50 protein-coding genes and 1 pseudogene (2 of these 51 only partly in view) are annotated in these 57671 nt (G+C 70.1%); 31 read left to right on the plus strand and 20 right to left on the minus strand.

What is annotated here, in order from left to right; translation table 11 throughout:
* Positions 1-108, plus strand: partial view of a glycine--tRNA ligase gene (locus MYF83_RS15815; RefSeq protein WP_248961105.1) — the 3' portion only. It extends 1281 nt beyond the left edge of the window; only the last 108 of its 1389 coding nucleotides appear in the window; its start codon lies beyond the left edge, outside the window; it ends in the stop codon at positions 106-108.
* A gap of 499 nt (positions 109-607) precedes the next feature.
* Here MYF83_RS15815 and MYF83_RS15820 read toward each other — a convergent pair whose 3' ends face one another.
* The gene (locus tag MYF83_RS15820) at positions 608-2605 is read right to left on the minus strand and encodes an N-acetylmuramoyl-L-alanine amidase (RefSeq protein ID WP_248961106.1); all 1998 of its coding nucleotides are present in this window, start codon (positions 2603-2605) and stop codon (positions 608-610) included.
* Between the two features lie 236 nt (positions 2606-2841).
* On the opposite strand from MYF83_RS15820, the gene MYF83_RS15825 reads away from it, so the two are divergent.
* The 6 genes from MYF83_RS15825 (at position 2842) to MYF83_RS15850 (ending at position 8121) form a co-directional block, all read left to right on the plus strand.
* Positions 2842-3117: a hypothetical protein gene (locus tag MYF83_RS15825; protein ID WP_248961107.1), complete on the plus strand. Its 276-nt coding sequence runs from the start codon at positions 2842-2844 to the stop codon at positions 3115-3117.
* Between the two features lie 137 nt (positions 3118-3254).
* Positions 3255-4424: a mannose-6-phosphate isomerase, class I gene (gene manA, locus MYF83_RS15830; protein WP_248961108.1), complete on the plus strand. Its 1170-nt coding sequence runs from the start codon at positions 3255-3257 to the stop codon at positions 4422-4424.
* A gap of 447 nt (positions 4425-4871) precedes the next feature.
* Complete coding sequence (locus tag MYF83_RS15835) at positions 4872-5498, plus strand: GntR family transcriptional regulator (RefSeq protein ID WP_248961109.1); 627 nt, start codon at positions 4872-4874, stop codon at positions 5496-5498.
* A gap of 110 nt (positions 5499-5608) precedes the next feature.
* The gene (locus MYF83_RS15840; protein WP_248961110.1) at positions 5609-6616 is read left to right on the plus strand and encodes a 1-aminocyclopropane-1-carboxylate deaminase; all 1008 of its coding nucleotides are present in this window, start codon (positions 5609-5611) and stop codon (positions 6614-6616) included.
* A gap of 75 nt (positions 6617-6691) precedes the next feature.
* Positions 6692-7189, plus strand: a complete 498-nt coding sequence (locus tag MYF83_RS15845; RefSeq protein ID WP_248961111.1) for a hypothetical protein — start codon at positions 6692-6694, stop codon at positions 7187-7189.
* Positions 7190-7374: 185 nt separating this feature from the next.
* Positions 7375-8121, plus strand: coding sequence for a collagen-like domain-containing protein (locus tag MYF83_RS15850; protein ID WP_248961112.1), 747 nt, complete (start codon positions 7375-7377; stop codon positions 8119-8121).
* A gap of 18 nt (positions 8122-8139) precedes the next feature.
* Here MYF83_RS15850 and MYF83_RS15855 read toward each other — a convergent pair whose 3' ends face one another.
* The 4 genes from MYF83_RS15855 to MYF83_RS15865 form a co-directional block, all read right to left on the minus strand.
* The gene (locus MYF83_RS15855) at positions 8140-8778 is read right to left on the minus strand and encodes a DUF6879 family protein (RefSeq protein ID WP_248961113.1); all 639 of its coding nucleotides are present in this window, start codon (positions 8776-8778) and stop codon (positions 8140-8142) included.
* Between the two features lie 47 nt (positions 8779-8825).
* Positions 8826-10016 (minus strand): hypothetical protein, encoded by a 1191-nt coding sequence (locus MYF83_RS15860; protein ID WP_248961114.1) that lies wholly within the window; start codon positions 10014-10016, stop codon positions 8826-8828.
* Positions 10017-10085: 69 nt separating this feature from the next.
* On the minus strand, positions 10086-10208 hold the full coding sequence (locus MYF83_RS42740; protein ID WP_279339581.1) for a hypothetical protein: 123 nt from the start codon (positions 10206-10208) through the stop codon (positions 10086-10088).
* 85 nt (positions 10209-10293) lie between these two features.
* Complete coding sequence (locus MYF83_RS15865) at positions 10294-11424, minus strand: HesA/MoeB/ThiF family protein (RefSeq protein WP_248961115.1); 1131 nt, start codon at positions 11422-11424, stop codon at positions 10294-10296.
* Between the two features lie 162 nt (positions 11425-11586).
* Between MYF83_RS15865 and MYF83_RS15870 the strand changes: the two genes are divergently transcribed.
* Positions 11587-11748 (plus strand): hypothetical protein, encoded by a 162-nt coding sequence (locus MYF83_RS15870; protein ID WP_248961116.1) that lies wholly within the window; start codon positions 11587-11589, stop codon positions 11746-11748.
* Positions 11748-12485: a sulfite exporter TauE/SafE family protein gene (locus MYF83_RS15875; RefSeq protein WP_248961117.1), complete on the plus strand. Its 738-nt coding sequence runs from the start codon at positions 11748-11750 to the stop codon at positions 12483-12485. Before MYF83_RS15870 ends, MYF83_RS15875 begins: the two co-directional genes overlap by 1 nt.
* 49 nt (positions 12486-12534) lie before the next feature.
* Here the strand turns inward: MYF83_RS15875 and MYF83_RS15880 are convergent, their stop codons facing one another.
* From MYF83_RS15880 to MYF83_RS15890, 3 genes are all read right to left on the minus strand, one after another.
* On the minus strand, positions 12535-13704 hold the full coding sequence (locus tag MYF83_RS15880) for a VIT1/CCC1 transporter family protein (protein ID WP_248961118.1): 1170 nt from the start codon (positions 13702-13704) through the stop codon (positions 12535-12537).
* Complete coding sequence (locus MYF83_RS15885; protein ID WP_248961119.1) at positions 13679-14233, minus strand: Fur family transcriptional regulator; 555 nt, start codon at positions 14231-14233, stop codon at positions 13679-13681. The genes MYF83_RS15880 and MYF83_RS15885 overlap by 26 nt, the downstream gene beginning before the upstream one ends.
* Before the next feature lie 120 nt (positions 14234-14353).
* Entirely contained in the window at positions 14354-15250 is an 897-nt protein-coding gene (locus tag MYF83_RS15890; RefSeq protein ID WP_248961120.1) for a LysR family transcriptional regulator, read from the minus strand.
* 107 nt (positions 15251-15357) lie between these two features.
* On the opposite strand from MYF83_RS15890, the gene MYF83_RS15895 reads away from it, so the two are divergent.
* Positions 15358-16218, plus strand: coding sequence for an aldo/keto reductase (locus MYF83_RS15895; RefSeq protein ID WP_248961121.1), 861 nt, complete (start codon positions 15358-15360; stop codon positions 16216-16218).
* A gap of 18 nt (positions 16219-16236) precedes the next feature.
* On the opposite strand, the gene MYF83_RS15900 is transcribed toward MYF83_RS15895, so the two are convergent.
* The 7 genes from MYF83_RS15900 to MYF83_RS15930 form a co-directional block, all read right to left on the minus strand.
* Positions 16237-18171 (minus strand): hypothetical protein, encoded by a 1935-nt coding sequence (locus tag MYF83_RS15900; protein WP_248961122.1) that lies wholly within the window; start codon positions 18169-18171, stop codon positions 16237-16239.
* Positions 18172-18308: 137 nt separating this feature from the next.
* Positions 18309-20156: an N-6 DNA methylase gene (locus tag MYF83_RS15905; RefSeq protein WP_248961123.1), complete on the minus strand. Its 1848-nt coding sequence runs from the start codon at positions 20154-20156 to the stop codon at positions 18309-18311.
* Positions 20157-20476: 320 nt separating this feature from the next.
* Complete coding sequence (locus MYF83_RS15910) at positions 20477-21418, minus strand: tetratricopeptide repeat protein (protein WP_248961124.1); 942 nt, start codon at positions 21416-21418, stop codon at positions 20477-20479.
* Positions 21415-26001: a PDDEXK-like endonuclease domain-containing protein gene (locus tag MYF83_RS15915; RefSeq protein WP_248961125.1), complete on the minus strand. Its 4587-nt coding sequence runs from the start codon at positions 25999-26001 to the stop codon at positions 21415-21417. Before MYF83_RS15915 ends, MYF83_RS15910 begins: the two co-directional genes overlap by 4 nt.
* 253 nt (positions 26002-26254) lie before the next feature.
* Entirely contained in the window at positions 26255-26866 is a 612-nt protein-coding gene (locus tag MYF83_RS15920; RefSeq protein ID WP_248961126.1) for a hypothetical protein, read from the minus strand.
* A 43-nt stretch (positions 26867-26909) separates the two neighbouring features.
* Entirely contained in the window at positions 26910-28289 is a 1380-nt protein-coding gene (locus MYF83_RS15925) for a vWA domain-containing protein (protein WP_248961127.1), read from the minus strand.
* 122 nt (positions 28290-28411) lie between these two features.
* Positions 28412-29077, minus strand: coding sequence for a DUF4352 domain-containing protein (locus tag MYF83_RS15930; RefSeq protein WP_248961128.1), 666 nt, complete (start codon positions 29075-29077; stop codon positions 28412-28414).
* Between the two features lie 383 nt (positions 29078-29460).
* On the opposite strand from MYF83_RS15930, the gene MYF83_RS15935 reads away from it, so the two are divergent.
* The 3 genes from MYF83_RS15935 (at position 29461) to MYF83_RS15945 (ending at position 31978) form a co-directional block, all read left to right on the plus strand.
* Positions 29461-30318, plus strand: coding sequence for a universal stress protein (locus MYF83_RS15935; RefSeq protein ID WP_248961129.1), 858 nt, complete (start codon positions 29461-29463; stop codon positions 30316-30318).
* A gap of 86 nt (positions 30319-30404) precedes the next feature.
* Positions 30405-30878 carry a pyridoxamine 5'-phosphate oxidase family protein gene (locus MYF83_RS15940; protein WP_248961130.1) on the plus strand — a complete coding sequence of 158 codons (474 nt, stop codon included), beginning with the start codon at positions 30405-30407 and terminating at the stop codon, positions 30876-30878.
* 290 nt (positions 30879-31168) lie between these two features.
* A complete protein-coding gene (locus MYF83_RS15945; protein ID WP_248961131.1) occupies positions 31169-31978 on the plus strand; it encodes an SAM-dependent methyltransferase in 810 nt (269 codons plus the stop codon).
* A 130-nt stretch (positions 31979-32108) separates the two neighbouring features.
* Here the strand turns inward: MYF83_RS15945 and MYF83_RS15950 are convergent, their stop codons facing one another.
* The gene (locus MYF83_RS15950; protein ID WP_248961132.1) at positions 32109-32693 is read right to left on the minus strand and encodes a DJ-1/PfpI family protein; all 585 of its coding nucleotides are present in this window, start codon (positions 32691-32693) and stop codon (positions 32109-32111) included.
* A gap of 103 nt (positions 32694-32796) precedes the next feature.
* On the minus strand, positions 32797-33399 hold the full coding sequence (locus MYF83_RS15955; protein WP_248961133.1) for a TetR/AcrR family transcriptional regulator: 603 nt from the start codon (positions 33397-33399) through the stop codon (positions 32797-32799).
* 131 nt (positions 33400-33530) lie between these two features.
* Here MYF83_RS15955 and MYF83_RS15960 point away from each other — a divergent pair, with 131 nt between their 5' ends.
* Together MYF83_RS15960 and MYF83_RS15965 are read left to right on the plus strand one after the other, a co-directional pair.
* Positions 33531-35036: an MFS transporter gene (locus tag MYF83_RS15960; RefSeq protein ID WP_248961134.1), complete on the plus strand. Its 1506-nt coding sequence runs from the start codon at positions 33531-33533 to the stop codon at positions 35034-35036.
* A gap of 108 nt (positions 35037-35144) precedes the next feature.
* On the plus strand, positions 35145-35651 hold the full coding sequence (locus tag MYF83_RS15965) for a pentapeptide repeat-containing protein (protein ID WP_248961135.1): 507 nt from the start codon (positions 35145-35147) through the stop codon (positions 35649-35651).
* Positions 35652-35879: 228 nt separating this feature from the next.
* Here the strand turns inward: MYF83_RS15965 and MYF83_RS15970 are convergent, their stop codons facing one another.
* A complete protein-coding gene (locus MYF83_RS15970) occupies positions 35880-37703 on the minus strand; it encodes a serine/threonine protein kinase (protein ID WP_248961136.1) in 1824 nt (607 codons plus the stop codon).
* Positions 37704-37868: 165 nt separating this feature from the next.
* Positions 37869-38453 (minus strand): NADPH-dependent FMN reductase, encoded by a 585-nt coding sequence (locus MYF83_RS15975; protein ID WP_248961137.1) that lies wholly within the window; start codon positions 38451-38453, stop codon positions 37869-37871.
* 144 nt (positions 38454-38597) lie between these two features.
* On the opposite strand from MYF83_RS15975, the gene MYF83_RS15980 reads away from it, so the two are divergent.
* From MYF83_RS15980 to MYF83_RS16005, 6 genes and pseudogenes are all read left to right on the plus strand, one after another.
* Entirely contained in the window at positions 38598-38930 is a 333-nt protein-coding gene (locus tag MYF83_RS15980) for a winged helix-turn-helix transcriptional regulator (protein WP_248961138.1), read from the plus strand.
* A gap of 569 nt (positions 38931-39499) precedes the next feature.
* Positions 39500-42250 carry a fascin domain-containing protein gene (locus tag MYF83_RS15985; protein ID WP_248961139.1) on the plus strand — a complete coding sequence of 917 codons (2751 nt, stop codon included), beginning with the start codon at positions 39500-39502 and terminating at the stop codon, positions 42248-42250.
* 66 nt (positions 42251-42316) lie between these two features.
* Positions 42317-42733, plus strand: a pseudogene (locus MYF83_RS43765) (M24 family metallopeptidase); the annotation flags it as partial.
* 86 nt (positions 42734-42819) lie between these two features.
* Positions 42820-44742, plus strand: coding sequence for a TRAP transporter permease (locus MYF83_RS15995; protein WP_248961140.1), 1923 nt, complete (start codon positions 42820-42822; stop codon positions 44740-44742).
* Complete coding sequence (locus MYF83_RS16000) at positions 44739-45710, plus strand: TAXI family TRAP transporter solute-binding subunit (protein WP_248961141.1); 972 nt, start codon at positions 44739-44741, stop codon at positions 45708-45710. The genes MYF83_RS15995 and MYF83_RS16000 overlap by 4 nt, the downstream gene beginning before the upstream one ends.
* Positions 45711-46238: 528 nt before the next feature.
* Positions 46239-47519, plus strand: coding sequence for an MFS transporter (locus tag MYF83_RS16005; RefSeq protein ID WP_248961142.1), 1281 nt, complete (start codon positions 46239-46241; stop codon positions 47517-47519).
* A 41-nt stretch (positions 47520-47560) separates the two neighbouring features.
* Here the strand turns inward: MYF83_RS16005 and MYF83_RS16010 are convergent, their stop codons facing one another.
* Complete coding sequence (locus MYF83_RS16010) at positions 47561-48445, minus strand: IclR family transcriptional regulator (RefSeq protein WP_443729294.1); 885 nt, start codon at positions 48443-48445, stop codon at positions 47561-47563.
* Between the two features lie 70 nt (positions 48446-48515).
* Here MYF83_RS16010 and MYF83_RS16015 point away from each other — a divergent pair, with 70 nt between their 5' ends.
* The 10 genes from MYF83_RS16015 to MYF83_RS16060 all read left to right on the plus strand — a co-directional run.
* Positions 48516-49163, plus strand: a complete 648-nt coding sequence (locus tag MYF83_RS16015; RefSeq protein WP_248961144.1) for an ABC transporter permease — start codon at positions 48516-48518, stop codon at positions 49161-49163.
* Positions 49156-50166 carry an ABC transporter ATP-binding protein gene (locus MYF83_RS16020; RefSeq protein ID WP_248961145.1) on the plus strand — a complete coding sequence of 337 codons (1011 nt, stop codon included), beginning with the start codon at positions 49156-49158 and terminating at the stop codon, positions 50164-50166. Before MYF83_RS16015 ends, MYF83_RS16020 begins: the two co-directional genes overlap by 8 nt.
* Positions 50156-50962, plus strand: a complete 807-nt coding sequence (locus tag MYF83_RS16025) for an ABC transporter permease (RefSeq protein ID WP_248961146.1) — start codon at positions 50156-50158, stop codon at positions 50960-50962. The genes MYF83_RS16020 and MYF83_RS16025 overlap by 11 nt, the downstream gene beginning before the upstream one ends.
* Positions 50963-51009: 47 nt before the next feature.
* Positions 51010-51981 carry a glycine betaine ABC transporter substrate-binding protein gene (locus tag MYF83_RS16030; protein WP_248961147.1) on the plus strand — a complete coding sequence of 324 codons (972 nt, stop codon included), beginning with the start codon at positions 51010-51012 and terminating at the stop codon, positions 51979-51981.
* 84 nt (positions 51982-52065) lie between these two features.
* Positions 52066-52569, plus strand: a complete 504-nt coding sequence (gene fae / locus MYF83_RS16035) for a formaldehyde-activating enzyme (protein WP_248961148.1) — start codon at positions 52066-52068, stop codon at positions 52567-52569.
* Entirely contained in the window at positions 52566-53675 is a 1110-nt protein-coding gene (locus tag MYF83_RS16040) for a mandelate racemase/muconate lactonizing enzyme family protein (protein ID WP_248961149.1), read from the plus strand. Before fae ends, MYF83_RS16040 begins: the two co-directional genes overlap by 4 nt.
* A 33-nt stretch (positions 53676-53708) precedes the next feature.
* Complete coding sequence (locus MYF83_RS16045; RefSeq protein WP_248961150.1) at positions 53709-55190, plus strand: aldehyde dehydrogenase; 1482 nt, start codon at positions 53709-53711, stop codon at positions 55188-55190.
* Positions 55187-56086: an NAD(P)-dependent oxidoreductase gene (locus MYF83_RS16050; protein ID WP_248961151.1), complete on the plus strand. Its 900-nt coding sequence runs from the start codon at positions 55187-55189 to the stop codon at positions 56084-56086. Before MYF83_RS16045 ends, MYF83_RS16050 begins: the two co-directional genes overlap by 4 nt.
* Positions 56083-57225 carry an iron-containing alcohol dehydrogenase gene (locus tag MYF83_RS16055; protein WP_248961152.1) on the plus strand — a complete coding sequence of 381 codons (1143 nt, stop codon included), beginning with the start codon at positions 56083-56085 and terminating at the stop codon, positions 57223-57225. Before MYF83_RS16050 ends, MYF83_RS16055 begins: the two co-directional genes overlap by 4 nt.
* A gap of 12 nt (positions 57226-57237) precedes the next feature.
* On the plus strand, positions 57238-57671 hold the beginning of the coding sequence (locus tag MYF83_RS16060) for an NAD-dependent succinate-semialdehyde dehydrogenase (RefSeq protein WP_248961153.1). It continues 1099 nt past the right edge of the window; 434 of the gene's 1533 nt are visible here — the first part of the coding sequence; the start codon lies at positions 57238-57240; its stop codon lies off the right edge, out of view.

The raw sequence follows: 57671 nt of genomic DNA on the forward strand, positions 1-57671 counted from the left end.
ACCCTCGACGACCACGCCGTGACGATCCGCGAGCGCGACTCGATGGCCCAGAAGCGCATCGCCCTTGACCAGGTCGACTCCTACCTCCGCCAGCACCTCAACGACTGACCAACCCCCAGGCGGCCGGGCCCTAGCCCCCGGCCGCCAACGCTCACCCGCCCCCGAGCGCTCTAGCCGGCTCCGTGCTGGTCATGGGGGTCGAGCCGGTGCTTAGACGGTCGAGCCCGGTCGCCGAAGGCCATCCGCTACCCGAGCTTTCTAGCCGGCTCCGGGCCAGTTATAGGGGTCGAGCCGGTGCCCAGACGGTCGAGCCCGGTCGCAGAAGGCCATCCGCTACCCGAGCGCTCTAGCCGGCTCCGTGCTGGTCATGGGGGTCGAGCCGGTGCCCAGACGGTCGAGCCCGGTCGCTGAAGGCCATCCGCTACCCGGCGGCCCAGCCGGCATCGGCGGGTCGGTGGCCGCCGCCTGTCTTCGCTGTCTGGTGTGCTTTCTTCCGTCTGGTGTGGTGGGTACATCGGGGCGCCGGGTCGGCGGGGAGTGGTGCGGCGATGACGGCGCCCCTGTACGGCGGGCGACCCGCCGGGGGATCGTGCCGCTGGATGAACCGTCAGCGTGGGGCGTCCACGGATGAGGGCGTGATGAGGACGTCGTCGGCGTTGACGAAGGCCACGCGGTGGCCGAACTGCACCTGGTAGTACAGCGTGCGTCCCCTGACGACCGTGTGGGTCGCCCGGTCGAAGAATGCCGAGTAGTAGTACTCGCCGCGGGTCGCCAGCCCGACGGCGTACCGCTGCCCCTGCGGGATCGCGTACTGCAGCGGCACGATCTCCTGCACCGGCACGCCCTTCGGGTACGCCTCCGGCTCGGGGTAGGCCCTGCCGTACACCGGCACGTTCTTGAGCCCCGGCCTGGGGGAGACGACCAGCCCTGTCGCGTTGACGGCGGTGGGCGCGTCCTGCGGATTATGGAACCAGGCCCGCCGGCCGAGGTACCAGATTGCCGTCCAGTCGCCCTTCCTGCCCGCGAGGGCGTACTGCTGGCCCGTCGTCGCCCGCGCGCCGTGGTCGTAGACGTCGTAGGTCGACTCCCCGCCGGGCCTGCGCCCGACGTCCCTGACCAGGGGTGCGTCGTCGCGGGGCTCGGTGTGCAGCCAGACCGACGCCGAACCGTGCGGCGGGCAGTCCCCGCCTCCCTTGCCGCAGCCGGTGTAGCGCGGCCGGTGGCGGGCGTAGTCCGTCCTGATCGTCACCAGGCCGGCGTGCGCGCCGCCCGTGGCCTCGAACGGCCGGCCCAGCAGCTCGAAGTAGTGGCCCCAGTCCCAGTACGGCCCCGGATCCACGTGCATGCCGGCCACGGTCCCGGGAACGGTGCCCGGCACGTTGTCGTGGCCCAGGATGTGCGCCCGGTCCAGCGGGATCGCGTATCGCCTCGCGAGGTAGCGGACCAGCCGGGCCGAGCTGCGGTACATCGCCTCGGTGTACCAGGCGCCGGCCTTGGCCAGGAAGCCCTCGTGCTCGATGCCGATCGCCTTGGCGTTGACGTACCAGTTGCCGGAGTGCCAGGCGACGTCCCTGGTCCTGACGTGCTGGGCGACGTGCCCGTCGGACGAGCGGATCGTGTAGTGCCAGCTCACGTAGGACGGGTCGGCGACCAGCTTGAGCGTCTTGCCGTAGGTCTCCTCGGTGTCGTGCAGGACGATGTAGGAGATGCGCTGGGTGCGCGGCCGGTCGGACAGGTCATGATTGCCGTACTCGCCGCGCCCCTCCCCGAGCTTCTCGTACGGCGCGGGGCGCCACTCGCAGGCCAGGCCCGCCGGGCACTCGACGTTCCCGCTCTCGGCCTCGCCGAGCCCCAGGCGGTTCACTTGCTCCATGTGCGGAGCGATCTCCGGTGCGGCGGGTAGCGAAACCTGCCGGCCGTCGTCGGTCATCCTGCTCGCGCCCTTTCTGAGCAGGGAGAACACCTCGCCGGCGAACCGGCGGGCGGTCCCGGCGTCCGCGGCGCCGGAGTACCGGGCGACGGCGCCGTACCAGTCGGCGGCCCGCGGGCTCGCCGGCAGGCCGAGGTCCCGCTGGTAGCGGGCGAGCAGGGCGGCCCCGCCGAGCACGTTGGCGTCGGGGTCCGTCACGAGCCGGTCCACCGGGATGCCGGTCAACCCGGACGCCTCGCGGGCAGTCTCCGTCTCCGTCTCTGCCCCTGTCCCCGTTCCCGTTCCCGTCCTCATGCCCGTTCCCGCCTCCTCAGGCGCGGCGCCACCGTAGCCGGTTGCCGTGCCACCGTAGCCGGTTGCCGTGCCACCGTAGCCGGTTGCCGTGCCACCGTGGCCGGGCGCCGCGCCGGGCGTGGCGGCGAGTGCCCTTCGCACGTCCGTGAGGTGCATCGGCCCGTACCCTCCGGCGACGCTCGGCAGGCCCTGGTTGGCGTCCCAGCGGGACTCCAGGTAGGAGACGGCGAGCAGGACGCTCTCCGGCACGCCGTACGTCGCGGCGGCGGCCCGGAAGGCCTCCTGCCGGGCCCGCGTCCCGGCGTGCGCGGTGTGAGGGGACGGCAGGGTGACAAGCAGGGACGCCGCCAGCGAGGCGGCGGCGGCCGGGGTTCTGCGCATCGATGACCCTTTCTCACGCGGGCACGCGCTCTCTGCGGGACTGCGTGAGCCCGGGATATCGACGGTCACCATACGGGACCTTGCCGTGCGATCCCGCTCATGTAATGCGGCGTGTCAAGAAGTGTTCCGCAGTTCAGAGCGCATTTCGGACGGCCGCCGGTGACGCTCGCCGCCGCTGTGGTCAGGTCGTGCGGGCACGCCGGCAGGCCTGTGGAGAGCCGGGACGGGCACCTCCCGTGCCGGCCCATGTAACGTTCAGGCAGGCCACCCTGAAGTACGACCTGACGAGCGGCGGCTCCGGGACCTCCACCAGCGTCACCCTGCAGACCGGCCCCGGGTACGGTTGGTGCCAGTTCACATGGGGCTACCAGAACCCAAGCACGTCCGCCACGGTCGAGATCGAACTCACCTCGGGGCTGTCCTGCACGATCGAGGACCTCAAGGACGTGCGCGGGATCTTCGTCTGGTTCAGCCCCGGCACCTTCCACGTCGACCACATCCGAGCCGAATGAAATGATACGGGCGGCGCCGTGACCGCGCCGGTGGCCATCAGACACGGCCACGGGCCTGGTCGCGGCCCCTTCGAGCCGCAAAGACGAGAGGCGGCGGGCGCCGTACGCGCGGCGCCCGCCCCGACCGAGGAGCACGTGTGCACCTGCTGAACAATCCCGTCAAGGACTACGCCTGGGGATCCCGCACGGACATCGCCGAGCTCACCGGCAGGCCCGACCCAGCGCCCGGCCCCGAAGCGGAGATGTGGCTCGGTGCCCACCCCTCCGGACCGTCGCTGCTCGCCGGGGACGACGGCCGCTCGCTCGCCGACCTCATCGGCGCCGACCCCCGCGGTCAGCTCGGCGCGGCGACGCTCGACAGGTTCGGCGAGCGCCTGCCCTACCTGATGAAGCTCATCGCCGTCGCCCAGCCGCTGTCCCTCCAGGTGCACCCGTCCGCCGAGCAGGCCGTCGACGGCCACGGGCGCGGTGTCTACGGCGACCCCTGGCCAAAGCCCGAGCTGGTGTGCGCGCTCACCCCCTTCACCGCGCTTGCCGGCTTCCGCCCCTGCGAGCAGGCCGCGATGCTTGTCGACCGCCTCGGCGTCCCCGACCTGAGAGAGGTCGTGTCCCTCCTCGAGGCCGGAGCGCCGCTCAAGGCGCTGGAGGCGCTTCTCGGCAAGCGGGAGTCCGCCGACCAGGTGGTGTGGGCCGCCTCCGCCGTCCACCACCCCGACTACGACCTGGTGGTACGCCTGGCCAGGCGCTATCCCGGCGACCCGGCGTGCCTGGCGCCCCTCCTGCTGAGGAAGCACGAGCTGGCTCCCGGCCAGGCCATCTTCCTCGGCGCGGGAGTGCTCCACTGCTACCTCAAGGGGTTCGGCGTGGAGATCATGGGCAGCTCCGACAACGTCATGCGCGCCGGCCTGACCCCCAAGCCGCTCCACGTCGAGGAGCTGCTGCGCATCACCGACCCCGACACGGCGCCGCTCGCGCTCCAGGCCGGCACGGACGGCGTGTACGACACCCCGGCCCCCGAGTTCCGCCTGCGCCGCCTCACCGCCAACGGCGATGGCCCCAGCCCGGGCTCCAGTGCGGGCTCCAGTGCGGGCTCCAGTACTGCGGGCCCTGGTGCGGGCCTCGGTGCCGGAGAGGTTCACCTGCCCGGCGGAGTGCCCCGCATCCTGCTGTGCACCGAGGGCACGTCCACGGTCGGCGCCACCGACCTGCGCCAGGGCGAGTCCCTGTTCATCCCGGCGAGCGAGCCCACCACCCTCGCCCGCACAACCGGCACCCTCTTCCTAGCCGAGCCTGGCACCCCCCACTGACCCCACCCCCCGCCCCGGCCGTCCGGACAACCGGCGCCCTTTCCTAGCCGAGCCTGGCACCCCCCACTGATCCCACCCTCGCCGTGGCCACGACCGTCGGCCTCTTCCTGCCCGAACCCAATCCCCTACTGAGCCCACCCCCCGCCCTGGCCGCCGGCACGACTGCGGGCGGGCCTTTTCCTGGCCGAGCCTGGCACCCCCCACTGACCTCACCCCCCGCCCTGGCCGCCCGTGCGGTCGGCGTCCTCTTTCTTCCGCCGGCATGTCTGCCGGAATCGGTCGGCGCCGGGACGGTGGGACGTGGTGCGGCGAAACCGGCGCCGCTAACGGCGGGGACCGGCCGGCTTCGCGGAGTGGTGTCGTGGTCAGGGTTGACAGGGATGACTCCAGCCATATGCAATATATTGCATGCCGGTACCTCAAGATCGTGGGCTTGTCAGCAGGACGTTGCTCCGTGAGGATGCCTACCGGGCGATCCGGGACGCGATCGTGGACGGCACCCTCGCCCCCGGCGAGCGCCTCAACGACGCCGATCTCGTCGGCTGGCTGGGCATCAGCCGCACACCCATCAGGGAAGCGCTGGCGCGCCTGGAGCAGGCCGGGCTCGTACAGACCAAGCCCGGGCGGTACACGATCGTCAGCCCGCTGGACGCCCGCGCCGTCCGTGACGCCCAGGCCGTGACCTCGGCCATGCATGAGCTGGCGGTGCGCCAGGCGGTGCCCGATCTCTCCGCCGCCGAGCTGGACGCCATGCGCGAGGCCAACGAGCGGTTCGCCGCCGCCCTGCGCCGCGACGACGCCGAGGCGGCCCTCGCCGCGGACGACGACTTCCACGCGATCCCCGTCGCGGCCAGCGCGAACCTGGCGCTACGCGCGGTGCTCGAGCAGTTCACCCCCGTGCTGCGCCGCGTCGAGCGGCTGCGCTTCTCCTCGCTCAGCGGCCGTTCGTCGGTCGCCCAGCACGAAAGGATCATCGAGCTGTCCGCGGCCGGGGACGCCGAGGCGGCCGCGGCCGCGACCCGGGCCAACTGGGAGACCCTCGTCCCGATCCTCGACACCCCCCTGTCCGGCTGACCGTCCACCCCGTCGACCCCCCTTGTCCGGCTGACCGTCCACCTCCGTCGACACCCCCCTTGTCCGGCTGACCGTCCATCCCGTTCTCCGACCGATCACCAGGAGCCGACATGTCCCTGAACGACTTCGACCGGTATCCGCTGCTCTTCGGCCCGAGCCCGGTCCACCCGCTGGACCGGCTCAGCGCGCACCTCGGCGGAGCCCGCATCTGGGCCAAGCGGGAAGACTGCAACAGCGGCCTGGCCTTCGGCGGCAACAAGACCCGGAAGCTGGAGTACCTCGTCCCCGACGCCCTGCGGCAGGGAGCCGACACCCTGGTGACCATCGGGGGAGTGCAGTCCAACCACACCCGCCAGGTGGCCGCGGTCGCCGCCAGGCTCGGCCTGAAGGCCAGGCTGGTACAGGAGAGCTGGGTCGACTGGCCCGATCCGGTCAACGACAAGGTGGGCAACATCCTGCTGTCGCGCATCATGGGCGCCCAGGTCGAGCTGGTCGACGCCGGGTTCGGCATCGGCGTGAAGGACAGCTGGAACCGGGCGCTGGAGGAGGTGCGCGCGGCGGGTGGCACGCCGTACGCCATCCCGGCCGGCGCGTCGGACCACCCGCTGGGCGGCCTCGGCTTCGCCGGCTGGGCGCGGGAGGTCGAGGCGCAGGAGCGGGAGCTGGGCGTCTTCTTCGACACCGTGATCGTGTGCACGGTCACCGGCAGCACCCACGCCGGGATGGTCGCGGGCTTCGCCGGCCACAACCGTCCCCGCCGGGTCATCGGCATCGACGCCTCCGCCAAGCCGGAGGAGACCCGCGCCCAGGTCGAGAAGATCGCCCGCAACACCGCGGAGCTGATCGGCCTCGGCCGCGAGCTGCGCGATGACGAGATCACCGTCCTGTCGGGCTGGGCGGGGGACCGCTACGGCATTCCCGTCGACTCCACTCTGGAGGCGATCCGGCTCACCGGTGGCCTCGAAGGCGTCATCCTCGACCCGGTGTACGAGGGCAAGTCGATGGCCGGGCTGGTGGACCTGGTCCGCGACGGAGACATCCCGAAGGACTCCAACGTCCTCTACGCGCACCTCGGCGGGCAGCCAGCCCTCAACGCCTACAGTGGCCTGTTCCGCTGACAGTCCGGCGAAGGAGTCCGTGACCCGTAGGATCCGACTTTCCGGAGAACGCCGTCGGTGAAGGCAGGGACGTCTGTGAGCGTGGATCTCGGAGTCTGGTACGAGCGCACGCCCATCACCGCGGAAGAGGCGGCACGCAAGTACGCGGCTTGGTGCGCGGGTGAATCGCTCGGCGGGTGTGGCGCGCTGCCGGACACCGCGGAGCCCTCGGCCAACGGTACGGCGACAGCCGCCGCTGAGCGGCCGGGTGGCGAGGGCACCGTCATGGGCGCCGCTGGGCCGGCGCCGGAGGTTCTGGCCTTCTACGACGCGCTGACCGGCGACTATCCCGATCTGACCGACGGCGACTACCAGACCTCCCCGTGGGCCACGCCGCTGACGGTCGGCGACGACTTCGTGGTGATGTCCATCGTCTTCCCCCGGGCCGGCGAGATCTGCCGCGCGGTCCTGGAACTGGCCGGCCGGCACAACCTGGTCTGCTTCGACCCCCGCCCCGACCACGTTCCCTTCCGGCTCCCCATGCAGACCGACCTCGATCCTTACGGCGCGATGCTGCGGCTGCCTCTCGTCTGACCCGAGCGCCTGGGGCACCGGCTTGGGCGGCTTGGCTGCCAACGTCGGCGACGCGGAGAAAGGCAGCCTGGGACAATTGATGCTAAATCGATCCTTTGTTGCCGGTGTGGTCGTTTAGACCGGTCCAATAGCCTCATCACGTTGGGAGACCGGAGTGGCCGGGCTTCCTCCGATAGGAGAGGTAAATGGCTCTCAAGTTGCCTGGCGCGCGCATCCTCGCGATCGCCGGTGTGGGCGTGCTCGCCGGGTCGTTGGTGGCCGGCAGCGGCGCGGTGGCGTCCGCGACCGCCTCCGCCAAGGCCAAACCGATATACGCCTGCATGGACAAGACGACCAGGCTGATCCGCATCGTGGGCGTCACCACCAAGTGCAAGGACTCCGAGGTCAAGTTCTGGTGGAACAAGGAGGGCCCGGCCGGCGCCGACGGCACGGTGGGCCCGATGGGCCCGCAAGGCGCTAAGGGCGCCAACGGCGCGCAGGGCGCGAAGGGTGACACCGGTCCGGCGGGTGCCAAGGGCGCCGATGGCAAGGACGGCGCGCAGGGTCTTAAGGGCGCCGACGGCAAGGACGGCGCGCAGGGCCCGAAGGGTGACACCGGTCCGGCCGGTCCGAAGGGCGCCGATGGCAAGGACGGCAAGGACGGCGAGGACGGCGCACGAGGCCCGCAGGGTCCCGCCGGGCCCAAGGGCGAGCCGGGTTCGGGCGGCACCGTCACCCCGACGGTGGAGAGCACGAACTTCAACTTCGGCGGCCAGGGAGGTTCCAAGATCGTCTACTGTGCCAGTGGAAAATTCGCTACAGGTGGCGGTTTCTCCAGTAGCGGCAGCGTTCAGGTGTACACCAGCGCACCGGTCATGTCCGGCGGCAAGCCGACCGGCTGGCAGGTCGAAGGAAAGAACGGCGGCGGCGCTGTGTATGTCATCTGCGTCTAGCGCACACGTCCCGGAACGCTAGTGGGGGCGGCGGAACCAGTGGGGGATTCCGCCGCCTTCCGTCAGCGGCGGCGCCAGCGGTACGACCTCCCGCTTGTGGTAGTCGGCCAGGTGCTCGGCCTGGTCGTAAAGGCCCATGAGCGCGTCCAGGCAGGGGCCGACCACATCCGGGCCGGTCACCCTGCGCGCCCCGGTGTGCAGGCCGATCCCGTCGTACAGCACTTCGTAGCACAGCGAGCGAGAGAAGATCACCAGCTCCGGCAGCGGGGCGCGCCGCTCGAGGTCGTGCACGGCGCCGGCGGGCAGGACTCTGATCCGCTCGCCCGCCGCCAGCCGTAGCGCCAGGAAGTGCATCTCCCACTGCAGGTAGGGCGTGACCGGGGTCTCCACGATGCGCAGCCGACGGAACTCCGGGCTCCTGGCGTACATCTCCGCCAGCGGCGCGTACCGCTCCTGCATCAGCGCGAGCGAGCGGTCCCAGTCGCCCTCCATCATGGCGCGCCAGCTCTCGACGTCGGGCTCGTAGAACTCCTGCGCTCGTTCGAGTTTCCACATGGTGTCACGCGCGTTGGCGAAGACCTCGTCGAACTCCTCCTGGTATTCGGCGACGGGCAGAACCTCTGCTTCGGCGGTCCGAAGACGGTGGAACGGGTCCAAGACTCCTCCGTTTGCGGGCTGTTGCGGAACCAGGGTGTGTGGTCGGTTCACTTCCGGTACGCCGTCGTGAGGCGCGAGGTGGTCAGGGCACGCCGTACGCGGTGACCATGCCGGAGCCACCACGCCCGCGCCCAGAGCGCCTGGAAACCCAGGATGACGGCCAGTGCCACCGCCGCGTCGGCGACCACGCCGGGGCCGTCCGGACGCCACAGCGTCTCCAGTGCCCGTACCAGCAGGGCCAGCGTGGCGGGCAGGGTGACGAGGACCGCGATCGAGACGCACACGACCGTCCCGAGCACGGCCAGGGGCGTGTACCAGCGCAGGACACGGCGCTCCGCCGGGGGCAGGGCGGCGAGGGGGTCCGCCCGGCGCCGGCCCGAGACGAGATGGAGCGCGTACGCGCCCGCGTCGCGGTACAGGTTCCGGCACCCGGTGAGGTCCTGCAGCACGAAGTACACGTCGGTGCGCATGAACACCAGGAACTGCGTCGCCACCATGGTCAGCGAGGTCAGCATGACGACCGGCAGCAGCGGATGCCCGCCGGTGGCGACCATGAGCAGCACGCTGATCGCGCAGATGGTGCCGTCGAGGGTCATGCCGGCCAGGTACACCGTCAGCCGCACCCGGCGTTCCGCCAGCCAGATGCCCGAGACGTCCGTCTGCGCCGCGAGGAACTGCAGCCGGGTTCCCAGGCGGATCCTTCCCGGGACCCCGGCGGCGCGGGCGGTCGTGAGGTGCGCGAGTTCGTGGAGCAAGATCAGGGTCCAGCCCACCGCCACCTGCGTCAGCAGTACGACCGTGCCGTGGCTGCTCCACAGCAGGTCACGCCAGCCGGGCATGACATCGGGACGTAGGGCGAGCGTGAGGGCCCCGGCCAGGATGGTCACCGCCATGGCGAGATGGAGCCACGGGTTCAGCGTCCACCGGACGTGCCGGGCCGTCAGGCGCGGCAGGGTCGGGGGAGGCGGCACCGGTGAGCCGGTGGCACGGCCGTCGACGGCCGCGACCAGGCCCGCCTCGGTCAGCCCGGCGACGAAGCCCGCGACGTCGAGCCGCGTCCCGGTCTCCTGAAGCAGATGACGCTCGGTGTCCTCGACGGACCTGCCCTGCTGGAGCGACTGGATCGCCCGGAGTCCGGCGTGCGGCACGGCCACGAAGTCGCCGGACTCGACGCGGCCGACGATCCATTCGTCTCCGTCGCGGCGGAATCCGAGCTCGTGGAGCTGGACCAGGGTCATGATGGAGGCATCCTCCGGTGAACGAGGATCGGTAGGCGGGCCTGCGCCCGCCTACCGATCGCCGCTCGATCAGTTGGAGTTGCCAGAGCTGTCAGCGGTGGTCTCGATCTTGTCGAGCCGGCGGATCGTGATCGTCGCCTTCGCTTCGCTCTCGTTCTCGGAGGGCTGGAACTCGCTTTCGCCGTGAGTCATATGGCACCTTCCGTAGAGAGGCTTCTCTTGCCTGATGGGGATACGCCGGATTTTCCGCGCCCCGGCGAACGGGGTCAAGAGGCGATCAAGGCCCAGGCCCGGTAAGACCCGTCCCGAATGGCTTCGGCGGCGTCGCTTCCCGGCCGCAGACGGGGCAGTCGTCGCGGGCGGGATGGCGGACGTCGATGAGGTGGTCGGGCGCGATCAGGTTCAGGCCGCCGATGCGCCCCGGCGGGATGGCGGGGATCCCGGTGAGCTGCGTGATCACCGCGTGGGCCACGAGGTGCCCGGAGATGCCCGCCGAGGTGGCGATCACCCCTGGCCCTCCCAGGTCGACGGGCGTGCCCGGGCGGCGCCGTGCCCGCTCGCCCGCGCTGACGCACTCGTAGCACGGGTGGCCGGGCTCGTATACGCCCACCGTCACCAGCGGGCCGCTGTACCCGCCGCCCGCCCACGGGATGCCCGCGCTCGCGCACGCCCGATTGGCCCAGACGCGCAGGCCGTGGCCGCGCGGCTCGTCGGCGCAGAGCGCGAGCATGTCGGCGCCCGAGACGAGCTCCGCGAGCTCCTCCTGGCCGCCGACGCGCAGGCGTTCGCCGGTGATCGTCACGTCGGAGTTGACCGCACGGAGCCGGCGTACGGCGACATCGGCCTTGGCCCGGCCGATGTCGGCCTCTCCGTAGAGCACCTGCCGGTTCAGGTTCGACGGCTCCACCACGTCGGGGTCCACGCAGTGCAGCCGGCCGACGCCCGCGGCGGCGAGCGCCCAGGCCGCGTGGCTGCCCGTGCCGCCCAGCCCGAGCACCACCACCCGGGCGTTCCTCAGCCTCAGCTGCGCCTCCCAGCCGTGCTCGCGGGGCGCGAGGTCGACCTGCCGGAAGAAGGCGTGGTTCCTGCTGTAGCGGTCCACCTCCCGGGCGCTGAGCTCGGGCGGGGGCACGGCCGCCGCGTCCTCGAGGTAGCCCGAGGCGATGAGCTGGGCGACCAGGGACTCCGCCTGGGCGGCGGACAGTTCGCGGAAGGCGAGGGCGAGCCGCGAGGTGATCTGCGCGACCGGCAGGGTCCCGTCCATGAGCGAGAGCGCCGCCCAGACCCACCCGTCCGGGTCGTCGATCTCCGCGGCCAGGCCGTAGATCTCCCCGCCGATGCGCACGGTGCCGTCGGCGTACCGGTGCGGCCGATGTTCGGCCTTCACCCGGGGACGAAGCAAGGACACCACCTCCACCTCGAAGGATCGAGGTTCCGGCGATCATGTCAAGGGCGCGGCGGCCACCGTCCCATGGGGGCGGACCACTCACGGGCACGAATGACCAGTTGTCCGAAAAGAGGTGTCTTGCCCGTATCCTGCCGTGGTGCTGAGTTACTACAGATCAGAGCGATGATGCCCCTTGTGATGCTCGTGCCACGCGAGCAGGTCCCGGGTGAGCGTCTTGCGGGCGAACAGGTCCTGCGCGAGCAGACCAGGCGTGAGCGCGTCCCGCGCCGGCACGTCCCGGACCCGGTGCGCGCGGCCGGACAGTACGGCGCAGGGCGAGGCTGATGCCGTCCCTCGACCTCGCGCAGTGGGCCGTGGTGATCTTCTCCCTCATCCTCGTGGGGGTCGCCAAGACCGGCGTCTCCGGCACCGGTACGGTCGCGGTCGCGCTGTTCGCGCTCGTGCTGCCGACGAAGAGCTCCACGGGAATGCTGCTGCCGCTGCTGCTCGTCGGCGACGTCGTCGCCGTGGTCTCCTACCGGCGCCACGCCGACTGGCCGAAACTGCTCAGGCTCTTCCCCTGGCTCGCGGTCGGAGTCGTGGCCGGCGCCGTCGTCGTCCGCTGGGTCGACGACACACAGATGAGAAGGATCATCGGGGCGATCCTGCTGGCCTTCATCGCCATCCACTTCTGGAACCGGCGCCGCGGGCCGGAAGCGTCGCTGGGCCACAACCGCACGGCGGCCGCCCTGGCCGGGATCCTGGCCGGCTTCGCCACCATGACCGCCAACGCCGCCGGCCCCATCATGGCCGTGTACTTCCTGGCGACCGGCCTGCCGATGCTGGGCTTCCTCGGCACCAGCGCCTGGTTGTTCCTGCTGCTCAACGCCTTCAAGGTGCCGTTCAGCGTCGCGCTGGGGCTCATCACCCCCGCCACGCTGGCCTTCGCCGCCGCGACGGCCCCCGCCGTCCTCGTGGGCGCCGCGGCCGGCCGGGCGATAATCCGGCGCATCGACAGGACCTGGTTCGAACGCGTGACCCTCGCCCTCACCTTCCTCGCCGCCGTGCGCCTGATGTTCTGACCTCGCCGCCGTGCGCCTGGTGTGCCGGATCCGGTGTCGCGTACGCGGGTCAGACGCCTCCCGTGCCGATCGCGTGCCCGATGAGGTACACGACCACGGCGGCGCCTCCGCCGATGAGCAACTGCCGTGCGCCGCCGCGTAGAGGCGCCCGGCCGTTGAGCAGCCCGAGGACGGCGCCGACCGCGAACAGGGAGGCGGCGGCCAGGATCACCGCGGTGACCAGCGCGGCGGTGCCGGAGCCGAACAGGTAGGGGATGACGACCACGACGGCGCCGAGAGCGAAGGCGATGAGGCTGGACAGCGCGGCCGACCACGGCGAGCCGAGCTCCCCGGGATCGAGACCGAGCTCCTCGCGTGCCATGGTCTCAAGGGCGGCGTCGTGGTCCTTCATGATGGTCGTGGCGACCCGCTGCGCCTCTTCCTCGTCGAGGCCCTTGGCCCGGTAGATCAGCGCGAGCTCTTCCGCCTCGGCTTCAGGATCGTCGCGCAGCTCCTCCGATTCCAGGGCGATCTCGCGTTCGTAGGACTCCCGCTGGCTGCGCATGGAGATGTACTCGCCGGCGGCCATCGAGAACGCGCCGGCCAGCAGCCCCGCCAGCCCGGCGAACAGGATCGTCCTGCCGGACGCTCCGGAGCCTGCGAACCCCATGGCCAGAGAGGTGTTGGACACCAGGCCATCGTTGACGCCGAACACGGCCGCGCGCAGCGTGCCGGAGCGGTCGGAGCGGTGCCAGCGCTCGCGCCGGGCGATCCCCGGGCCGCCCGGTTCCGCCCCCGTGTCCCGCGCGCGCAGCCGGGTCAGCACACGGGCGTGCGAGCGCTCGTCCACGGCCATGCTCGGCAAGGCGTCGGGGTCGCCGTCGTACAGGCCCGCGTCGGCGTGCTCGGCCCGCTCGACGATCGGCAGCACCGCGTCGACGGAGTACCGCCGGGCCAGCCAGGACAGCAGCCGGGTGCGCAACCCCGACCGGCCAGGCTCCGGCACCGGCTCGCCGAGGCCGGTGAGCTTGTCCGCCCAGTGCGCGGCATGCCGTTCCTCGATGGCGGCGAGCTGCAGGAAGACCTGCTGCCGTTCTCCGGTGGCACCCGCGGCGAGTCCCCGGTAGAGGGCCGCGCTCTGCCGTTCGGAGTCGAGCGCGTCGCGGAAGCGGGCGGCCGCTCGCCGGTCCGCGGGAGGGGTGTGGTGCTGGATGTCAGTGTCGTGGGTCTCGGCGCTCATGGTGGATGTCTCCAGCCCGGTCACCGCGCGGGGAGCCGCCCGGGGCCGATCGATGTGTCGCTCGAGGTTGCGCGGGGCCGCCGGCGGAGCCTTCCGACAGGCAGCGGCGGCAGGTCCCGCGGAAGATGATCTGTGCTTCGTCGACCTCGCCCACCTCGTCATCCGGGGTGAGACAGGGCTTCGCCTCGCCGGCACAGGACACGTCGCTGACCTGCCCGCAGCGCCGGCAGACGAAATGGTGGTGCCAGGTTTCGGCGACCTCGTAGACGGCCGCGCCCGGCCCGACGTCCGCGCGCAGCACGACGCCGAGGTCGGCCAGTGTGATCAGCGAGTTGTAGACGCTGGTGCGGGGCAGCGCGACGCCGTGCCGGACCAGGTGTGCGTGCACCTCGTCCGCCGTGTGGTGCCCGCCCATCGCCCGGAGTGCCTCGGTCACGGCGAGCCTCGGCCGGGTGGCCCGCAGCCCGGCCTCCCGCAGTCGCGCCACCGTCTCGCCGGTGAACTCTCCCGCCACCACCGTCATCCTCATCCCGGTGACTTATTTGTACATGGACTATGTACAAATAAGTCTACACCCACCTGCGGGAAGCCCCTTTGTGCTCCGTCGGAGGGCGTCCTGTGCGCGTCGGACCGTGGCGTCCTGTGCGCGTCAGACCGCGGCGGGGGAGAGGCGGCCGCTCTTGGCCAGGTTGACCTCTTCTAGCAGGGCGGCCGCGGCGGCGCTGGTCGGGTCGCCGGTGACGGTGACGGTCTCCCAGGCCGGGACGTTCCCGGCCAGCCCGACGAAGTGCACGCGGTCGGTCTTGACCGCGAAGGACTGCGGCACGAGCGCCACGCCGAGCCCGAAGGTCACCACGTCGAGCAGCGAATGCACGTCGGTCACCTCGAGCGAGACGCGGCGGTCCACGCCCGCTGCGGCGAGCACGCTGTCGGCCAGGTCGCGGGTGCCCCAGTCAGGAGGAAAGTCCACGAACCTCTCCGAACGCAACTCCACCGGCTCGACCTGCGCCCGCGCGGCGAACGGGTGCTCGGGCGGGCAGGCGAGCACCAGCGGCTCACCGGCGAGCGGTTCCAATACGACGTCGTCCGGGCATCGGGCCGGGCGGGAGACGAACGCCAGATCCAGCCGCCCGGCCCGCACCTGCTCGATCAGCTCGCCGGACCCGCCGTGGCGCATGCTGATCTCCAGGCCGGGATGCGCGGCCAGGAACCGGGCGAGCACGGCCGGCAGGTGCACCACGTGCAGGCACTGCAGCGAACCGATGGCCAGGCTGCCGCGCAGCAGCCCCCGCACCGCCGCGACGGCGTCCTTGGCGGCGTCGGTGGCAGACAGCGCCCGCCGCGCCTCGACCAGCAGCGCCCGGCCGGCGGGGGTCAGCTCGACCTGCCGGGTGCTGCGCAGGAACAGCGGGGCGCCCAGTTCGCGCTCCAGAGAGCGGATCGAGGCGGACAGTCCGGACTGCGCGACGTGCAACCGCTTGGCCGCCCGCGTGAAATGGCAGTCCTCCGCGACGGCGACGAAGTACTCGAGCTGGCGGAGTTCCATGATCCATCACCAATGCTGCTCAATTAGATCAGTTTCTTCTGTTGGACAGCTTAATCGGGGGAATAGCAGACTGGCGATGTTCCAGTCATCTTCGAGGAGGAACTCTCATGCAGACTCGCCGCATCGGCGACGTCCAGGTCGGCGCGATCGGTCTCGGCGGGATGCCCATGTCGATCGAAGGACGCCCTGACGAGCAGCGTTCCATCGCGGCGATCCACGCCGCGCTCGACGCCGGCGTCACCCTGATCGACACCGCGGACGCCTACCACCGGGACGCGAACGAGGTGGGCCACAACGAGACCCTGATCGCGCGCGCCCTCGCGGGCTACGGAGGCGACACCTCCGACGTGCTGGTCGCCACGAAGGGCGGTCACCTGCGTCCCGGCGACGGATCCTGGACGCTCAACGGCTCGCCGGAGTACCTGAAGAACGCGTGCGACGCCTCGCTCGAGCGGCTCGGCGTCGAGGCCATCGGGCTCTACCAGTTCCACCGGCCCGACCCGAAGGTTCCCTACGCGGAGTCGGTCGGGGCGATCCGCGACCTGCTGGACGCGGGCAAGATCCGCTTCGCGGGCATCTCGAACGCGAACCCGGACCAGATCCGCCAGGCCGACCAGATCCTCGGCGGGCGGCTGGTGAGCGTGCAGAACCAGTTCTCGCCGGCGTTCCGGTCCAGCGAGCCGGAGCTCGAACTGTGCGCCGAGATGGACATCGCCTTCCTGCCGTGGAGCCCGCTGGGCGGCATCTCCCACGCCGGTGATCTCGGCTCGCGGTTCGCCGTGTTCGCCGAGGTGGCGCGGGAGTACGGCGTGAGCCCGCAGCAGGTGTCCCTGGCCTGGATGCTCGCCAAGGCGCCGGTGGTGATCCCGATCCCGGGCTCCTCGCGCCCGGAGACCATCCGCGACTCGGTCGGCGCGGTGGACCTGAAACTGTCCCCCGAGGAGCTGTCCCGCCTCGACGCGGCCTGACGGCGCGGGTCCCGGTCGTCAGTTGGTGCGGGTGTTGGGAAGGTGCGCGCCGAGGTAGCCGACGTACACCTTCCCGGTGGCGCCACCTGAGTCGTCGTGGAAGTACATGCGCGGCGCCGGATACCCGACCGCGCGTAGCCTGACATGGGCCTCCATGAGGATCTCGCCACGGGCGTCCACCTCGACCGGCACCGGGAAGGTGCGCGGGTCGCGGAACTTGTCCCGGCTGGTGACGCTCTTGGACTCCCGCATCACGAGCATCCCGGCCGGGACCGTGTACCGGCCGGGATCACCGACGGCGCACCAGTCGTAGAACCCGCGGGAGAACGCGCCGCTGGACCGCGCGCGGGCGAAGTCGTTCAGGGCGTGGAGCGCGTCCCACGCCTTGCCGGCCCAGGTGCGGCGCATGCCCGGATAGGTGAGGTCCAGGCGTACCGCCGAGGGGTCGGTGTCTCCGATCACCACATGGGTGAGCCGCGACCGGGCCTCGACCAGGGTCTCGGCGAGGCTGCCCGGCCGGAACACCACCTCGGGGGCGGGGACCCCGTACATGGGATGCCCAAGCCCGGCCAGCTCGCGCTCCAGCCACCGGACCCGCTCGGTCAGCGTGCGGACCGTGTCCACGGCCTCGGCGTACTCCTCCTGCAGCAGCGCGTAGGCGACTCGCGGGTCCTCCGGGTCCTCCGGATCTTCCGGCAGGTCACGCGGGGTGATCACCAGGTTGAGGACACCGTCCAGGCGCAGGCCGAGCGTGCGCACCTCGCGGAGCAGCCGCTGCGTGGCGTCGAGGTCGGCCGCGAGTTCGAGCGCGCTGTCCAGCTCGTCACGTACCTTCTTGACCACGAGATCCGCCACCTCGTGAGCGAGCTCCGGGCGGGGTTCCACCGGCGCGACCTGATCTGGCACCGGTACGGGCGCGGCCTTCGCGGCCACGGCGGCGGGATCCGCGACGGGGTCGCCGACCGGCTCGGCGATCGGCCCGGCAGGGGGAGCGGGCGCGACGGCCGGCGCGCGCCGCACGGTCAGGGCCATCATCTTGCGCCGGAGCTCCTCGCGGGCCGCATCGGGCGGCGCGGGGCGCGGATCCATCGCGCTCGCCAGCTCGCTCACGGAGGACCGTCCCGCCAGGACCCGCAGGACGACGGGAAGGGAGCGCCGTACCTCGTCGGGAAGGTCCACCCCAGCGGCCCGGCCGAGCATGCCGTCGGCGATCGTGGCCAGAGCGGCCTCGCCCTCGTCGCGCAGCTTCGCCGGGCGCATCGGCGGGTGGCGGTAGGTATTGCGCTCCGTCGCGGGGTCGAACGGGGCGGCGTAGGTGCGGATCGCCCCGCTGTACACCCCGAGCTCCTTGCCGACCGCCTGGTTGAACAGCTCCTCGGTGTGCCTGTCGGCCAGGCGGACCACCAGAGCGGCTCCGGCCACCGCCGCCGCGAGCCACTCCGCGCGTGCGGCGCTGCCGGCGTCGGGGGTGACCACCGCGATCGGCGCGCGGCGCCGGGGTTCGGTCAAGATGCGCATGAAATGGGTCATTTCCGGCTCGTCGAAGACGACCGCGGCATCCTCCAGATGGATCGCGCCGTCGGTGATCCGCTCGGTGCGCAGGTAGGCCGGAAGGAACCCTGGTGCCTTGGCGCCGGTGGGAGTGCCGCCCTCCTGCTCGACCGTGACCAGCACCCATCCCGGCGTCCGATCGGTCCCGTCAAGGAAGATCGCCTTGGTGCACAGCCGGCCGCCGTCAAGCGGTTCCGCAAGGACGTACCGCCCGCAGCCGTCACGGCGCTCCATGCTCAGCCGGGCCCCGGCGAGCTCGTGTTCGATCTTCTGCCGTGCGGCGTCGGCGGCCGGGAAGCCCTTGTCCTCTCCCCACTGGGAGAAGGCGCGATGCAGCCGGACCCAGATGGGCCGGGCTCTGTCGCGCAGAACCGCCTGGTACAGCCGTGTCGTGGACCTCACTGTCCGCCCTTCGTCCTGCCATGGTGAGAGTTACGGCCAGGACCCCGTGACAGTTGGACGCGAACCGCACCCGCTCGGATGTCAGAGACGGCTCGTTCGTTCACGCAAGGTAGCAACGCGCTCCGTGATCACGACGGTCACGCAGGTGGAGGGGTCAGCGTGCCGCTGGCCAGGCCCAGGGCGACCGACGCTGCCGCCGTCAGGCCGGATCCGTTCACCTCGCGCAGCTCCGCCTCGAACGCGAAGAGGTTGCGGAACATCTCGCCGTACCGGTGCTGGTCCTTCAGGGGGAGCCGCGGCACCTGGGCGCGTCGCGGTTCGAAGCGCGTCAGGCCCGACTGGGTGCCGCCGGCGGCCACCGACAAGGTGCGGACGAACCCCGCGAGGAAGTACGGATCCAGGCGGTCCGGGTCGGGCCTGATGAGGGTGAGGCGCGGGCCGAGAAGCAGGCCGGTCTCCTCGACCACCCGGGCGGCGATCTCCCGGTCACGCGTCGCGATCACCACGTCGCCCGGCTCGACCAGGATCCTGTTCTCGGGCCGCGTGCGTGCCTGCACAGGCCCGCCCGCGAACAGCCGGCCGGCGTCGAGCACGGGCTCCCCGGAGCCGTCGACGTCGTACCGGCCGGACTGGTGGATCGTGAGAGCTCCGGTGCGCTCCAGCTCGGAGAGAGGGACCATCGGCATCTCCCGGGCCTTGCCGGGGACCGCGGCGGGCACCAGCGCGGCCAGGCGTTGAAGGCGGCCCAGGAACTCGTCGCGGAAGGAGAGGTAGTCGCCCGCCGCCCTGTCGGCCACGCCCACATGCCGGGCCGGGGTCACATCGATGTCCTCGTCGATCAGCTCGATGATCGGAACGGTACGGCTCTCGCCGGGCCGGTCGATCTCGCGGTCCGGATCGGCCTGGAACTCCCGCCACCGCTCGACGATCGTGTCGAACGTGGCCGGCTCGGCCTCGGACATCAGCACGCGTGACGGAGTGCGGCCGTCACCAGCCGGCCTGCGCAGCACCCAGATGTGCACGGGAAGGCCGGTGCCAGGCGCGATCTTCGGCGGCAGGCCGATCACGGCCTGGATCGCGCCCCGGCGGAGCAGGTTGCTGCGGATCCGCCGGCCGGACCGCCGGTTGGCGGCGATGGCGGGCATGAGCATCACCGCGACACCGCCGGGGTTCAGGTGGGCGAGCGCGTGCTGCACCCAGGCGAGCTCGGACTCCGACTTGGGAGGCAGGCCGTACTCCCAGCGCGGGTCGCTCGCCAGCTCGTCGTATCCCCAGTTGCGCTCGTTGAAGGGCGGGTGGCACACCACGGCGTCCACGGTCACCCCCGGCCAGGCGTCCTGGCGCAGGGAATCGCCCGTCCGCACCTCGCCCTCGACCCCGGCCAGGGCGATGCGCGCCTGCGCGAGCCGGGCGAGCGCGTCCTCGTACTCCTGCCCGTACACCCGCTCCGTCCCGCCCATCGCGGCCAGGAGCATGCCCAGCCCGCAGGCGGGATCGAGGACCGTCCGGACATCCTGGCCGGCCAGCTTCACCATGAAGTCCGCCACCTCGGCGGGCGTCTCGGCCAGCCGCCGGGAGTGCACATCGGCGTAGCGGTCCAGCAGGAACCTGGTCGCCTCGGCGGTGCCCTCCTCCTCGGCGTACTCCTTGATGAGCTTCCACGCGGGCCGCGGGACCAGCCGCGGCTTGCCATGACCGCGCAGCAGCTCGGTCGCCTCGGCCGTCACCTCGCCGAGCCGGATCTCCTCGGTGGCCGCCCTGATCTGCTGCCAGACCCTCTCTCGCAGAGGCAGGTGCTCGACCTTGCCCTGGCCGAGCAGCCACGCCTCGACGTCCTTCAGCGAGAAGGTGGGGCTGGTCGCCGTCCCGCCGACCGGCTCGGGAAAGTCCTCATGCCGCCGCCGCCAGTTGCTCACTGCGGCACGGCCGACATCTGCCATGCGTGCGATGTCAGCCGAGGTGACGGTCGCCTCGTCTTCGCCCATCGAGGCCCTCCCCGTGTTCCGTAGCGACGTGCCTTCACGTCGACTCGACCAGCGCGTGGATGCCACGTACTGTAGAGGATCTATTGGCTTGCCACGTCTGCTCGACGTGTGTAGAGGGTTCACGCTTCAGGTATGTACGGTAGTCCCCAGCCGCCTGCCGTGTCTCTCGCGGCCGGCCGACGGCGTGCAGGGACCTGGCGAGCCAATGAAGGCTCTGGGCGAGATCAGGTTCGTGCTTTCCGTATCGGCTGCCGTCAATGAGCGGAACAGCGCGACAGCCTCGTGGTAGGCGATCACAGCCTCACTGTAGCGGCCGGTGATCACGAGGTTGCGCGCTGGACCGCTAGCGCCTCCTCGTCCCGGCCGGCTGCCTTGAGACCATCCGCGAGAGACTTCAGCAGGTCGGCGAGGAGGGGAACGTACCTCTCCGGCGTCTCGGCGGCGAGGTCGCGGTATGTGCCGACGGCCTCGGCGAGCGCCGGCAGACCGTCGGCGCCGGCCGCGGTGAGCCGCCTCCAGAGCCGTACCAGCATGTCGGCCAGGATCGGCACATAGGTGTCCGGATCCGTTGCCGCGAGAATGCGATAGTGGGCGATCGCCTCCTGCTGGCACTCCACGGCGCGGTCGTGTCGTTCGGTCCTCTGCAGGGCCACCGCCAAATCGTCGATGACATCGGCGAGGAGCGGCCGGTAGGTCTCGATATCGGTGCGTGCGAGCCGACGGCAGATGGCGACCGCCTCCTCGGCTGACAGCACCGCGTCCGCGCCGTGCCCGACGTCTCCGAGGTGCACGCTCAAATGCTTCAAGGACAGCGCGAGTGACTCTAGCCACTCGTCAGGGTCGTGCTCCGCCTGCTCGCGCAGTGCCTTGGTCAGGTCGGTCTGCACGATGACGGCGAGCTCGTTGAGGTACGGCACGCCGTAGGGGATGGACCCCGACAGGGCCGACAGAAGATCGAGGGACAGGTACCACGAGTTCACCAGCGAGGTGAGGGGCGTGACCAACGCCTCTGGCTGTTCCGAATTGAGGGCGGCGGTCACCGCCACGGGCGCGAGCCGCGGGTGCTCACCCAGAATCTCCGAGATGTGGTCGCATGCTTTGGTCCAGTGCGCCGACGACGCGGCGAGATCGGTGAAAGCCTGGAAGGCGGCGATCTCGTCATCGTCTTCCAGGTGCGACGGCAACTCGACCATCAGGTCGTCTCGCGGAGCGGGAATGTCCCGGACCGCCGCGGACAGCCGCTCCCAGAGGTCCGCGCTCATCCGTTGATCTTCTCCCTGCCGGACCTGTGGGGCCGGAGGGCTGACTCGTCCATGTCGGTGGGATCGCCGTCCTCAAGCCCGTCCCAGCCTTCGGTCGTCGAGAGGGCCGTCGCGCTCCACGAAGCGGGGGCCGTCGTGTCCTCTTCGCTCTCCTGCACCTGGCCGGGGGCGATACCTCGGCGATCGAGCTCGTCCCAAAGGGACTCCAGCGCGGCCTCCTGGTTGAAATAGAACTCGCTCTCGCGTACGCGCCAGAACCGCCAGCCCGCCCGCTTCAGCTCACGTTCCCGGTCGAGGTCGTTCTCCAGTTGTTCGGCGGTGCCGTGCCAGAAGTCACCGTCGCACTCGACCGCGAGCCGGCCCTTGGCGCCGCTCACTACCAGGTCGATCCGGCGGCCGTTGACCTCGACCTGGGGGACCACGTGGAAGCCGCGCTCCCGGATCCGCAGGAAGACCCGCTGCTCGAAGAGCGAGTCGAAGTCCCGGTGAGGTTCGTCCGCGGTCACGTCCGTGAGCAGGCCCGACATGAGCGGCGCCGGTGGGTTCGTCATGTACGTGAGCAGCGACCGGCGGAGACAGACGGGCGAGAGCAGGTCGGGGCCGACCGAGTGGAACAGCCACATCTGGTCCTTGGCCCGGGAGGCCGCCACGTTGAACCTGCGCTGCCAGTCCGTGCTCGTCACCGCGGCGCGCTTTTCGGCGATCACCATCGAGAGGAACACCACGTCGCGCTCGTCGCCCTGGAAGTCGGGGGGCGTGCCCACGCGGAGCCGCCGGGCGGTCCATTCCTTGGTGTCCATGCGGTCGAGCAGCAGGTTGTGGATCAGCTGCACCTGGCCCGTTCCCTGCAGCACGACGACGCCGAAGGTCTTGCCGTCGTAGGCCGGATCCTCCGCGCATTGGACGATCTTGGCCACGATCGCCTCTGCCTCAGCGGGGTTGCGCAGACGGGTGTTCGTCCCTTCGCTCCACGCTTCCGCGACTCGCTCGACCTTGAGCGGGGGCAGCCGGTCGGCGCCGAACTGGCGGAGCGGTACGAGAGGCTCGTCGTCGTAGAACTGCCGCGACGAGAAGTCGATGATCTCGGGCATGCACCGGAAGTGCTCCTTAAGCCGCAGGACCGAACCGAATCTGGTCGCCAGCAGATCGAAGAGGCTCGACTTGGGGGTGAACGCGCCACGCAGGTAGGCGGGCATGTCGGGCAGATATGTCGACAGTTTGGCGAAGATGGGCTCCAGCTCACCGTGGCTGACGACGGAGGGGGCGCACTGCTTGTCGTCGCCGACCACGATGACCCGAGGCGCGAGCCAGAGGAGGAACAGCGCGTCGATGCTCGCCTGGCTGGCCTCGTCCACGATGATCACGTCGAAGGAGTCACGGGTAGGAGGGATCGTCTCCAGCACCTGCTGCAACGGCATGATCCAGGCGGGCACCGCGCCGCGTGCGTCCGCCATCGCCTCGCGGGCGAAGGAGAGGTACTTTCCGGCGTACCGGCCGGTTCCCTTGCCCAGCTTGCTCATGTGGTCCTGGTACGCCTTCAAGGCCGTCGTCTGGCGCGAGTCCATCCTGCCCAACGCCGCGTCCCAGGCTTGCTCCGCGGCCAGTTCGGCGGTGAGCCGCATCTCCTGAGCGGTCGCGACCTCCAGTTCGGACTCCAGCCGCCGTTCGAGCCCAGGCTTGCGCTGCTCGGCGAAGAATGTCTGTGCCTTGGCCCAAGCCCAGGCGCGGTCCCAGGCGGAGAACTCCGGCCGCCATGCCCGCTGCTTGGTAAGGAGGTCGAGGAGCGCAGGATGAGCCTCGCGGATCCGGCCGGTCAGCTCGTCACAGCGCCGCTGCTCGGCCAGCTCGCTCTGGGCGCTGGCGAGGGCGCTCAGGCACAGCTGGTAGGTGACCCCGTCCCGGGCGGCCACGGCGTTCACGGCCTCGACGACTTCGGGAGCGGGAGTGCCGACACCCGCCTCGCGTACGAGGACGGAGTGCAGGTCGTCCAGCTCGGACGTCGCCTGCTCGGCCTCGATGCGCAGCCGTACGGCGCCCAGCGCGGCGGCGTAGGACAGCCACTCCTCCGGCGTGCGGAAGCTCAGGTGCAGGCCCGCTCGACTGAGCTGTCCGGCGCTCTCGCTCACCGCGACCATGATCTGGCGTGCCCGGTCCAACTTGTCGTGGGCGTCACCGAGCTGCGCCACCGTACGCTGGAGCGGCAGATCACGGGGGAAGTCGACGCCGACCAGCGCCCAGCCGCGCAGGAGTTCGCCGGTGGCGGCGCGGCCTTCCAGGTCGGCGACGACCAGCGACAGCAACTCGGCGTTGGACGGGGTGATCCCGTCGACCAGCGTGCCGGCGAGCCAGGGTTCGGCCTGCTTCTGCACGGCGGGCCTGAACAGCCCGCGCTTGAGCTGGTTGCCCGCGGCGAGGTGGTCGCGCAGTGCGCGGGCGGACTGCAGAATGGCGCCTATCCCTCCCGCCGTCTCCGCGACCGGGTATTCGATTGTGCGAAAACCGATCAGGTCCACGGCGCGCCGCGCCTCGGCGAGACGGGCGGTATGCGCGGCGAGCTGGTTCCATACCGCCATCTCGCGGCCGGCGAACGCGTCGGTCAGCGCGTGGACGATCCAGTCGCCTCGGTCCCATTCCGTGACGTTCTCCGGCAGGCCGAGCTGTCGCAGCAGGCGCATGACATCGGCCGCGACGATTTCGAGATGGGTGAGCAGTGGGAGGTCGAGGTGCTCGATCCGTTCTGAGATCTCGGTCTGGGCCTGCCGAGCCAGCCCCTGGGCGGCGGCTTCGGCCGCGATCAGCCCCTTCAGCTTCTCCGGGCCGGGCAGCGAGGCCACCTCGGGGATGCGTTGCGTGGGTCTCGCCCTGCGCTGCGGCGTTTCCGAGGCCAGCAACTCGATCAGTTCGGCGGCATCGCCGACGGAGACGGGAGGCACCGTCGCCGCTCCTGCCGGAAGGGGCACGGGCATCCAGGAGCACTCCGGCCCCTCCTGCCCGAGACGCTGGACGATCTTCGCGAGCGTTCCGGAGTAGCCACTCGCGATCTCCGGGTGGACATAGGTCTCGGATTCGCGGAGCGAGCGGATCCGCTCCGTGAGCAAGGCCTTCGTACGGCGGGCGGCGTCCAGCTGGTGTCGTCTTTCCACGATCACCTTGCCCTGCCGGCCCGAGTCGTAGGAGGAGAAACGGGTGGAGAGTGCCTTGATGCCGCCTTCGAGCTCCGCCGACCCGCCGCGGCCGAGATCCGTCATGGAGACGCACAGCTTGGCGATCTCCTCGGGAAGCTTGTCGCGGAGCACCCGCAGCGCCTGGGCCTTCTGGCTGGTCACCAGCACCCGCTGGCCCTGGGCGAGCAGTGCCGACAGCAGGTTCGCGATGCTGTGGGTCTTGCCCGTGCCGGGCGGCCCCTGGACGACGACTCCGTTGTCCGTGCGCAGCCGGGTCATGATGGTGCGCTGCTCCGGATTCGCGGGCAGCGGGAACAGCGGATCATCTCCGATGGAGCCGCTCGTGGCGACTCCCCGCTCCCGCAGGAAGGCCATGCGCTCGGCCGGCTCCAGCGCACCGACGAGCTGTGCGAAGCCGAGAGGCGCCTGCGGGTCCGGCCCGGTCAACGTGGCGATCATCGCGTCGTAGTAGGAGATCAGCGAGCCCCGGTCACGCTTGCGCAGGACCAGCGCGGGAGCCGGCCGTACCTCCGCACGTCTCGTGGCGGCATCGGACGGAGCCCAGTCGGGCACGTACTCGGTCTCCGCCTCCAGCCCCCGGTCGCACCACGACGTCAGCAGGTCGGTCACCGAACCCTGCAGTGCGACGCCTTCGCCTTCACGGACGCGCTGCCGGAGGCGGTCGGTACGGTGCGGCGTGACCCCGGAGAGATCGGCCAGCAACTCGCGATCCCTGAGCGAGGCGGCCGTCTCACCGAGCACCACGTCGATGCGCTCGGTGTCCTGGTCCACCCGAAGGTGGGCGCGGGTGGACAGCAGATGGTCGCGGACTCGCGTGCCGTCGGGAGAGATCCAGGACAGCAGGCCGGTGGCCACCACCAGTTCCCACTCGTCGTCGAGCTGGGCAAGCTGCATGGAGATCGAGTACAGGTCGCGATGCCAGGTCTGCTGCCGTACTCGCCGGCGTTCCTCCTCAGCCCACGCCTGCCACCGCGGCAGCCACCCGCCGTACGCCTCGACGACGTCCGGCCGGTCCCGCTGCGTCTCCCGCCGCAGCCGCGGCTCCCCGTCCTCGCCGGCTTCCTCGACGTCGCGTGGACCGTTCCCTGCCAGCTCCGGCGCGTCCAGATCAGGGTCGCTGACCTGGTTCTCGAGCAGCCACCTGTCGAGCACCTCGGGCGGTGCGGGAGGCGGCGTGCTCCGGACGTGATCAACCGAGAGGAACACCTCGCCGAGCCCGGCCGCGCGGTGCGGATCGACCGTGCTCGGCAGGTCGGCCAGCCAGAGGACCTGGCCGTGACTCCTCAGATCCCGAATCGGCGGGTGCCGGGCGGTCGCGAGCTCGCGAAGGAACTCCACCAGCCGGGTCGTCGCATCGACGAGAAGAGGGTCACGGGCGCGAGACGCCGGCGTGGTCATGCGGGGTTCTCCTTCAGGTCGATTCTGCGCGTGCCGTTCGGTGAGACCAGCGCTTGTCCGCCGCCTTTCTCGCCCATTCTTGGCTCTCAAGAATTTGCAGCGTGAAAGATGTTAGCCCTCGGCTGTCCGTGCTTACTTGGAACGGTGTAACAGTTCAATTGCGTCGATCTGCCAGGTCGAGAGGGGAGTGAGGGCGGTGTCCGTCCGCCGCTCCTTCTCTCGCGCGACGAGCCCGGACGGCTCCTGGCAACTCTCAGCGGCGGACCAGGGTCCAGGGGCCGTCGGCCTTGACGGTCACCAGGCGGGTGCCGGTGGGGAGCAGCACCTTGCCCTTGTAGGCGCCGATCTCGTTGACCAGCAGGTCGGGGTAGGAGCCGAGGCGCGTGTAGCCGTACACGATGAAGTTGGCGTCGCCGCCGTAAGTGGCGCGCATGGTGCGCAGTCCCCTTGTGGGGCTCAGCTTGAGCACCTGGTCACCGGTGCCGCGCAGGGTCGCCGAGCACCAGCAGCGGGCGCCGGAGACGGGCTTGAAGGTCGCCGTCCAGGCCCCGTCCGCCTTGATCGCCAGGCCGATGACGCCCTTGCTCGCGTAGGCGTTGTACAGCACGGTGCCGTCGTAGGGACCGATCTCGTTGACCAGCAGGGCGTCCTTCCGGCCGTTCGGCTTGATCGTGTAGACGATGAAGTTGGCCGCACCGTCATGGGTGAAACGGATGACACCGGGCTTCTTGGTGGCGCGGATGCGCAGCACCTGGTCACCCTCACCCCGGTACTTGGTGTCGGCGTAGGCGGACGTCGCGCCGACGCCACCGGTGGTGAACGCGACGGCGGCCAGGGTCAGCAGGGCGAGTAAACGGCGGAACATGGTCGTTCTCCTTGCGTGAAGGGGGGTGTGCTGCTTTGCGTGCTCAGCCCTGATCGGACGGATCGCTGGATGGATCGTCGGAGGAGTCGCCGGGTCTGGAGGAGGGGCGTTCGCCGGACGGGTCACCGGGTCCCGGGGAGGGGTGCTCGCCGGACGGGTGACTGGGGTCGGGGGAGGGGCGGCCGCGCTTGCGGGTGCCGCGGTGCCAGCTCGCGAGGGCTTCCTTGGAGACCCGCTTGCGGTGCATGTAGGCGTCGCGGGCGAACCCCTGCAGCTCCCGCACCTCGGCGGCCAGTTCCTCGGCGTTCGGCGCCCAGGCCAGCCCCCTCTCCAGCTCCTCGCGGGCGGAGGCGAGAAGCCGCTCGGCCGCGGCGACGTCGTCGCGGCGTATGGCCTCCGCGGCCTGCCGCTTGGCGTCCTGGGCGTCCTGGAAAAGGCGCTCTGCCCGCACCACCAGGTCCGGCGTACGGCCCGCCGCCTCGTCCCCGGGCAGGACGTTGACGGTGACCGGGACGGTGACGGTGTACGTGGTCAGCGTCCCGGCGTCCACGTAGGTGAAGGCGAGCCGCGCGACGGTGGCCGGGCCGAGCGCCGACATGCCCGGGAGTACCAGCCGGAGCAGCGTCTTGCGCGTCTCGCCCGCGTAGAAGTCGCCCAGCTCGGTCATGATCGACCCGTCGGGCAGCCGATGCCCGGGCGGCCCGCCGTAGACGATCACCTGAGTGCCGGGCGCGAGGGCGGTGACGGTCAGCGAGGCCGCCTGGGCCGTCTTGGCCAGGATGCCGTCGACCTCCTCGGCGATCAGCCGTCCCGCCGTGTCCGGGTCCTCGGCGTGCAGGGCGCTGCCCGCCCCGGAGTCGGCGATGGCGGCCATCAGGGTCTCGTCGTAGTCGAGGCCGTACCCGAGGGTGGTCGTGGAGACGCCCTGCCGGTGGGCCGCCATGGCGACCTCGCCGAGCCGCGCGGGGGAGGTGACGCCCATGTTGGCGTGGCCGTCGGAGATCAGCAGCAGCGTCGCGCCGCGGCCGGCCGCGCTCCGGTGGGCCTCCTGGATGCCGCGCAGCAATCCGCTCGACAGGTCCGTGGACCCGCCGGGCACGAGAGCCGCCACCCTGCGCTTGGCGGCCGCCTTGTCGGCGAGCGGGCCGGCGGGCACCTCCACCCGCGCGGTGTCGTCGAAGCTGACCAAGCCGAAGTCGTCGGACGGGTCCAGCCGGTCGATCAGGGAGATCAGGGCGCGCTGGGCTCCTTCGAGGCGGCCGCCGCTCATGGATCCGCTGCGGTCAAGGACGACCTGGAGGGTGGCGGGCGGCCGGTTCCCGGCGCGTGCCGGCGGCGGGGCGGTGATCTGCACCAGGATCGTGACCTCGTCGTCCTGGTCCAGGGGGACCACGTCGAGATCCAGGTGTGCGGTGACGTGCATGGCACTCGTCCTGTCGGTGGGGAGAGGGTCCTGTCGGTGGGGAGAGGAAGGCGGGGGAGGCGGGCGCGCGGTCTGTGCTGCGAAGGTGGGCGCGCGGCCTGTGGTCGGAGCCGCGCGGGAGGTCAGGACAGGGTCACCGCGACGCCGTCGGAGAAGATCGAGTCGTGCAGTTCGACGGCTCTGAGCTTGAAGTTCTTCGGCACGTCGAAGAGCAGGATGCCGCGTACGGAGTTGCCCGGATTGATGTTCTTCAGGAAGGCGTTGGAGTTCTCCAGCCCCATGACGGCGGCCCCGGTGGCCGCGTCGTACTGGCGGTCTTTGGTGTCGAGCAGCTTCTGCGCCGAGTCGGTGAAGAGCTGAGCCTCGTCACCGATGTTCTTCACCGTGATGTGGACGAGCACGTACTGGCCCTGTGCCTTGGAGACGGTGAAACCCTCGCCGACCTGGGGCAGGCCCTTCTCGACCTTCGTCACCTTGAAGGCGAACTTGCCGTCCTTGACGACGTCGCCGACGCCGGGCTGCTCGGGCTCGGGCTTCGCCTGCTTCTTCGGCGACGTGGAGGACGCGGCGGACTCCGCCGCGCTGCCGGTGTCCTCGGACGTCCCGTCGCTCGAAGCGCCTCCGCGGAGCAGCGAGCCGAGGATGATGAGCCCGGCCATCACCGCGGCCCCGATGAGGAACGCGCGCAGGCACCCGCCGCCCTTCTTCTGCACGATCACGGTCTGCGGGTACGGCTGCGCGTAGCCGTGCTGCTGCGGCGGTCCCTCGTTTCGCTGGTTTCCATGCATGACGAAGCTCCTGACGAAGGGGAAGGGATCACGCGGTCGGCGCGGCCGGCAGGCTCTGTTCGCGCGAGAGCCGGCAACGCCGTGATGCAGCTAGTAGAGCACATGTGAATCGAATGCACAATAAAAGCGTTCGTGGCTTACGGGAAGTCGCCGGAGCGTGTGTGCCGATGTTCCTGTGTTCGAGCTCGGCACGTCTTGCGTTTTCGCCGTGACCTTCCAGGGGATGGGACACAGGCGTGCCGGTGCAGGCCGTGATCCTGTGCTGTGCTTCATCCGCCGGCCGGATGCCCGGATGCCGAGTACCCGGAATGCCGGATGCCGGTGCCGTGCCGTGCCGCGTCGCGTCGCGTCGCGTCGCGTACGGGAGCGAGAGGTGAAACGTCATGAGAGAACCGATCGTCGTCGGCGTCGACGGGTCGCCGTCCTCGCTCGAGGCCGTCGCGTGGGCCGGGGCGGAGGCCGCGCTGCATGGCGCGCCGCTGCGGATCATCCACGCGGCCCTGCAGTGGACCCACCACGTCCCGCTGGTCCCGCAGCCGGAACACTGGGGGCCGAAGGAGGCGGAGGCCGCGCAGGAGTTGCTCCAGCGGGCCACCAACCGGGCCCGGGCCGGCCATCCGGACGTGCGGGTCAGTGCCGAGATCGTCAATGGCGCGCCATCGGAGGCGCTCGTCGCCGCCGCGGAAGGAGCATGGCTGGTCGTGATGGGGAACCGCGGGCGCGGCGGGTTCACCGAGTTGCTGCTCGGTTCCGTGAGCCGGTACGTCGCCTCCCGGGCACCATGTCCGGTGGCCGTCGTGCGGGAGCGGCACGACCGCGAGCGCGGAGAGATCGTCGTGGGTGTGACCGGGCGGCCCGACCAGCAGCCCGTTCTGGAGTTCGCGTTCCGGGAGGCCGAGTCGCGCGGCGCCGCCCTTCGGGTCCTCCATGCCTGGACCCATCCCTCCAGCGCCCCGGGGGACATACTGCCCGTCGTGTACGACATCGACGCCGTCGGCCGGGAGGAGGAGCTCCTGCTCGCCGAGGTCATCGCCGGTTGGCGGGAGAAGAACCCCGACGTCACGCTGACTCAGCAGGTCGTCCGCGAACACCCGGCGAAGGCCCTGATCGAGGCGTCGGCGGCTCATGACCTCACGATCATCGGAGCCCATGCCGGCACCCGCGCCTCGTTCGGCCTGGGATCCACCGCGCACGCCGTGGCCCATCACGCGCGCGGCCCCGTCGTGGTCGTCCGGCACTGAGCGTGTGACGACCAGGCGGCCCGTAGCCGAGCAAGCCCCCGTGCCGTCCGCGCGGAAATGTCGGTGGCGGACGGCACGATGGTGCCATGGCTTCATGGCAGGAGATCGAGAAGGAGATCCTCGAGCTGGCCGCCCGAGTGGTCGCGATCATGGGGAAGAGCAAGCACAAGACGATGGCCACACTCCGCAGAGACGGCTCGCCGCGCATCAGCGGCACCGAGGTGGAGTTCAAGGAGGGTGAGGTCTGGCTGGGCTCGATGCTCGGGGCGCTCAAGGCGCTCGACCTGCGCCGGGACCCCCGGGTGGCGATCCACAGCGCGTCAGAGGATCCTGACGAGGCCGACCCGGGCGCGTGGAGCGGTGACGCCAAGCTCGCCGGAAAAGCCGTCGAGATCACCGACCGGCAGGTGCGAGAGAGCTACGGCGGCCCGCCCGGGCAGGACTTCCATCTGTTCCGCATCGATGTCACCGAGGTCGTCCTCACGCACGTCGAAGGGGACCAACTGGTGATCGAGATGTGGCACGAGGGCGCCGGTCTTCGGGTGGTCCGCCGCAAATGACGTCCCCGGACGGGCGCGATCGGTCGCCCGCGCCCCGTCCCCCCGGCGGGGAGGGGCCGGCGCCGTCCGGCCGGTCAGTGGCCGACCGGCGTGAACCCCAGGGTGATCTCACGAAGTCCCCCGGCGGGGAGGGGGCCGGCGCCGGCCGGTCAGCGGTCGAGCGTGGCCGACCGGCGTGAATGCCAGGGTGCTCTCACGCCATTCACCGCACGACCGGAGTGTCCGGGTGCGATGATCACCGGGTACCAACACGCGGATGTTGCGCATCCCGCAGGGCAGGAGAGTCCCCGGTGACAGACGACGCGACGACCCCCGACCGGCCCGCCATCGACACGGCCGTGCCGCATGCGGCCCGCATCTGGAACTACTGGCTGGGCGGCAAGGACAACTACCCGGTGGACCGCGAGGCCGGCGAGCAGACCATGACGGTGCTGCCGGAGATCGTCGACATCGCCCGCCACTCCCGGGCGTTCCTGGGGCGCGCCGTCCGCTACCTCGCCGAAGAGGCGGGGATCCGGCAGTTCCTGGACGTGGGCACCGGCCTGCCCACCTTCGACAACACCCACGAGGTCGCGCAGCGCGCGGCACCCGAGTGCCGCGTCGTGTACGCCGACAACGACCCGCTGGTCCTGGCGCACGCGCAGAAGCTGCTCACCAGCACCCCCGAGGGCAGGACCGACTACGTCCACGCCGACGCGCGCGACCCGGAGGCCATCGTGCGGGCGGCGGCCCGGACGCTGGACTTCACCCGGCCGGTCGCGATCATCATGCTGGGCATCCTGCCCTTCATCGGCGACGACGACGAGGCCAAGTCGATCGTCACCCGGCTGCTGGACGCCGTACCCGCGGGCAGCTACCTCGCCATCACCCACAGCACGAGTGTCGTCACCGGCGACCGGGTGATCGAGGCGGTGCGGCAGTGGAACGTGGTCGCCCCGTCCCGGTACCACCTGCGCGACCCCGAGCAGATAGCGGCCTTCTTCGACGGGCTGGAACTGGTGAAGCCCGGCGTGGTCTCGTGCCCGAAGTGGAAGCCCGAGTTCCTCGACCTCCATGGCCTGCGCGAGATGGACGAGTTCTGCGCCGTCGGCCGGAAGTAGGGTCCTAGCCGTCCGGCCGCGGCCTCAGATGTGCTCCATGATGATCACCGCGGTGGTGTCGGGCCGGAGGGCGTCGAAGACGTGCGGCGCGTCGGGTCTCCGCTCCGGCAGATCGGGTCTCCCCGCTCCGTCAGATCGGCGGCTGGGGGTCGTACTGCATGTTGCGGCGGACCTGTCTGGCGCGATCCGCCCCGGCGAGCCGCGCCACCAGGTGCAGGGCCATGTCGATCCCGGCGGAGACGCCGGACGAGGTGACCACGTCACCGTCGTCCACGAACCGGTCCGCACGACGTACGTCGATGCTCGGGTCCAGCTCGGCGAGCCGATCCAGGCTGCCCCAGTGGGTGGTCGCCGGGCGCCCCTCCAGCAATCCCGCGGCGGCGTACACCAGCGACCCGGTGCACACACTGGCCATCAACGGAACCTGGGAACGCTGATCGCGCACCCACGCGAGGTGACCGGCGTCCTTCAGCTGCGGCCGGGTTCCGGCGCCCCCAGGATGTACGAGCACGTCGAGCCGGCCGACGTCGTCGATCCCATGGTCGGCATGCAGGGTCAGCCCTTTCGCGGCCCGGACCGGGCCCGGCGCCTGCGCGAAGGCGACGAGCTCCGCCTCCTCGGGGCAGGCCTTCGCCCACATCCCGAAGACCTCCCACGGACCCACAGCGTCCAGCTCTTCCACCTGCTCGAACAGGAAGATCCCAATTCGCGTCATGCTCTGATCCTCTCAACCAGGGCAACCGGATAATCGCTCTCAGGAGCCTCACGAGCCTCAGTGGCGGGACCTCAGGAGCCTCGAGCCTCAGTGGGTGGGACCTTCAGGAGCCCGCCATGCGCAGCGCGAGAAGGACGTAGCGTTCCTGGAGTTCGGCCGTGGAGAGCGGCCTGCCCTCATGGAACCAGGCGCTGACGTGGACGCACATGTCCAGAATGGCCGTGGCCACCAGCGTCGCGGTGCTCCGGTCCGCACCGTCGAAAGCGTCACCGCCGAGGTCGAAGGCGCCGGTCGCCTGGCCGGCGAGGAGTACGGAGGTGAGCCGGTCGCGAAGGCGCCTGCGGATGTCGACGATCTCGGCTCGCCGCTCTGCGTTGAGGAGGGTGTACTCGACGTTCGCCACCCGGGAGGACTTGCGGTGCCGCGCGTGCTGGTCCACGTAGACCCGCACGATGGCGATCAGCTGGCCGGTCGGGTCGGGAGCCGCCGACTGCGCTCGCTCCACCTCCCTTTCCAGCCCGAGATGCATGTCCCTGACGACGGTGTAGAGGAGTTCCTCCTTCGAGACGAAGTGGTTGTAGAGAGAGCCCGCCGTGAGCCCACAGGCCTGAGTGATCTCCCGCACCGTCGTGGCCTTGGCGCCCTGGCGGTAGAAGAGGTCGACGGCGGCCGCCGCCAGTTGCCGGGCGGCCGGGGTCTCGGTCATGCGTCAAGTCTCGCTCATGACCAGCTCTTGACGCAGTATCCGCGGCGGCGTACGACTGAATGAACGCTTGTTTACCTGCGCGATAAGTCCCCCCGCGAACGGCATCCGGGCGAGGCTGGTCAGGAGCGTCCATGGTCACGATGTCCGAGCCCGGCCCCTCGGTCGCCGGTCGCTGGTGGAACCGGCAGCTCGACACCTATCCCGACACAGGGCCGCGCATGCGGTATCTCGTCGTCGCGGTGCTCGCCACGGTCGTCCTCTACTACGAGCTCTACGTGGGTGGCGGCGTCGCGCCACTGATCCTCGCCCACTTCAAGATGTCGTTCACCTACTACGTCAACATCCTCGTCGTCTCCAACCTGGTGGGCGCGTTCGGCTCGCTCGCGGCCGGGCTCGCCGACCGCTGGGGCCGGGCCAACCTGGTGACCTACGGCCTGCTGGTGACGGGCGTGCTGATGTTCCTCGTTCCCGTCGCACCCAGCGCCTTCGTCTTCGCGGTGCTCATCAGCGTCATCGGGGTCGTCGAGGGGGTGATCCTGGTCGCCACGCCCGCCCTCGTCCGGGACTTCTCGCCGCAGCTGGGCCGCGCCACCGCGATGGGCTTCTGGACGCTCGGGCCGGTGGCGGGCAGCCTGGTGGTCAGCGCCGTGGCCAACGCCACGCTCACCCGTTTGCAGACCTGGCAGAGCCAGTTCTACATCGTCGGTGTGGTCGGTCTGCTGATGTTCGTCATCGCCTTCTTCGGCCTGCGCGAGCTCTCCCCGGGACTGCGCGACCAGGTCATGATCAGCATGCGGGACCGCGCGATCATCGAGGCGCGGGCGAAGCTCCACAACGTGGACCTGTCCCATCCGTGGCGCCAGATGATGCGCTGGGACATCGTCGCGCCGGCACTCGGCATCTCGATCTTCCTGCTGATCTACTACACCGCGGTCGCCTTCTTCACGATCTACCTGACGACGATCTTCAGTTTCTCGACCTCGGAGGCCAACGGCCTCAACACCTGGTACTGGGCGATCGACGGGGTCGTGCTGGTGATCGCCGGAATCGTGTCGGACCGGCTGCGGGTCCGCAAGCCGTTCATGGTCCTGGGCACCGTCATCTCCGTCGCCATGACGATCGTCTTCCTGACCAGGGCCACCCATCCCGAGACCGGCTACGGTGCCCTGGTGGTGATCATCAGCATCCTGGCCGCGGGGCTGGCCATCGCCTACGCGCCGTGGATGGCGGCGTTCACCGAGACGATCGAACGCCGCAACCCCGCGCTGACGGCGACCGGCCTGGCGGTGTGGGGCTGGATCCTGCGCATGGTGGTCACCGCGTCCCTGTTCTTCGTCCCCTACGTCGTCAGCAGCATGAACGCGCTGGTCGAGGCTCCGGCGTACCTGGAGGCGGCCAAGGCCGCCGGCGCCAACCCGTCGGCCGCCCTGCTGGAGAAGCTCGCCGAGATCAAGAGCGCCGCCGCGGCGGCGCCCGGCCAGTGGCAGACCTGGTTCTGGATCTGCGTGGCCGCGCAGATCATATTCATCCCCCTCATGCTGCCGCTGGTCGGCAAATGGAGCCCGAAGGCGGCCAAGGCCGAGATCGAGGCGCACGACCGCGACGTCGAAAGACTCCTCAACTCCGAGACCCCCTAGCCGCCTGTCATCTTCAGGCTGCTCCAGGACGTCTGATCTTGGTACACCAAAGCCGTCGAGCAACTCGCCTCCCCGACAGCCGACGTGCGACTCGGTGCCATCTACGCCTTGCAGCGCATCGCCGCCGATTCTCCCAAGGACCGCCTCACCATACGGAACGTCCTCGCCGCCTTCGTCCGTAACCATGACTTCTACACAACACGACCACCGGCGTCACAGTGCACCGCGCCGCTGCGCGATCTTTATCTGACCCGGACGATCAAACGGCTGCCGTCCGACGTCCACGAGGCCCTGACCATCGCCTCGTCCTTGACCGTCCAGGGAGACGCGCTCGCAGACTTCTCAGAGACGCGTTTCCCCCGCGTTGAGCTGTCCAAGGCACGCCTGAGCCGCGCGGACCTGACTCGCGCGGACCTCACCTTCGCCGGCCTGTGGGCCGCGGACCTGACTTCGGCCAACGCGGCGGCTGCGTGCCTCACCAGAGCGAATCTGACCGATGCGAACCTGGGCAAAGCAGATTTGCGTTCCGCTGACCTGTACGACGCCCAACTGGGCGGCGCGAACCTGTCCGGAGCGGACCTGCGTGGCGCGGATCTGCGAAGTGTTTCGGGATGACGCCTGACGAGATCCGGAAGGTGGCCGTGACCGACTCGACGACCAAGTTCGGAGAGAAGCGGTCCACTCCGGAACCGTGTGGCCCATACCACACGCTCACCGAGCGGCCCCTTCATCCTCAATAGGACAACTAACGCGCCCGCCGTCAGCGACAATACGGACATTGAACCAGGCGGCCCTGATTTCGAGTCCGCTCTGGCATTCCCGCCGTCGCAGACGACAGGTGCTTCACAATTTGGCCGCGTGCTTGTATCCGAGCAGGTCGGCCGAGGCGATGATCTGCCGGTATCCCTTGGCGTCCGCGGGAAGGGCGCTGAGCACGTAGAGCGACACCTTCGACTGCGGCAGATGCCAGATCTTCATCGTGTACGCCTGGTTGACGTTGACGTCGCAGGCCACCTGCCATTGCCGGTAGAACGCCTTCCTGCCGTCGCCCATCTTCGCCAGGCCCGAGTGGACGAGCCGGGACCTGTACGGGTCGATCCCGTAGTAGAGACCGGCCTCGCCCGACGTGCTGGAATACGATCCGTAGGGGTCCCGCGCGACGGTGCCCCCTGCCAGGCACGGCACGTGCTGACCCCACAGGAAACCGAACCTGGCGTCCTCGATGCCGAAGCCGGGCCAATCATCCTTCGTGGACTTGAGCTGGATCACCATTGAATCGGGGCGGCAGACGAAATCCCATGGACCGCTCGTCCCGCGGGAGCGCGGTGACTCGATGCAGGCGTAGTCCTTGTCGACCTCCAACATGCGCCACCCCTTGGGCAGGGTCATCTTGATGCCTTTGAACGACACGGCCTTGCCCTTGAATCGGGGCTTCTTCACGGCCGTCTTCGCGAGGGTCGGGGTCGGAGTGGAGGTCGTCGTCGTGCTCGCCGGGGTAGAGCGAGGCGCCGTCGCCGACGTGGAGGCCGTTGTGGCGGCGACCTGTATGGAACGTTCCGAGACGGAGTTGACGATGATCGCGGTCACCGCGATCAGGGTCACCGCCACGGCGGTGGCCACGTAGGCGTGGAGCCAGGACCCGCCACGCCGCCGGGCGACGATCATCACCTGGCTGGTCGCGGGCGATGGGAGCTCTCCTGGGCCTTGGGGAACCACCGAGACCTGGAACGTTCCGGGCCCGGGGAGTGCGACCGGGGCGGCCGCTTCGGGCCAGATGGACGTCGCGTTCTGCGGCATCACCCAGGTGCGCTGGATGAACGACGTGATGTCCGGCGCGGCCGGCTCCTGCTCGTACTCCTCGCCGCGCCATGCCCGCGTCACCGCCGCGAGCACGTCGTCGGCGGCCGGCCGCTTCTCCGGATCCTTGTCCAGCGCGTGGCCGCCGAGTTCGCGCAGCCCCTCGGGCACGGCCGTGAGGTCCGGGGTTTCTTCTCGTACCCGGTAGGCCAGCACCTCCGGCCGGCCGGTGCCGTAGGGGGCCTCGCCGGTGGCCGCGAAGAGCAGCAGCATGGCCCAGCCGTACACGTCCGCCGGGGTGCCGGCCGGGCCCTCGCCGTACTCTTCGGGGCTGATCCAGCCGGGCGAGCCGATCAGCGTCCCGGTGTGGGTCATCGAGGTGCCGTCCAGGACCTTGGCGATGCCGAAGTCGATCAGGCGTGGCCCCTGCGGGGAGAGGATCACGTTCGACGGCTTGAGGTCCCGGTGGACGACGTCCACGGCATGCATGGCGACCAGCGCCTCCGCCAGCCCGGCGGCCAGGCCGTACAGGGCGTCGCCGGTCAGCGGGCCCTCGGCTCGTACATGCTGTTCGAGCGTGGGGCCGGCGATGAACTCTGTGGCGAGCCACGGGCGTTCCGTGCCGGAGTCGGAGCCGAGCACGCGCGCGACGCAGGCCCCGTCGACCTCGGTCAGCACGGAGATCTCCCTGCTGAACCGGCGCCGGAACTCCAGGTCGGTGGACAGCGCCTCGTGCACGAGCTTGACGGCCACCCGCCGCCCGGCGCCGTCCACGCCGGCGTAGACGAGCCCCATGCCACCCGCCCCGAGGCGCCCCACGACCCGGTACGGACCTATCTCCTGCGGATCACCCGCCGACAGCGGCTGCACGCGCCCTCCGGAATCTGTCACGGCAAAGGCGAATTGCGCCTAATGCGTAGATCACCATACACCTGCGTCCGCATCACATGCCAGACGCTTGTGCATAAGATTCACGGATGAGCTGTGGCCTCCGTGGCCCGGACGGGTCGGTGGCGCCAGCCTCCGGGCTGATGATCAGGCGGGGACGGCGGGAGTCCGCAGGGTCTCGAACGCCGCGGAGAGCTTGGCGAGTTCGGCGACCATCGCGGTGGCGGAGTCGCTTATGACGTCGTCGGGGCGCAGGCGGCCCTCATCGTCGAGGAGCCGGTTGACGAACGGGATCATGACCGCCTCGACCACGGGCACCATCTTCAGCGAGGAGACGACCGGCTTGAGCATCTGCAGCGCCCGGGTGCCCCCGGCAACGCCGCCGTAGGTGACGAAGCCCACCGGCTTGTACCGCCACTCGTTGTGCAGGTAGTCGAGGGCGTTCTTCAGCACGGCGTTGAAGCCGTGGTTGTACTCGGGGGAGACGAAGACGAACGCGTCGGCCCGCTCGACGGTCGCGCTCCACTTCTTGGTGTGCGGGTGGATGTACTGCTGGAGCCGGGGGTGGTTCGGCTCGTCCATGAACGGCAGGTTCACCTCCGCCAGATCGATGAGCTCCACGTCAAAGACGCCCTGAGCGCCGGCGTGATCGACGAACCATTCCGCCACCGGCTTGCCTACCCGGCCGGGACGGGTGCTCGCGAGGACGACCTGCAGGATCGGCTTGGACACGGTACTCCTTCAGTTGACAGGATGTGCGGACGCGCTGCTCAACATACCGTAGTGACTAAGTATTTCTTATAATGGGTGACCTGGACTACAGTTCTGATGTGAGGGCTACGGAAGGCCGCGGGACTCGGGAATGTTGAGGACGGCATGACTGAACCGCACCCGATCTGCTCCCGGTTCCACATCGCCGTCGAGCTCATCGGCGCGCGCTGGTCGGGCGCCATCATCCGGGCCCTGTTCACCGGTCGGCATCGGTACGCCGAGATAAAGCAGGCGATCGACGGGGTGAGCGACACCATGCTCGCCCAGCGGCTGCGCCGGCTCGAGACCGAGGGGATCATCGAGCGGCGGGTGATCGCCAGTTCCCCTGTCCAGGTGGAGTACCACCTCACCGACAAGGGCCACGAGCTCGAGCCCGTCGTCGAGGCGCTCATCAACTGGTCGCACAAGTGGGTCCCGCTTCCCCCGGCTCCGAAGTAGGGGCCGCGACACCCCGCCGACACCCCGCCGAGTCCCCCCTCGGCCCCCGGCGAACCGCCGTACCCGCCCGGCTGAACCGCCCACCTGGCTCACCACACATCGGATCTCTTGCGGCGCGGGGAACGGCTCTCTCTGACGGTGCTTCCAGCAAAATCCCTGTTTGTCAGCGCCGATGAGCAAATATGTGCCGAAATGCTGGTTCATGGGGGACGAAGACCCTATTGACGGGGCAATACATCCGATGTTCACTGCGTGCTAACGGCTCTGATACCGGAACTGTGCGGCGCCTTGTGCCGGAGGCGGCGCGCGGAAGCCTCGTCAGAGCTGTGCTGTGGGAGAGGCCCGCGGCGTGCCAGGCCGGTCGCCGATCGCCGGCGTCGCACGTCCGCGGCCTTCTCCACCCTCAGTGACCCGAGCTTTCCCTGCCCGACCACGCACCATTCCTCCATCGCCGGGCCGAACCGCAACCGGCCGGGCGACGATCCGCGATGCCGCGATGCGTTCACCCGAGGAAACGAGGGGGCGGCCACCACCAGGAAAGAGTCCACCAGGAAAGGACGATCACGGTGATGAGGCTCTTACGGTCCCTCCCCCTGCTGACGCTCGTCGCGGGCCTGCTGACCGGCGCCGCCGCCGCGCCCGCGGCGGCCTCGACGACCGACGCCGCCTTCGACCAGGCGAGCGGGACGTTGAACGTGGACTACGCGAGCTACCTGTCCAAGCACGACATCGTGTACAACCGGCCCAACACCAACCCCCTGCACGGCCTGACCGTGGGCAACGGCCGGACCGGAGCCATGGCCTGGAGCCAGAACGGGCTGACGATGCAGACCTCGGGGGTGGACCTGTCCGAGCAGTCCGCGTACGCGGCGGGCCTGGTGAACCTGTCCACCAGCCCGGGCATGGACACCGGCTACACCACCTTCCAGCAGCGGCTGTCGCTGTACGACGGCACGCTCGTCACCAAGTACGACGCCAACCGCACCGTCACCGTGCTCGGGTCGCCGAACTCCGAGGTGATGGGCATCCACGTGGACGACTCGCGCGGCGGCGTGTCGAACATCGCCCTGACGCTGAGCATGTGGGACCCGGCGACCGTCACCAACAGCGCGGACGTCCCGGACCTGAACACCTGGAAGACCATCTCCACCTTCGCCGACTCCGGCGCCGCGGGGCTCAGCCGCGGGCAGGCCGACCCCAACGGATTCGGCTACACCCTGGCCGCCACGGTCGAGGGCGCCGGCTTCTCCACCCAGGTGGTCGACTCACGCACGGTCCGGCTGACCATCACCCCGACCTCCGGCTACACGATCTGGTTCACCGCCGCGAGCCGGATCAACGCGCCGAACCGCGACTCGCTCGCCCAGGCGCGCAGCCAGCTCGCCTCGGTCAAGTCCACCGGGTACGCCACCACGCTGAACAACTACCGCGGCTGGTGGCACGCGTTCTGGGCCAAGTCGTTCGTCCAGTACTCCGGGCTGTCCGGCGACGCCGACTACCTGGAGAACGTCTACTACCTGTCCACCTACATGATCGCCGCCGCGGGGTACGGCAACTATCCGGCCCACTTCATCAACGGCGTCTTCCGCGCCACGCAGGACAACACCAAGTGGAGCAACGCGTACTGGTACTGGAACCAGCGCGACGTCTACCTCTCCTTCCTCGCCGCCAACCACTCCGACCTGATAGACCGCCACAACAACCTCTACAGCCGTAACTACAACGCGCTGAAGTCCTACACCCAGACGCGGTACGGCGTGGACGGCCTGTGGGTGCCGGAGACCATGGGCTGGGACGGCAACGCGCGCGGCACGGTCGGCAGCGACTACACCAAGAACATCCTGTCCACCGGCTACGAGGCCGCCTACAGCATGTACATGCGGTACCGGTACACCAACGACACCGCCTACCTGCGCGATGTGGCCTACCCGTTCATGCGGGAGACCGCGAAGTTCTACTCCGCCATGCTGTCCCACGACAGCGGCACCAACACCTACTACATGGCCAACTCCAACTCGCACGAGACGTACTGGAACGTCCGCAACGCCATCACCGACCTGGCCGCCGTGCGCGGCATCTTCCCGCTCACCATCCAGGCGAGCCAGCAGCTCGGCGTGGACGGCGGCCTGCGCGCCGGATGGCAGAACGTGCTCGACCACCTGGCGCCCTACGTGGTCTCGGGCGGCGCCTACCAGCCGCACCAGCCGCCGATCGCGCAGACCAGGAACAACGAGAACGTCGCGGCGGAGCTGATCTGGCCCTACGACGTCACCGGAATCGGCTACCCCGACTACCAGACCGCCGTCGGCACCTGGAACCAGCGGCCGTTCCCCTACGGCAACGTCTGGTCCAACGACGCCGTGCAGGCCGCCCGGCTCGGCCTCGGCGACCAGGCCTACAACGGCATGAAGACCATGCTGCAGAAGTACCAGAACTACCCGAACGGCATGACCAGCAACACCAACGGCGTCTTCGAGTACCTCGGCGTGCACCTGACGGCACTGAACGAGTCGCTCATGCAGAGCTACAACGACAAGATCCGTGTCTTCCCCGCCGCGCCGGGCGGCTCGTCCTTCATCGGGAAGTTCACCCTGCTGGCCAAGGACGGCTTCCTCGTCAGCTCCGAGCGCGAGGGCGGCGAGACCAAGTACGCCGGCCTCAAGAGCCTGTACGGCAAGCAGGCCACCGTGGTGAACCCGTGGAGCGGCCAGCAGGTCCGCGTCCGCCGGACGTCCGACAACGCGACCATCACGACGAGCTCCGCCGCCGAGCTCACCTTCGCCACCGCGGCCGGCGCCGTCTACGTGGTCGAGCGCACCGCCAAGCCCCTCAGCGCGTACACCTCCAGCAGGCTCACCGGCACCCCCAACCAGGGCGTCAAGACCCTCCGCGACACCGCCTCCACGCTCGGCCTCGGCACCGCCGGTCAGAACCCCTTGGTGAGCCTGCGCGCGCGGGCCAACAACAAGTACGTCACGGCTCCCAGCGGATCCGCTCTCATCGCGAGCGCGTCGAGCGCCGGCGTGAACGAACAGTTCGAACGCGTCGACCTCGGCAACGGCAACATCGCGCTACGCGCCAGGTCCAACAACAAGTACGTCACGGCCGAGAACGCCGGCGCCCAGCCGCTGATCGCCAACCGCGACGCCATCGGCGCTTGGGAGACCTTCCAGCAGGTCACCAACCCCGATGGCACGATCAGCCTCAAGGCCCAGGCCAACGGCAGGTACGTCTGCGCCGACAACGCCGGCGCCGCGCCGCTGATCGCCAACCGCACGGCCATCGGCCCCTGGGAGTCGTTCGATCTCGTCTCCGGCTGACGCGCCCGCGCCGCCCGCTGATCGGTTCGGCGGGCGGCGCCCCGTCATTTCCGCGTCGCCGCGGTCGTCCGCGAGATCCCGGCCGCGATCGCCGGGCCGGGGGAGCGGTGGCTGCAGGGCACCTTCGACCGGTACGCCCGCGCTTACGGCAACGGCCCCGGCTACGCCTCGATCGTCGGCAGCGGCAAGCACGCGCCCACGCTGCACTGGGTGCGCTGTGACGGCCCGGTGCTCCCGGACGAACTGCTCCTGCTCGACATGGGCGTCGAGGTCAACAGCCACTACACCGCCGACGTCACCCGCACCTTCCCGAGACGACCTTCTCATCACCACCGAAGGCGCGGAGGTCCTCTCGAACGCCCTGCCCCTGAACGCCGAAGGCCTGGAGAAATGGATGGCAACCGCCCAAGCGACCTGACCCCACGCCGGCATCCGCCCTGTAGCAGCTCGCGAACCACGGCGCCCGCGCCGGAATCGGGATGAGAATGTGATCTCGTTCTGACGGGACGTGGTCAGCTGGCTGGGTAACGTCCGGTCAGAGATCGACGGCTCACACGTGGGGGCGGCGTTTGGCAGAGACCAGGGCACCGGATGATCTGATCGCGGAGTTCGACGCCGAGCGGCCCGCGCGGCGGCTGTCGGGCCGTGTGGCGGCGGCCGTCACACTGGTCGCACTCGGGCTCTCGCTGTACGTGCTGTACTGGGCTTTCCGCCCCGGCCCTGTGCTGCCGTACCGGATGATCTTCCTTGCGGTCGTGCTGCCGCTCACCTTCGTCTGCTACAAGCCGCGGCGGCGGGGTGGCGACCGCCCGGGCGCCGTCGACTGGGCGCTGGCGGGGCTGTCGCTGGCGGTCTGTCTCTACCCACTGGTCGTCTTCGACGACTTCATCCGGCGCGCGTTCGACCCGACGACCCTCGACGTGGCGGCGGGCGCGGCCATCGTCCTGCTCGTGCTGGAGGCCTGCCGGCGCACCGTCGGCTGGATCCTGCCCGCCGTCTGCCTCGCCTTCCTGGCCTACGCCTACTACGGCGGTTACCTGCCCTTCGAGTGGGTCATCGGGCACCGAGGCTACGATCTCGACCGGATCATCGTCTCGTCGGTGATGGGCACCGACGGCGTGTACGGTGTGCCGCTGGACGTGGCGGCCACCTACATCATCCTGTTCACCGTCTACGGGGCGGTCCTCGACCACTCCGGCGCGGGCAAGTTCTTCGTGGACATCTCCCTGGCGGCCTTCCGCCGTTCACGCTCGGCGCCAGGCCGCACGGTCACCCTCGCCGGGTTCCTGCTCGGCACGGTCAGCGGCTCGGGCGTCGCGACGACGGTGAGCGTGGGCAGCGTCGCCTGGCCGATCCTGCGCAGGGCGGGCTATCCCCCCGAGCAGGGTGGTGGAGTGCTCGCGGCCGCGGGCATCGGTGCGATTTTGTCCCCGCCCACGCTGGGTGCGGCGGCGTTCATCATCGCCGAGTACCTGCGGGTCGGCTACCTCACCGTGCTGATCTACGCCACGATCCCCACGATCCTGTACTACCTGGGCATCTTCCTGGCCATCGAGATCGACGCCCGCAAGTACGGCACGCGGGCGGTCGAGGTGGACGCGCCGAGGTTCTGGCCGCTGCTGCGGCGGTTGGGATACCACTTCAGCTCGCTGTTCGTGATCGTCATCCTGATGGCGCTGGGGCAGTCGCCGTTCCGGGCGGTGGTCTACGCCACGCTGCTCGCCTTCGCGCTCTCCTTCCTCGACCGCGACCACAGGCTCACCCCGCGGCGGGCGGCCGACGCCCTGGCGGCGGGGACGACGGGGGTGCTGCCGGTCGCGGCCACCTGCGCCGCCGCCGGGCTCATCGTCGCCGTCGTCACGTTGACCGGGCTGGGCCTCAAGGCGAGCTCCCTCATCGTCGGAGCCTCGGGCGGGATCCTCGCCGTCACCGCGCTGCTGTGCGCGCTGGCCGTGCTCGTACTGGGCCTCGCCGTACCGGTGACCGCGTCGTTCGTCATCGCGGCGATCATCATCGGGCCCGCGCTGATGGACCTCGGGGTCACCCAGGCCGAGGCATACATGTTCGTCTTCTACTACGCGGTCCTGTCGGAGGTCAGCCCGCCCACGGCGCTGTCGGCCTTCGCGGCCTCGGCCATCACCGGCGGCAACGCCTACCGGACCATGATGGCGACCTGGAAGTACACGCTCCCGGCCTTCCTGGTCCCTTTCGCCTTCGTGCTTACCCCCGCGGGTTCGGGGCTGCTGGCGCAGGGGACGGCGGGGGAGATCCTGGTGGCCATCACGGTCTCGGCGTTCGCGGTGGCGGCATTGGCCGCCGCCACCGGCGGCTGGCTGACCGGCCCCGCGGGCCCGGTCGAGAGGGCGCTGTGCGGGGTGGCCGCCGTCCTGTTGCTGTTCCTGTCACCCGGCACGGTGCTCGCCGGGGCGGGGGTCCTGGCGGTCGCCATCGGACTACATCTGGTCTTACGAACGCGGGAGGCAAGATCATGAAACTCGGACGCCTGGCCGTCCTGCTGGTCGCCGGGTCGCTGGCCCTCGGCGGCTGTGGCGGTGACCGGTCCGCCGAGCGGACCGGCGACCCGAACACCACCGCGGGCAAGCGGCTGTCGATCGCCACCGGCAACACCACCGGTGTCTACTACGTCCTCGGCGGAGGCCTGGCGGACCAGATCGGTAAGCACATCCCTGGCTACCAGGCGACGGCCGAGGCGACCGGCGCCTCGGTGGAGAACATCCAGCGGGTCGTCAGGGGCGACTCCGACATCGCCTTCACCCTCGCCGACTCCGCCGCCGACGCGGTCGCGGGCAAGGGCTCGTTCACCTCTCCTCAGCCGATCCGCGCCATCGCCCGCCTGTACGACAACTACACCCAGGTGGTGGCCACCACAGAGTCGGGCGTGAAGTCCATCGCCGACCTCAAGGGCAAGCGGGTGTCCACGGGATCGCCGAACTCCGGCACCGAGGTCATCGCGCTGCGCATGCTCAAAGCGGCGGGCCTCGACCCGGACAAGGACGTCACCCGGCAGTCGCTGGGCCTGCCGGAGAGCGTGCAGGGCATCAAGGACGGCAACCTCGACGCCCTGATCTGGTCCGGAGGCCTGCCCACCCCCGGCATCACCGACCTTGTGACCAGCCTCAAGGACCAGGTCGCCTTCGTCCCGCTGGACAAGGTGCTGGCCCCGATGCAGGCCGAGTACGGCCCGGTGTACGCGGCGGGCACGATCGCCAAGGACGTCTACTCGACTTCGGCGGAAATCTCCACGGTCGCGGTGCCCAACCTGCTGGTGGTCAACGAGAAGATGGACCCGGCCCTCGCGGAGAGCCTGGCCAGGCTGCTCGTCGACCACAAGGCCGAACTGGAGAAGGTCCACCCCGTGGCCAAGAGCATCACCCGCGACAACGCCCCCAAGACAGAGCCCGTCCCCCTGCACGAGGGCGCGAGGAAGTACTACGGCTGACCAAGCTCGCGGCGCTCTTGGTCCGAGTGCGTGCTGGTTCGTCGAGTTCGTCGAGTTCGTCGAGTTCGTCGAGTTCGTCGTGGGCGGCGGCTACCAGGTCTGTAGCGCAGGGATGATGGGCAGGGCGGATATCGGTTGTGATATCGGTTCTCCCGTTACTCCGATATTGGACAGATGGCGACACGTCTGGTCTGCTCTGCAGGCAGCCCCCGAATTCCGCACGCCCGCACACCTGCACGCCCGCACGCACGCCCGCAACGCCTGTACGCCCGCACGCCTGCACGCCTGGAACGATCGACTGGACGTCGCCATCACGTGAAGCCTCCGCACCGCGCACCCGACACCACCTCGCCGCGCGCGCACCCCGACCCGCGCGGCCCGAGCCACCCGCCGGGCGTGCACACGGGCATCGGGGACGCGCCGGTCAGAGACCGGGGCGGCTGGGTCCCTTCGTCCGGGGGCGGCGACATCGGAGACCTACCGGTTGAAGGTGCACGAGGCGCAGACTCTCCGGCCTCGGGGCTCCGGGTGATCGTGATCGTCATCGCGGTGCAGCTCGCCATCTCGGTCGGCTTCTTCGCCGTGATGGCCCACCTGGTCGTCCACCTGCGCCACGACCTCGGCCTGCTGGCCGGGACCGTCAGCCTGGTGCTCGGCCTGCGGGTCGCGGCCCAGTACATGCTGTTCCTGCCCGCCGGCGCGCTGACCGACGCGATCGGCCCCGCACGCGCCGGAGCGCTGGCCTGCACGCTGAGAGCAGCGGGATTCGCGCTGCTGGGCACGGCCGGCGGTCTGGCCGAACTCCTCCTCGCGGCCGTGGTGCTCGCCGTGGGCGGGGCGCTGTTCCACCCGTCCGCCCAGTCCCTGCTGGCCGGGGTCGCGCCGGCCCGCCGCTCCCGGGGCTTCGCGGCCTACATGATCGCCGGACAGATCGGCGCGGTGACCGGCCCGCCCGCAGGGCTGTTCCTGCTGTCCACCGGCGGATTCGGCCTGCTCACGGCCCTGGCCGTGGTCGCGTGGGGGACCGGTGCCGCCCTGTTCCTGCTGCTGCATCCCGCACGCGCCACCGCACGCCGGACGGGAAGCCGAACACGGACCGTCGACGTGCGCGCAGCGGTTCGCGCCGTTCTGTCCTCGACACCGCATCCCGGACGCGGCACCGCACGCCGGGCTGGATCGCGAACAGGGACCATCACGGTGCGCGGGCCGCGCATCTCGGCGGTGCTCCGGGATCGGCGGTTCCTCCTGTTCGCCGTTACCGTGGCGCCGACCACGCTGCTCGCCGACCAGATCGTGAGCGTGGTCCCGCTCAAGGAGGTCGGCGGCCAGGCGAGCACCCTGTTCTTCTGCGTGGTGGGGATGGCCACCGCCGCGGTCCAGCCCTGGTGCGCCGCGAGCGGCAGGGCCGCGCGTCCTTGGGTGCTCAAAAGCGGCCTGATCTGCGGAGGCGCCGGCTACCTGCTCCTCCTCGCGATCCCCTCTGGCGGCGGCCCGCTCGCCGTACTCGTGACGGCCGGCGTCCTGCACGGCCTGGCCGCCGGGCTGACGCAGCCGGCGCTGTTCCAGACGGTGACCCGGCGCGCGCCGTCCGGGCAGTTCGGAACGTACTTCGGGCTGCTCAGCTTCCTCGCCGGCGCGGTCGCGCTGGCCGGAGGCTTCACCGTGGGCCGCCTCTTCGACACCGGAAGCCACGGAGAGTCCACGGCACTGATCGGCCTTGCCGTGGTCGCGGCCCTGTCCGCCGCCGCCGTACGAGCACCCCGGCCTGAACCGGACATGACGCGAGAGCGGGAGAGCGTACCTGTTTAAGGCCTCACGGTCGCCTGTAACAGGAGGCGGCTCGACAACCGCTACCGGGGTGGCCGTCCGGTGGGCGGGTGGAACCCGAGTTCGGCGGACAGCTCCAGGGCGACGGCCAGTGTCAGCCGCCCCGCGTCGTCGAGCCGGCTTCCAAGACGGCCCTTCGGCGCCGAGACGTTGATCGCGGCGACGATGGCGCCCCTGAAGTCCCGTACCGGCGCCGAGACGCCGACCAGCCCCTCCTCGAACTCTTCGTTGACCGCTGCGTAACCACGCCTGCGGATGCCCGCGATCTCGGCCAGCAGATCGTCGGCGGCGCGTGCGCGTGGCCCGGCCGGAAGGGTGCCGGCCTCCGCCAGTAGCGAGCGCAGCGCCTGGGGTTCCCAGTCCGACACCAGCACCCGTCCCGCGGACGTCATCGGCGCCGGCACGGTCACCCCTTCCCACCCGAGACCGCGGAAGGCGTGCGAAGGCGACACCGACCGCAAGGTCAGCACCGCCGAGCCGCGTAGCACGCAAAGGTGGGTCGTCTCGTTGAGCGCACCCACCATGCGGCGAAGGTAAGGCGTGGCGATCTGGACGAGCCGGGTCTCCCCGCCGCGCGCCGCGAGAGCGTAGAGCCGCCACCCGAGGCGGTATTCGAGGGTCTCGCCGTCGCGCTCGGCCATCCCCTCGGCCTCCAGCGCCTTGAGCGCGCGGGACATCTGGCTCTTCTCGCGGCCGAGGATTTCGGCGATCCGGCTCACTCCCAGACCGCCCTGGGTGTCGGCGTTCGCCAGCAACTCGAGGATCTCCAGGTCCCTTCGCAGCCCCGCGGATGGCGCTTGGGGCCGTGAGCTGCGTAAACGATCTGGTTCACTCGACGCAGGAGGTGCCATGGGAGGCAGGTTAGCCGTTGGCCGCCGACTCGACCATGGATAATCGATTGCATTCATTGCAACAAGTATTGCACTCAGAAGAACTCCGTCCTACCGTTCCGTTACCAACGACCGGGAGGAGGAGCTTGTGAGCCTCAGCGAATACATCGCCTCTCGATGGGATCTGCTGACTCAGGCGGCGCTGGAGCACGCGCTCGTCGTCGCCATCTCGCTGGTCATCGCGACGATCATCGGCGTCGGGGTCGGAATGCTGACCTACCGGAGCCCGCGCTGGGCGGCGTTCGCCATCGGCACGTCCGGCGGGTTCCTGACGATCCCCTCGTTCGCGTTGCTCGGCCTGCTCATCCCGTTCCTCGGCCTCGGCTGGGGACCGTCGGTGGTCGCGCTCGTCCTTTACTCCCTGCTCCCGATCGTGCGGAACACCGTCGTCGGACTGAAGGGCGTCGATCCCGCGATCGTGGAGGCGGGGCGCGGCGTCGGGATGAGCGCCGCCGGCGTGATGACCCGGGTACAGCTCCCGCTGGCCTGGCCGGTGATCCTCACCGGCATCCGGGTCTCCACCCAGATGATCATCGGTATCGCGGCCATCGCCGCCTACGTGGCGGGCCCCGGCCTGGGCAACCAGATCTTCGACGGGCTCTCCCGCCTCGGCTCGGTCAACGCGCTCAACTCCGCGCTCGCCGGCACCCTCGGCGTGGTCATTCTGGCCATCCTCTTCGACCTCTTCTATGTCGTCATCCGTCGTCTCACCACCGCGAGGGGTCTCCGTGTTTGACACCACTTCCGGCGGCGCGCGCATCGAGCTGGACGGGCTCACCAAGCGCTACCCCGGCCAGGCCGAACCCGCGGTCGACGGCGTCACACTCGACATCCCCGCGGGGGAACTGGTCGTCTTCGTCGGCCCCTCCGGCTGCGGTAAGACGACGACGATGAAGATGATCAACCGGCTGATCGAGCCGACCTCGGGCACGATCCGCATCGGCGGCACCGATGTGCTGGCCATGCGCCCGGACGAGCTGCGCCGCCACATCGGCTACGTCATCCAGCAGATCGGCCTCTTCCCGCACCTGACGATCGCGGAGAACGTCGGGCTCGTACCCGGGCTGCTCAAGTGGAGCAAGGACAAGATCGCCCGTCGGGTGGACGAGTTGCTGGAACTGGTCGGGCTCGACCCCGCGTCGTACCGCGGCCGTTACCCGAGGCAGCTCTCCGGCGGCCAGCAGCAGCGGATCGGGGTGGCGAGAGCACTGGCCGCCGACCCGCCGGTCATGCTGATGGACGAGCCCTTCGGAGCCACCGACCCGATCACCCGGGAGCGGCTGCAGAACGAGTTCCTCCGGCTCCAGCGAGAGCTCAGGAAGACGATCATCTTCGTCACGCACGACTTCGAGGAAGCCATCAAGCTCGGTGACCGCATCGCGGTGCTGCGGGAGAGTTCCCGGATCGCACAGTACGACACCCCGGCGCGCATCCTCGCGGCCCCCGCGGACGACTACGTCGCCGGGTTCATCGGATCCGACGCCACGCTGAAACGGCTCGCCCTGATCCCGGTCTCCGTTCTCTCCCCGTCCACGAGCACGAGCACGAGCACGACCGACGGCCTTCCTCAGATCGCGGGGAGCGCGACGCTCCGCCAGGCGCTGGACGCGATGGTCGCCCACGGCCGTCAGGAGATCGCGGTCGACGGGCGGGTGGTGACGTTCGCCGAGATCTGCGCGACCGTCACCGGAGAGCAGGCCGGCGTCGCCGGGGAACGGCCGGTGTCCGGTGTCCGGTGAAACACGGACGGCGTCCGCTCCCCCCTCGACCATCTCCTCTCCGGGCGCCACGGCGGCCGAGCCGGGCGGCCGGCGGCGGCCGGCGCTCCGATACCTCGGCACCCCGCTCGCGCTCGCGGCCGTCCTGCTCGTCCTCTACCTGTGGGTGTCGGGCCAGACCCTCGACAGCATCGAGCAGCGGACCATGAACTGGGAGTACATCCACACCCGGGTGCTGGAACACCTCCAGCTCACGGCGGTCGCGACGCTGCTCGTCGTCATCATCGCGATCCCCGCCGGGATACTCCTCTCCCGGCCGGGAGCGCGGTTGCTCAGCCCGGTCGTGCTCGGCCTCGCCAACCTCGGCCAGGCGACTCCCGCGATCGGCCTGCTCGCGCTGCTGACGATCCAGTTCGGCATCGGATTCAAGATCGCGCTGGTCGGTCTGATCGCGTACGCGGTGCTTCCGGTGCTCCGGAACACGATCATCGGTATCCAGCAGGTGGATCCGGCGCTGATCGAGGCCGCACGCGGCATGGGCATGACCCGCGGCCAGGTGCTACGGCGGGTCGAGATCAAGCTGGCGGTGCCGGTGATCCTCGCAGGTCTGCGCACCGCGCTCGTGATGGCGGTGGGCGTGGCCACGCTGGCGACCTTCGTCAACGCGGGCGGCCTGGGCGACATCATCGTCAACGGCATCAAGCTGCAGCGAACCCCGGTACTGGTCACCGGAGGCGTTCTGACCGCGGTCATCGCCTTCCTCGTCGACTGGCTCGGCGGCGTCACCGAGAATGCCCTGCGTCCCAGAGGCATCTGACCCAAGACATGCGCACAACCCTCTGATCCCCCCCCGGAAGGCTCACCATGCACACACCCACCCGGCGCACGATCCTGGCCGGGATCGCAGCGATCACCGCGGTCACGGCACTTGCCGGATGCGGCGGCGGCACCTCCGCGTCCGCGTCCGAGCAGGGCAGTCTCGGCCAGGAACTGAAGGACGCCAAATTCATCGTCGGCTCCAAGGACTTCTCCGAGTCGATCATCCTTGGCCAGATCACCATGGAGATGCTGCGCGCGCACGGCGCGGAGGTCGTCGACAAGACGAACATCAAGGGCTCGACCAACACGCGCACCGCCCTGACGTCGAGCCAGATCGACATGTACTGGGAGTACACCGGCACCGGCTGGGTCACCTACCTCAAGCAGACCAAGCCGATCGCGGACCCCCAGCAGCAGTACGACGCGGTCGCCAAGGACGACCTGGCGCAGAACAAGGTCTTCTGGGGGACCAGGGCTCCGCTCAACAACACCTACGCCTTCGCCATCCGCAAGGAGAAGGCGGCGGAGCTCGGCGTCACCAAGCTCTCCGACCTGGCCGGGCTGGTCCAGTCCAAGCCGGCCGAGGCGACGTTCTGTATCGAGAGCGAATTCTCCACCCGGGACGACGGCTGGCCGGGCATGGTCGCCGCGTACGGGCTCGGCGTGCCCAAGGAGAACGTCAAGTCGGTCGACACGGGCCTGATCTACACCGAGACGAAGAAGGGCCAGACCTGCAACTTCGGCGAGGTCTTCGCCACCGACGGCCGTATCTCCTCTCTCGGCCTCACCGTGCTGGAGGACGACAAGCACTTCTTCCCCGTCTACAACGCGGCTCTGACCATGCGCCAGGAGACCAACGCCAAGTACCCGCAGGTTGAGACGATCATGGCGCCGGTGACGCAGAAGCTCACCGACCAGGTGATGCAGAGCCTGAACGCCAAGGTCGACGCCGATGGTCTCGAGCCGCGGACGGTCGCCCACGACTGGCTCGCCGAGCAGGGCCTCATCAAGAAGTAGCCAGAGCCTTATCTAGTGAAGTGCCAGGGCCTGATCAAGTGAAGCGTCAGGGTCTCATCGATAGAAGCGGCAGGTGCTGATCAAGTGAACATCGGGGAGAGCTTCATCGGCGACGGGGCCGAGGCGGCGCACGTCAACACGGTCATCGGCCACCGGGACGGTCCCGCAGGCACGGCGTGGGCCACCGCCCTCGCCACCCCCTCGGCCGGCCACGTGCCGTTCGTCGCCGTGCTGCGGCCGGGCGTGCCCGCCAAGCCGATGACGCTCTTCGTCAACAAGGCGGCAGTGGAATCCGACACCCACGCCGACCTGACGTGGGGCGCCGCCCAGGCGGGCGTGGCCGCCGGCGTCATGGACGCGGTGGCCGAGGGGGTCATCCCGCCGGCCGAGGTCGACGATCTCGTCCTCATCGCCGCGGTGTGGGTCAACCCCAAAGCCGCCGACGCCGACACCGTCTACGCCAACAACCGCGAGGCGACTCACGCCGCGCTGCGCGCGGGCGCGAGCCGTACACCCTCACTCGACGAGGCGCTTGCCGCCCGGCACGCGCCCGCCAACCCCTTCTACACGGCTTCGGGGAGCATGTGAAGATCACCGAGATCCGCCTGGACCGGATGCGGTTACCGCTGGACCCGCCGTTCAACGCGGCCTGGGATCCCGTGCCCCGCACCTGGTTCGACGCGACCCTGGTCACCGTGGAGACCGACGAGGGCATCACCGGCTACGGGTCGGGCGACACGATGGACGGTTTCGCGGCCTACGAGCACCTGTTCGTCGGCCGTGACCCCCTCGCGATCGTCAACCACGTCAAGACGCTGGAGACCGTGAACTTCCACGCGGGACGTTACTGGCCGCTGGAGGCCGCGCTCTGGGACATTTTCGGCAAGGTGTGCGGCCAGCCGGTGGCCACGCTGTTCGGCGGCGCCGCACACCGGTTGCCCGCCTACGCGTCGTTCGGCGAGCTCAAACCGCCGGGTGCCCGGGTGGAGGCCGCGCTCGCCGCCAAGGAGGCGGGCTTCAAGGCCATGAAGATCCGTATCGCCCGCGAGCGGACCGGTGAGGGAGTCGCCGCGGTACGGGCCACCCGCGAGGCCGTCGGCGACGACATCGAGATCATGGTGGACCTCAACCAGCTCTGGCGGATGGCCGGTGACATCGACGCTGCGCTCGACCTCGCCTCCGTGCGGCGGCTCGCCGAGGAGCTGTCCGAACTCGGCGTGCTCTGGCTGGAGGAGCCGCTTCCCCAGTACGACATCCCGGGCATGCGCATGGTCCGCGCCCAGACCGGCATCCGGGTGGCGGGCGGCGAGATGGTACGCACGATGCCCGAGTTGCTGCACCTGCTCGAATCGGACGCCCTGGATGTGTACCAGCCGGACGTGGTGCTGTCGGTCGGCATGCTGCGTGCCCGTACGGTGGCGGAGCTCGCGTTCTCCAAGCACCGCTGGTTCACGCCCCACACGTGGAGCAACGGCCTTGGCGTGCTCGCCAACCTGCACGTCGTCGCCGGCGTGGGCGGCGGGCCGTACGTCGAGTTCCCCTATGACCCGCCGGGGTGGAGCCCGCAGCGCCGTGACTTCTTCCTCACGCGCTCGCTGGAGGTCGACGCGGACGGTTATCTGAACGTGCCCGACGCTCCGGGACTCGGTGTCGGGATCGACCACGACGCGGTACGCCGCTGGTCCCTGACCTGAGTCGCATGAGGATGCTTCCAGAAGAGGATGGACATGTCCGAACAGTGGCATGAGAGGGCGGCGATGATCGCGCCGCGAACCGAGTTGTTCATCGACGGCGCGTTCACCGGCGCCGCCGATGGAGCCACCTTCGCCACGGTGAGCCCGCGGGACGGCACGGTCATCGCCGAGGTGTCCGCGGCGGGGGTCCACGACGTGGACCGGGCCGTGGTGGCAGCCAGGACGGCCTTCGACGAAGGCGGGTGGGCGAACGCCGCGCCCCGCCACCGCAAGGCCGTGCTACTTCGTCTCGCCGAGCTGATCAGAGAGAACCTGGAGGAGCTCGCGCTGCTGGAGACGCTCGACGTCGGCAAACCGATCGGCGAGTCGCTGCGGGTCGACGTGCCCGGCGCGGCCGGCTGCTTCCAGTGGTACGCCGAAGCGCTCGACAAGAGCTACGACGAGATCGCGCCCACCTCCAAGGACACGCTGGCGATGATCACCCGGGAACCTCTGGGCGTGGTCGGTGCGGTCGTGCCGTGGAACTATCCGCTGATCATCACCTCGTGGAAGATCGCTCCGGCGCTGGCCATGGGCAACTCGGTCGTGCTCAAGCCCGCCGAGCAGTCCTCGCTGTCGGCGCTGCGCCTGGCCGAGCTGGCCGCCGAGGCGGGCGTCCCCGACGGCGTACTGAACGTCGTTCCGGGCCTCGGTCCCGTCACAGGGGCGGCGCTCGGCCGCCATCCCGGCGTTGACAAGATCGCTTTCACCGGGTCCACCGAGGTCGGCCACCGCTTCCTGGCCTACTCGGCCGAGTCCAACGGCAAGCAGGTCTCCCTCGAACTCGGCGGCAAGTCCCCGCAGCTCGTGCTCGCCGACGCCGAGGACCTCCCCGCGGTCGCCTCCGCGGTCGCCTGGGGGATCTTCTACAACGCGGGGCAGACCTGCAACGCCGGATCCCGCCTCGTGGTGGACGCCCGGATCCACGACGAACTGCTGGCCGAAGTCGTCAAGGTCGCCGAGGGCATCACCGTCGGCGACCCGCTCGACCCCGCCACCGAGATGGGCGCCATCGTCGACGCCGCCCAGCTCGACCGCGTGCTCGGCTACCTCGACATCGGCCGTGGCGAAGGAGCCGAGGTCGTCACCGGCGGCGGGCGGATCAGGCAGGAGTCCGGCGGCTACTTCGTCGCCCCCACCATCCTGGATGGCGTGCGCAACGACAGCCGGATCGGCCAGGAGGAGATCTTCGGCCCGGTGCTGTCCACCATCACCTTCACCGGCGAGCAGGAAGGCGTCCGGCTGGCCAACGAGTCGCGATACGGCCTCGCGGCCGCCGTCTGGACGTCGCGGCTCTCCACCGCGCACCGCGTCGCCCGCTCGCTGCGCGCCGGCACCGTGTGGGTCAACACCTTCGACGCCAGCGACGTGATGACCCCCTTCGGCGGCTTCAAAGACTCCGGGCACGGCCGCGACAAGTCCCTGCACGCGCTCGACGCCTACTCGGCTCTCAAGACGACTTGGATCAACCTGTGAAGATCGGATTCATCGGCCTCGGCAACATGGGCGGCCCGATGAGCCGCAACCTGCTCGCCGCCGGCCACGACATGGCGGTGCACGACGTACGGCAGGAGGCGGCCGAGGAGCTGGTGAGCCTGGGCGCGACCTGGCGGGCGACCCCCCGGGCGACCGGGGCGGACCGCGAGGTGGTGATCACCATGCTCCCCACGCCGCGGCACGTGGAATCGGTGCTACTCGGTTCGGACGGCCTGCTCGACGGCCTCGCGCCCGGCGCCGTCTGGATCGACATGTCGACCAGCGTCCCGGACGACAAGGTCCGCGAGGCCGCCGTCGCGCACGGCGTACACGTACTGGACGCGCCGGTCTCCGGGATGGCCAAGGGTGCCCGCGCCGGAACGCTCCAGATCTTCGCCGGTGGCGAGCAGGCCGTCTTCGACCGGGTACGCCCGGTCCTGGACGTCATGGGCGACCCGGAACGCGTCCTGCACGTCGGCCCGAACGGCGCGGGGTACGCGGTCAAGCTCATGATCAACCTGCTCTGGTTCAGCCACCTGGTCGCGACCACCGAGGTGCTCACGGTCGGCGTCAAGGCCGGCGTCGACCTCGGCGTGCTGCGCCGCGCGCTGATCGCGAGCCCGGCGAACAGCAACTTCCTGGAGAGCGACGTGCTGTCGGTCCTGCTCGACGGGGACTACGACGAGTCGTTCGCGATCGCCCTCGCCTGCAAGGATCTCGGGCTGGCCGTCGACCTCGCCCGCGCCACGGGCGTCCCCGTCGAACTCTCCGCCGTCGTCGAGCAGGTGTACCGGCGTGCCCGCGCCGCCTACGGTGACCTGGCGGGCGAGATGACCCCCGTCAAGCTGTGGGAAGACCTCACCGGCACCCCTCTGCGACTGAAGGAGACGGCATGAACCTGACCCTCACCCCGATGCCGGCCGCCCACCTCGCCGAGGGCGCGGCCGGAACGCTCGGCGCACTGGCCCGGGAGGCCGGCGCCGAGCGCGTGCTGATCGTCACCGACCCCGGCATCGCGGCCACCCCCGTCCTGGACACGGTGCGGAACGCGCTGTCCGGCCTGGAGACCGCCGTGTACGCCGGCGTGCACGCCAACCCCACCACCCAGGACATCGCCGAGGGCGCCGACGTCGCCGAACAGGCGGCGGCACGGCTGATCATCGCGCTCGGCGGCGGCTCGGCCATGGACGCGGCCAAGGGGATCGCGGTCGCGGGGGTGAACCCCCAGCGCGGCCGTGACCTGGACTACCGCACCGACTTCGCCGTTCCCGCACTGCCGATCATCGCGGTCCCGACGACGGCCGGAACCGGCGCGGAGACCAACGCCTTCGGCGTGATCACCGATGTGGAGAGCCACCGCAAGTTCTATGTCGGCCACGCCACCTCGCTGCCCCGCGCGGCCGTACTCGACCCCGAACTGACCATCGGCCTCCCCAAGGGCCCGACGGCCGCCACCGGGATGGACGCGCTCACCCACGCGCTGGAATCGTTCTCGTCCATCCGGGCGAACCCCTGGTCGGACGGGATCGCGCTCCAGGTCATCAGGATGGTCTCCCGGCACCTGCCCGAGGCGTACGACGACGGCGGCGACCTGCAGGCACGCGCCCAGATGCTGCTCGCCGCGCACATGGCCGGGGTCGGCATGGCCGCCACCGGGCTCGGCATCTGCCACGGGATCGGGCACCCGCTCGGAGGCCGGTTCAACATCGCGCACGGGGTCGCGCTCACCATGCTGCTCCCGCACGTGCTCAGGTTCAACCTTCCGGTACGGCTCGCGCGCACCGCCCAGGTCGCCTTCGCGCTGGGGGTCGGCGACACCGCCAGGACGGACGAGTGGAACGCGGACGCCGCCATCGACGCGGTGGCCGGACTCGGCGCCCGGGTCGGCCTCACCGGCCGCCTGGCCGACCACGGCATCTCCGAGATGGACTTCGCGCTGCTCGCCCGGGACGCGCTCGACGACGAGGTCATGGCGAACACGCCACGCCCGCCCAGCGCGGACGACCTCCACGCCATCCTCATCGCCGCCCACTGACCAGGAGCGCACATGTCCCACACAGTCCCGGCGGACGTACCGCGCGGCGTGTTCATCGGCGGCTCCTGGTCCGAGGCGGCCGGGCCCTGGTCCGAGGCGGCGTCCGGGCCCTCGTCTGAGGCGGTGTCCGGCTCGGGGCTGGAATCCGAGGGGGCATCCCGGCGGACCGCGACGTTCGGTGTCGTCGATCCGGCGACCGGGGAGCGACTGGCCCTGGTCGCCGACGCGGGCCCGGCGGACGCGATCCGCGCCCTCGACGCAGCCGAGGCCGCGCAGGAGTCGTGGGCGGCGACGGCGCCCCGGGTCCGCTCGGAGATCCTGCACCGGGCGTACGAGCTGATGACCGAGCGCACCGACGAGCTCGCCCGGCTCGCGACGCTCGAGATGGGCAGGCCGCTGGCCGAGTCACGCGCCGAGGTGGCGTACGCGGCGGAGTTCCTGCGCTG

The sequence above is a fragment of the Sphaerisporangium perillae genome (assembly GCF_023276435.1).
Lineage (GTDB): Bacteria > Actinomycetota > Actinomycetes > Streptosporangiales > Streptosporangiaceae > Sphaerisporangium > Sphaerisporangium perillae.

What these genes read in the sequence shown, in the direction of transcription:
- MYF83_RS15820 (WP_248961106.1), bottom strand. Translation starts at nt 2,605, where the DNA reads ATGCGCAGAACCCCGGCCGCCGCCGCCTCGCTGGCGGCGTCCCTGCTT.
- MYF83_RS15840 (WP_248961110.1), top strand. Translation starts at nt 5,609, where the DNA reads ATGTCCCTGAACGACTTCGACCGGTATCCGCTGCTCTTCGGCCCGAGC.
- MYF83_RS15850 (WP_248961112.1), top strand. Translation starts at nt 7,375, where the DNA reads ATGGCTCTCAAGTTGCCTGGCGCGCGCATCCTCGCGATCGCCGGTGTG.
- MYF83_RS15860 (WP_248961114.1), bottom strand. Translation starts at nt 10,016, where the DNA reads ATGACCCTGGTCCAGCTCCACGAGCTCGGATTCCGCCGCGACGGAGAC.
- MYF83_RS42740 (WP_279339581.1), bottom strand. Translation starts at nt 10,208, where the DNA reads ATGACTCACGGCGAAAGCGAGTTCCAGCCCTCCGAGAACGAGAGCGAA.
- MYF83_RS15870 (WP_248961116.1), top strand. Translation starts at nt 11,587, where the DNA reads ATGATGCCCCTTGTGATGCTCGTGCCACGCGAGCAGGTCCCGGGTGAG.
- MYF83_RS15875 (WP_248961117.1), top strand. Translation starts at nt 11,748, where the DNA reads ATGCCGTCCCTCGACCTCGCGCAGTGGGCCGTGGTGATCTTCTCCCTC.
- MYF83_RS15880 (WP_248961118.1), bottom strand. Translation starts at nt 13,704, where the DNA reads ATGAGCGCCGAGACCCACGACACTGACATCCAGCACCACACCCCTCCC.
- MYF83_RS15885 (WP_248961119.1), bottom strand. Translation starts at nt 14,233, where the DNA reads ATGAGGATGACGGTGGTGGCGGGAGAGTTCACCGGCGAGACGGTGGCG.
- MYF83_RS15890 (WP_248961120.1), bottom strand. Translation starts at nt 15,250, where the DNA reads ATGGAACTCCGCCAGCTCGAGTACTTCGTCGCCGTCGCGGAGGACTGC.
- MYF83_RS15895 (WP_248961121.1), top strand. Translation starts at nt 15,358, where the DNA reads ATGCAGACTCGCCGCATCGGCGACGTCCAGGTCGGCGCGATCGGTCTC.
- MYF83_RS15905 (WP_248961123.1), bottom strand. Translation starts at nt 20,156, where the DNA reads ATGGGCGAAGACGAGGCGACCGTCACCTCGGCTGACATCGCACGCATG.
- MYF83_RS15910 (WP_248961124.1), bottom strand. Translation starts at nt 21,418, where the DNA reads ATGAGCGCGGACCTCTGGGAGCGGCTGTCCGCGGCGGTCCGGGACATT.
- MYF83_RS15915 (WP_248961125.1), bottom strand. Translation starts at nt 26,001, where the DNA reads ATGACCACGCCGGCGTCTCGCGCCCGTGACCCTCTTCTCGTCGATGCG.
- MYF83_RS15920 (WP_248961126.1), bottom strand. Translation starts at nt 26,866, where the DNA reads ATGTTCCGCCGTTTACTCGCCCTGCTGACCCTGGCCGCCGTCGCGTTC.
- MYF83_RS15925 (WP_248961127.1), bottom strand. Translation starts at nt 28,289, where the DNA reads ATGCACGTCACCGCACACCTGGATCTCGACGTGGTCCCCCTGGACCAG.
- MYF83_RS15930 (WP_248961128.1), bottom strand. Translation starts at nt 29,077, where the DNA reads ATGCATGGAAACCAGCGAAACGAGGGACCGCCGCAGCAGCACGGCTAC.
- MYF83_RS15935 (WP_248961129.1), top strand. Translation starts at nt 29,461, where the DNA reads ATGAGAGAACCGATCGTCGTCGGCGTCGACGGGTCGCCGTCCTCGCTC.
- MYF83_RS15940 (WP_248961130.1), top strand. Translation starts at nt 30,405, where the DNA reads ATGGCTTCATGGCAGGAGATCGAGAAGGAGATCCTCGAGCTGGCCGCC.
- MYF83_RS15950 (WP_248961132.1), bottom strand. Translation starts at nt 32,693, where the DNA reads ATGACGCGAATTGGGATCTTCCTGTTCGAGCAGGTGGAAGAGCTGGAC.
- MYF83_RS15955 (WP_248961133.1), bottom strand. Translation starts at nt 33,399, where the DNA reads ATGACCGAGACCCCGGCCGCCCGGCAACTGGCGGCGGCCGCCGTCGAC.
- MYF83_RS15960 (WP_248961134.1), top strand. Translation starts at nt 33,531, where the DNA reads ATGGTCACGATGTCCGAGCCCGGCCCCTCGGTCGCCGGTCGCTGGTGG.
- MYF83_RS15980 (WP_248961138.1), top strand. Translation starts at nt 38,598, where the DNA reads ATGACTGAACCGCACCCGATCTGCTCCCGGTTCCACATCGCCGTCGAG.
- MYF83_RS15985 (WP_248961139.1), top strand. Translation starts at nt 39,500, where the DNA reads ATGAGGCTCTTACGGTCCCTCCCCCTGCTGACGCTCGTCGCGGGCCTG.
- MYF83_RS16000 (WP_248961141.1), top strand. Translation starts at nt 44,739, where the DNA reads ATGAAACTCGGACGCCTGGCCGTCCTGCTGGTCGCCGGGTCGCTGGCC.
- MYF83_RS16010 (WP_443729294.1), bottom strand. Translation starts at nt 48,445, where the DNA reads ATGAATGCAATCGATTATCCATGGTCGAGTCGGCGGCCAACGGCTAAC.
- MYF83_RS16030 (WP_248961147.1), top strand. Translation starts at nt 51,010, where the DNA reads ATGCACACACCCACCCGGCGCACGATCCTGGCCGGGATCGCAGCGATC.
- MYF83_RS16045 (WP_248961150.1), top strand. Translation starts at nt 53,709, where the DNA reads ATGTCCGAACAGTGGCATGAGAGGGCGGCGATGATCGCGCCGCGAACC.
- MYF83_RS16055 (WP_248961152.1), top strand. Translation starts at nt 56,083, where the DNA reads ATGAACCTGACCCTCACCCCGATGCCGGCCGCCCACCTCGCCGAGGGC.